The sequence below is a fragment of the Streptacidiphilus pinicola genome, assembly GCF_003258295.1.
GTDB classification, from domain to species: Bacteria; Actinomycetota; Actinomycetes; order Streptomycetales; family Streptomycetaceae; genus Streptacidiphilus; species Streptacidiphilus pinicola.
Window position 1 is genome coordinate 1 of the sequence record NZ_QKYN01000118.1, and the last position, 57,671, is coordinate 57,671.

52 protein-coding genes and 1 pseudogene (1 of these 53 running past the window's edge) are annotated in these 57,671 nt (G+C 71.6%); 19 read left to right on the top strand and 34 right to left on the bottom strand.

What is annotated here, in order from left to right:
• Positions 1-131 precede the first annotated feature (131 nt).
• Both DN069_RS28350 and DN069_RS28355 read right to left on the bottom strand, forming a co-directional pair.
• On the bottom strand, positions 132-539 hold the full coding sequence (locus DN069_RS28350) for a roadblock/LC7 domain-containing protein (RefSeq protein WP_111505700.1): 408 nt from the start codon (positions 537-539) through the stop codon (positions 132-134).
• Entirely contained in the window at positions 536-3,250 is a 2,715-nt protein-coding gene (locus DN069_RS28355) for a sensor histidine kinase (RefSeq protein ID WP_165845677.1), read from the bottom strand. The genes DN069_RS28350 and DN069_RS28355 overlap by 4 nt, the downstream gene beginning before the upstream one ends.
• A 284-nt stretch (positions 3,251-3,534) precedes the next feature.
• Here DN069_RS28355 and DN069_RS28360 point away from each other — a divergent pair, with 284 nt between their 5' ends.
• The gene (locus DN069_RS28360) at positions 3,535-5,391 is read left to right on the top strand and encodes an AMP-dependent synthetase/ligase (protein WP_111505704.1); all 1,857 of its coding nucleotides are present in this window, start codon (positions 3,535-3,537) and stop codon (positions 5,389-5,391) included.
• A 7-nt stretch (positions 5,392-5,398) separates the two neighbouring features.
• Here DN069_RS28360 and DN069_RS28365 read toward each other — a convergent pair whose 3' ends face one another.
• From DN069_RS28365 to DN069_RS28380, 4 genes are all read right to left on the bottom strand, one after another.
• Positions 5,399-5,782, bottom strand: coding sequence for a VOC family protein (locus tag DN069_RS28365; protein ID WP_207892292.1), 384 nt, complete (start codon positions 5,780-5,782; stop codon positions 5,399-5,401).
• Between the two features lie 21 nt (positions 5,783-5,803).
• Positions 5,804-6,610, bottom strand: a complete 807-nt coding sequence (locus DN069_RS28370) for an SGNH/GDSL hydrolase family protein (protein WP_111505706.1) — start codon at positions 6,608-6,610, stop codon at positions 5,804-5,806.
• Positions 6,611-6,783: 173 nt separating this feature from the next.
• Positions 6,784-7,200, bottom strand: coding sequence for a secondary thiamine-phosphate synthase enzyme YjbQ (locus tag DN069_RS28375; protein ID WP_111505708.1), 417 nt, complete (start codon positions 7,198-7,200; stop codon positions 6,784-6,786).
• A gap of 36 nt (positions 7,201-7,236) precedes the next feature.
• A complete protein-coding gene (locus DN069_RS28380) occupies positions 7,237-7,605 on the bottom strand; it encodes a BlaI/MecI/CopY family transcriptional regulator (protein ID WP_111505710.1) in 369 nt (122 codons plus the stop codon).
• A 123-nt stretch (positions 7,606-7,728) separates the two neighbouring features.
• Here DN069_RS28380 and DN069_RS28385 point away from each other — a divergent pair, with 123 nt between their 5' ends.
• Both DN069_RS28385 and DN069_RS28390 read left to right on the top strand, forming a co-directional pair.
• On the top strand, positions 7,729-8,385 hold the full coding sequence (locus DN069_RS28385; protein ID WP_111505712.1) for a DedA family protein: 657 nt from the start codon (positions 7,729-7,731) through the stop codon (positions 8,383-8,385).
• A gap of 16 nt (positions 8,386-8,401) precedes the next feature.
• A complete protein-coding gene (locus tag DN069_RS28390; protein WP_341538510.1) occupies positions 8,402-9,028 on the top strand; it encodes a phosphatase PAP2 family protein in 627 nt (208 codons plus the stop codon).
• Positions 9,029-9,106: 78 nt separating this feature from the next.
• Here the strand turns inward: DN069_RS28390 and DN069_RS28395 are convergent, their stop codons facing one another.
• Both DN069_RS28395 and DN069_RS28400 read right to left on the bottom strand, forming a co-directional pair.
• Complete coding sequence (locus DN069_RS28395) at positions 9,107-9,430, bottom strand: P-II family nitrogen regulator (RefSeq protein WP_111505714.1); 324 nt, start codon at positions 9,428-9,430, stop codon at positions 9,107-9,109.
• The gene (locus tag DN069_RS28400; protein ID WP_207892293.1) at positions 9,427-10,839 is read right to left on the bottom strand and encodes an ammonium transporter; all 1,413 of its coding nucleotides are present in this window, start codon (positions 10,837-10,839) and stop codon (positions 9,427-9,429) included. The genes DN069_RS28395 and DN069_RS28400 overlap by 4 nt, the downstream gene beginning before the upstream one ends.
• A 121-nt stretch (positions 10,840-10,960) precedes the next feature.
• Between DN069_RS28400 and DN069_RS28405 the strand changes: the two genes are divergently transcribed.
• Entirely contained in the window at positions 10,961-11,443 is a 483-nt protein-coding gene (locus DN069_RS28405; RefSeq protein ID WP_243639834.1) for a GNAT family N-acetyltransferase, read from the top strand.
• Positions 11,444-11,464: 21 nt separating this feature from the next.
• On the opposite strand, the gene DN069_RS28410 is transcribed toward DN069_RS28405, so the two are convergent.
• Together DN069_RS28410 and DN069_RS28415 are read right to left on the bottom strand one after the other, a co-directional pair.
• Positions 11,465-12,082: a DUF1707 SHOCT-like domain-containing protein gene (locus tag DN069_RS28410; protein WP_243639836.1), complete on the bottom strand. Its 618-nt coding sequence runs from the start codon at positions 12,080-12,082 to the stop codon at positions 11,465-11,467.
• 69 nt (positions 12,083-12,151) lie between these two features.
• Entirely contained in the window at positions 12,152-13,615 is a 1,464-nt protein-coding gene (locus tag DN069_RS28415) for an MFS transporter (protein ID WP_111505718.1), read from the bottom strand.
• 57 nt (positions 13,616-13,672) lie between these two features.
• Here DN069_RS28415 and DN069_RS28420 point away from each other — a divergent pair, with 57 nt between their 5' ends.
• Positions 13,673-14,440: a TetR/AcrR family transcriptional regulator gene (locus DN069_RS28420; RefSeq protein WP_116513704.1), complete on the top strand. Its 768-nt coding sequence runs from the start codon at positions 13,673-13,675 to the stop codon at positions 14,438-14,440.
• Here DN069_RS28420 and DN069_RS28425 read toward each other — a convergent pair.
• The 13 genes from DN069_RS28425 to DN069_RS28485 form a co-directional block, all read right to left on the bottom strand.
• Positions 14,350-15,120: a 4'-phosphopantetheinyl transferase family protein gene (locus tag DN069_RS28425; RefSeq protein ID WP_111505722.1), complete on the bottom strand. Its 771-nt coding sequence runs from the start codon at positions 15,118-15,120 to the stop codon at positions 14,350-14,352. The genes DN069_RS28420 and DN069_RS28425 overlap by 91 nt on opposite strands.
• Complete coding sequence (locus DN069_RS28430; RefSeq protein ID WP_111505724.1) at positions 15,117-15,971, bottom strand: metallophosphoesterase family protein; 855 nt, start codon at positions 15,969-15,971, stop codon at positions 15,117-15,119. The genes DN069_RS28425 and DN069_RS28430 overlap by 4 nt, the downstream gene beginning before the upstream one ends.
• On the bottom strand, positions 15,971-17,122 hold the full coding sequence (locus DN069_RS28435; protein WP_111505726.1) for an NAD(P)/FAD-dependent oxidoreductase: 1,152 nt from the start codon (positions 17,120-17,122) through the stop codon (positions 15,971-15,973). The genes DN069_RS28430 and DN069_RS28435 overlap by 1 nt, the downstream gene beginning before the upstream one ends.
• Positions 17,122-18,378 (bottom strand): threonine synthase, encoded by a 1,257-nt coding sequence (locus DN069_RS28440; protein ID WP_111505728.1) that lies wholly within the window; start codon positions 18,376-18,378, stop codon positions 17,122-17,124. Before DN069_RS28440 ends, DN069_RS28435 begins: the two co-directional genes overlap by 1 nt.
• Complete coding sequence (locus DN069_RS28445; RefSeq protein WP_207892294.1) at positions 18,359-19,960, bottom strand: class I adenylate-forming enzyme family protein; 1,602 nt, start codon at positions 19,958-19,960, stop codon at positions 18,359-18,361. The genes DN069_RS28440 and DN069_RS28445 overlap by 20 nt, the downstream gene beginning before the upstream one ends.
• A complete protein-coding gene (locus tag DN069_RS28450; protein WP_111505732.1) occupies positions 19,957-20,724 on the bottom strand; it encodes an SDR family NAD(P)-dependent oxidoreductase in 768 nt (255 codons plus the stop codon). Before DN069_RS28450 ends, DN069_RS28445 begins: the two co-directional genes overlap by 4 nt.
• Positions 20,721-21,506 carry an SDR family oxidoreductase gene (locus DN069_RS28455; protein ID WP_111505734.1) on the bottom strand — a complete coding sequence of 262 codons (786 nt, stop codon included), beginning with the start codon at positions 21,504-21,506 and terminating at the stop codon, positions 20,721-20,723. The genes DN069_RS28450 and DN069_RS28455 overlap by 4 nt, the downstream gene beginning before the upstream one ends.
• The gene (locus tag DN069_RS28460) at positions 21,503-21,697 is read right to left on the bottom strand and encodes an MbtH family protein (RefSeq protein ID WP_111505736.1); all 195 of its coding nucleotides are present in this window, start codon (positions 21,695-21,697) and stop codon (positions 21,503-21,505) included. Before DN069_RS28460 ends, DN069_RS28455 begins: the two co-directional genes overlap by 4 nt.
• A gap of 45 nt (positions 21,698-21,742) precedes the next feature.
• Positions 21,743-22,966: a cytochrome P450 gene (locus tag DN069_RS28465; protein WP_111505738.1), complete on the bottom strand. Its 1,224-nt coding sequence runs from the start codon at positions 22,964-22,966 to the stop codon at positions 21,743-21,745.
• A 3-nt stretch (positions 22,967-22,969) separates the two neighbouring features.
• Positions 22,970-24,682 (bottom strand): non-ribosomal peptide synthetase, encoded by a 1,713-nt coding sequence (locus DN069_RS28470; protein WP_207892295.1) that lies wholly within the window; start codon positions 24,680-24,682, stop codon positions 22,970-22,972.
• Positions 24,683-25,105: 423 nt separating this feature from the next.
• Positions 25,106-26,206, bottom strand: coding sequence for an ROK family glucokinase (locus DN069_RS28475; RefSeq protein WP_243639838.1), 1,101 nt, complete (start codon positions 26,204-26,206; stop codon positions 25,106-25,108).
• Positions 26,207-26,282: 76 nt separating this feature from the next.
• The gene (locus DN069_RS28480) at positions 26,283-27,848 is read right to left on the bottom strand and encodes a PucR family transcriptional regulator (RefSeq protein ID WP_111505742.1); all 1,566 of its coding nucleotides are present in this window, start codon (positions 27,846-27,848) and stop codon (positions 26,283-26,285) included.
• A 143-nt stretch (positions 27,849-27,991) separates the two neighbouring features.
• Positions 27,992-30,019: a M3 family metallopeptidase gene (locus DN069_RS28485; RefSeq protein WP_111505744.1), complete on the bottom strand. Its 2,028-nt coding sequence runs from the start codon at positions 30,017-30,019 to the stop codon at positions 27,992-27,994.
• A gap of 256 nt (positions 30,020-30,275) precedes the next feature.
• Between DN069_RS28485 and DN069_RS28490 the strand changes: the two genes are divergently transcribed.
• From DN069_RS28490 to DN069_RS28520, 6 genes are all read left to right on the top strand, one after another.
• Complete coding sequence (locus tag DN069_RS28490; protein ID WP_111505746.1) at positions 30,276-31,181, top strand: FAD binding domain-containing protein; 906 nt, start codon at positions 30,276-30,278, stop codon at positions 31,179-31,181.
• Positions 31,178-31,666 carry a (2Fe-2S)-binding protein gene (locus DN069_RS28495; protein WP_111505748.1) on the top strand — a complete coding sequence of 163 codons (489 nt, stop codon included), beginning with the start codon at positions 31,178-31,180 and terminating at the stop codon, positions 31,664-31,666. Before DN069_RS28490 ends, DN069_RS28495 begins: the two co-directional genes overlap by 4 nt.
• Entirely contained in the window at positions 31,663-34,020 is a 2,358-nt protein-coding gene (gene pucD, locus DN069_RS28500) for a xanthine dehydrogenase subunit D (RefSeq protein WP_111505750.1), read from the top strand. The genes DN069_RS28495 and pucD overlap by 4 nt, the downstream gene beginning before the upstream one ends.
• A gap of 287 nt (positions 34,021-34,307) precedes the next feature.
• Entirely contained in the window at positions 34,308-35,780 is a 1,473-nt protein-coding gene (locus DN069_RS28510) for an NCS2 family permease (RefSeq protein WP_111505754.1), read from the top strand.
• A 128-nt stretch (positions 35,781-35,908) separates the two neighbouring features.
• Positions 35,909-37,066: an XdhC family protein gene (locus tag DN069_RS28515; protein WP_111505756.1), complete on the top strand. Its 1,158-nt coding sequence runs from the start codon at positions 35,909-35,911 to the stop codon at positions 37,064-37,066.
• A gap of 80 nt (positions 37,067-37,146) precedes the next feature.
• On the top strand, positions 37,147-38,550 hold the full coding sequence (locus tag DN069_RS28520; protein ID WP_111505758.1) for a sugar porter family MFS transporter: 1,404 nt from the start codon (positions 37,147-37,149) through the stop codon (positions 38,548-38,550).
• A 7-nt stretch (positions 38,551-38,557) separates the two neighbouring features.
• Here the strand turns inward: DN069_RS28520 and DN069_RS28525 are convergent, their stop codons facing one another.
• Positions 38,558-39,202: a DUF4232 domain-containing protein gene (locus tag DN069_RS28525; protein WP_165845678.1), complete on the bottom strand. Its 645-nt coding sequence runs from the start codon at positions 39,200-39,202 to the stop codon at positions 38,558-38,560.
• A gap of 173 nt (positions 39,203-39,375) precedes the next feature.
• Between DN069_RS28525 and DN069_RS28530 the strand changes: the two genes are divergently transcribed.
• On the top strand, positions 39,376-41,052 hold the full coding sequence (locus DN069_RS28530; RefSeq protein WP_111505762.1) for a peptide-N4-asparagine amidase: 1,677 nt from the start codon (positions 39,376-39,378) through the stop codon (positions 41,050-41,052).
• A 66-nt stretch (positions 41,053-41,118) separates the two neighbouring features.
• On the opposite strand, the gene DN069_RS28535 is transcribed toward DN069_RS28530, so the two are convergent.
• The 9 genes and pseudogenes from DN069_RS28535 to DN069_RS28575 form a co-directional block, all read right to left on the bottom strand.
• Positions 41,119-41,874, bottom strand: a complete 756-nt coding sequence (locus DN069_RS28535) for an IclR family transcriptional regulator (RefSeq protein WP_424556335.1) — start codon at positions 41,872-41,874, stop codon at positions 41,119-41,121.
• Positions 41,875-41,953: 79 nt separating this feature from the next.
• Positions 41,954-42,742: a VOC family protein gene (locus tag DN069_RS28540; RefSeq protein WP_111505766.1), complete on the bottom strand. Its 789-nt coding sequence runs from the start codon at positions 42,740-42,742 to the stop codon at positions 41,954-41,956.
• 113 nt (positions 42,743-42,855) lie between these two features.
• Positions 42,856-44,316, bottom strand: a complete 1,461-nt coding sequence (locus DN069_RS28545; RefSeq protein WP_111505768.1) for a catalase — start codon at positions 44,314-44,316, stop codon at positions 42,856-42,858.
• A 329-nt stretch (positions 44,317-44,645) separates the two neighbouring features.
• Positions 44,646-45,671, bottom strand: a pseudogene (gene alc / locus DN069_RS28550) (allantoicase); the annotation flags it as partial.
• Complete coding sequence (gene allB, locus DN069_RS28555) at positions 45,668-47,002, bottom strand: allantoinase AllB (RefSeq protein ID WP_243639840.1); 1,335 nt, start codon at positions 47,000-47,002, stop codon at positions 45,668-45,670. The pseudogene alc and the gene allB, both read right to left, overlap by 4 nt.
• Positions 47,003-47,149: 147 nt before the next feature.
• Complete coding sequence (locus tag DN069_RS28560) at positions 47,150-48,286, bottom strand: glycerate kinase (RefSeq protein WP_243639842.1); 1,137 nt, start codon at positions 48,284-48,286, stop codon at positions 47,150-47,152.
• Positions 48,287-48,397: 111 nt separating this feature from the next.
• Positions 48,398-50,176 (bottom strand): glyoxylate carboligase, encoded by a 1,779-nt coding sequence (gcl, locus tag DN069_RS28565; RefSeq protein ID WP_111505774.1) that lies wholly within the window; start codon positions 50,174-50,176, stop codon positions 48,398-48,400.
• 1 nt (position 50,177) lies between these two features.
• Positions 50,178-51,071, bottom strand: a complete 894-nt coding sequence (locus DN069_RS28570) for a 2-hydroxy-3-oxopropionate reductase (RefSeq protein ID WP_111505776.1) — start codon at positions 51,069-51,071, stop codon at positions 50,178-50,180.
• A 44-nt stretch (positions 51,072-51,115) separates the two neighbouring features.
• Positions 51,116-51,955 (bottom strand): TIM barrel protein, encoded by an 840-nt coding sequence (locus tag DN069_RS28575; RefSeq protein WP_165845680.1) that lies wholly within the window; start codon positions 51,953-51,955, stop codon positions 51,116-51,118.
• 132 nt (positions 51,956-52,087) lie between these two features.
• Between DN069_RS28575 and DN069_RS28580 the strand changes: the two genes are divergently transcribed.
• The 7 genes from DN069_RS28580 to DN069_RS28610 all read left to right on the top strand — a co-directional run bounded on the left by DN069_RS28580 (position 52,088) and on the right by DN069_RS28610 (position 57,273).
• Positions 52,088-52,354 (top strand): thiamine-binding protein, encoded by a 267-nt coding sequence (locus DN069_RS28580; protein ID WP_111505780.1) that lies wholly within the window; start codon positions 52,088-52,090, stop codon positions 52,352-52,354.
• Entirely contained in the window at positions 52,351-52,731 is a 381-nt protein-coding gene (locus DN069_RS28585; protein WP_111505782.1) for a helix-turn-helix domain-containing protein, read from the top strand. Before DN069_RS28580 ends, DN069_RS28585 begins: the two co-directional genes overlap by 4 nt.
• Before the next feature lie 72 nt (positions 52,732-52,803).
• The gene (gene uraD, locus DN069_RS28590; RefSeq protein ID WP_111505784.1) at positions 52,804-53,319 is read left to right on the top strand and encodes a 2-oxo-4-hydroxy-4-carboxy-5-ureidoimidazoline decarboxylase; all 516 of its coding nucleotides are present in this window, start codon (positions 52,804-52,806) and stop codon (positions 53,317-53,319) included.
• A 59-nt stretch (positions 53,320-53,378) separates the two neighbouring features.
• Positions 53,379-53,693: a hydroxyisourate hydrolase gene (gene uraH / locus DN069_RS28595; protein WP_111505786.1), complete on the top strand. Its 315-nt coding sequence runs from the start codon at positions 53,379-53,381 to the stop codon at positions 53,691-53,693.
• 3 nt (positions 53,694-53,696) lie between these two features.
• Complete coding sequence (pucL, locus tag DN069_RS28600; protein ID WP_111505788.1) at positions 53,697-54,611, top strand: factor-independent urate hydroxylase; 915 nt, start codon at positions 53,697-53,699, stop codon at positions 54,609-54,611.
• Between the two features lie 106 nt (positions 54,612-54,717).
• Positions 54,718-56,124 carry an 8-oxoguanine deaminase gene (locus DN069_RS28605; protein ID WP_111505790.1) on the top strand — a complete coding sequence of 469 codons (1,407 nt, stop codon included), beginning with the start codon at positions 54,718-54,720 and terminating at the stop codon, positions 56,122-56,124.
• Positions 56,125-56,319: 195 nt separating this feature from the next.
• Positions 56,320-57,273: a quinone oxidoreductase family protein gene (locus tag DN069_RS28610; RefSeq protein WP_111505792.1), complete on the top strand. Its 954-nt coding sequence runs from the start codon at positions 56,320-56,322 to the stop codon at positions 57,271-57,273.
• Between the two features lie 217 nt (positions 57,274-57,490).
• On the opposite strand, the gene DN069_RS28615 is transcribed toward DN069_RS28610, so the two are convergent.
• Positions 57,491-57,671: the 3' end of a hypothetical protein gene (locus DN069_RS28615; RefSeq protein ID WP_133260066.1), read on the bottom strand. The gene runs 794 nt beyond the window's last position; only the last 181 of its 975 coding nucleotides appear in the window; its start codon lies off the right edge, out of view; the stop codon is at positions 57,491-57,493.

The following is a 57,671-nucleotide window of genomic DNA, read 5'->3' on the forward strand; positions in this document are numbered from 1 at the left end:
GCGAGTGAGGGTGTACGGGCGCACCAACTGGCCGAGCTCCGCCTCGTCGGCGAAGTCGTCCGCGGAGTCCTCCTCGTGGTCCTCCGCGAACGCGTCGGCGGTCTCGTCGCCCGGCTCCCCCGTCATCGGTCTCACCCCGCCGAGCCCCGCGGCTCCGTGCCCAGGTGCTCGCCGACCCGGCGGACCAGCAGGGCCATCTCGTAGGCGATCAGGCCGACGTCGGCCTCCGACTCGCTCAGCACCGCCAGGCAGCTGCCGTCACCGGCGGCGGTGACGAAGAGGAAGGCCTGGTCGAGCTCGACCATCGTCTGCCGGACGTCGCCGGCCTGGAAGTGGCGGCTGGCGCCCTTGGCGAGGCTGTGGAAGCCGGAGGCGACGGCGGCGAGGTGCTCGGTGTCCTCCCTGGCCAGCTCGCCGGAGGCGCCGGTGGCCAGACCGTCGCTGGACAGCACCACCGCGTGCCGGATCGCGGGCACCCGCCGGACCATGTCGTCCAGGAGCCAGTTGAGGTCGCCGGACGGCTTCGTCGTGGCTGTCATCGGGTGGTTCCTTCCGCAGTCGGTTCTGTGTTCGCCGAGGTCTGGTCGTCGGTGGGCCGCGTGCGCGCGTCGGTGCGCCCGTCGGCGGCGCCGTCGGTGCGCCCGCGTTGGAGGCCGCGCTGGAACGAGGCGAAGGTCGCCCGCGCCTGCTCGGGGGTGCGCTCCGGGGCGGGCGTGGGGGGCGCGGCGTCGGCCTGCGCGGGCGTGCTCTCGTCGCGGCGCAGCTGCGGCGCGAGATTGGCCTGCCGGACGCGCCGCGGCAGGGCGGGCGCGGCACCGGGAGCCGTGAGCCGGTGGTCCTCGACGGCGGGCAGCAGCTCGACCGCGAGGTCCTCCTCGCTCAGCACCTCGGCGTCGACGACCTCGCCGCCGGCCCCGGCGTCCTCGCCCCGCACCTCGTCCCCCCGCACCTCGTCCCTCAGCATCTCGGCACTGAGCACCTCCTCGACCAGCAGCTCGTCCGCCAGAACCTCCTGACGCACCGCCTGCAGGGCGGGGGTGGGGCGGCGGCGGGGCAGCTTGCCGGTGCCGGCGGCCTCGTCGGGGGTGTGCGGACGCGGTCCGCCGAGGCGGCCGGGGTAGGCACGCGGGGTCGAGGCCAGCCGGCTGCCGGAGGCGCGGCCGGTCTCGGCCGGGGTGTCGCGCAGGCCGCGGGCCAGCGACGCGGGCAGCGCGAACTCGCCCGTGCCCGCGTCCGTCCCCGCGCCCGCGGCAGCCAGGGCGGAGCCGGCCGCCGGGCCGGAGCCGGCGGCGTCACCGGGGCGCGGCGCGGCCGGGGTGAGCAGCTCGTGCGGCAGCAGCACGACGGCGGTGGTACCTCCGTACGGGGAGCGGCGCAGCGAGACCCGGATCTCGTGGCGGGCCGCCAGGCGGCTGACCACGAACAGGCCGAGGCGGTCGGTGTCGCTGAGGTCGAAGTCGCCGCCGGTGGCGAGGCGGTCGTTGGCGGTGGCCAGGGCCTCGTCGCCCATGCCCAGCCCGCGGTCGTCGATCTCCAGCGCGAAGCCGTGCGCGACCTCCTCGCCGACGATCCGCACCTGGGTGTGCGGGGGCGAGAAGACCGTGGCGTTCTCGACGAGCTCGGCGATCAGGTGGACCAGGTCGGAGACGGCCCCGCCGACGACCGCGACGGGCGGCATCCGGTGGACCCGGACCCGGGCGTAGTCCTCGATCTCGCCGACCCCGGCGCGGACCACGTCGAGGATCCGGACCGGACGGCGCCAGGAGCGGCCCGGCGCGGCGCCGGAGAGGATGATCAGGCCCTCGGCGTGGCGGCGCATGCGCGTGGTCAGGTGGTCGAGCCGGAACAGGTCCTCCAGCTCCTCCGGGTCCTCGGCGCGGCGCTCCATCTCGTCGAGGAGCGAGAGCTGGCGGTGCAGCAGCGCTTGGCTGCGGCGGGCCAGGTTGACGAAGACGGCGGCGACGCCGCGGCGCAGCTCGGCCTGCTCGACGGCGGCCTCGACGGCGGCACGCTGCACGGCGTTGAAGGCGCGGCCCAGCTGGGCCAGTTCGTCGGGTGCGGTCGGCCCGTGGCCGGGCTCGTCCGGCGCGGTGAGCGGCGGGGCCTCGACGGCGACGTCGACCTTCTCGCCCTCGCGCAGCCGCCGCATCACCGAGGGCAGCCGCACGCCCGCGAGTTCGAAGGCGCCGTTGCGCAGCCCCACCAGCTCGCGGACCAGGCGGCGGCCGATGCGCAGCGAGATGTAGATGCTGGCGACGACCGCGACGAGGCCGAGCAGTCCGGCGGCGCCGTCGCGCAGGATGACGCCGAGCGCGTAGTCGCGGCCCTGCTGGCCGGCGGTGGTGGCCGCCTGCTGGTCGAGCGTGCTGAGCCGGTCCAGCACCCGGTCGGCGGTCTCGCGCCACTGGGCGTAGTTGAGGCGGCTGATGTGCTGGCTCTCGCCGAGCTGGCCGGAGTAGTCCTCCAGCGAGTTCAGCTCGTCGTAGTCCGAGCTGATGACGAAGGACTGGTAGGGCGCGGCGAGCTGGTCGGGCAGCTGGGTGATGTGGGTGCGCAGCAGCAGCTGTGCGGTCGCGGCGGTGGAGAGCAGCTCCTGGAACTGGAGGCTGCTGAGGTCGGGCTGGAGGTGCGCGCCCTCCTCCAGGGCGTCCTGGCGGGAGATGTACTCGCGGGCGCGGACCAGCTCGACGAGGTTCTGCGCGGTGCGGGCCAGGTCGCCGGCGGGGATGTCGCTGAGTCCGAGGCGCAGGTCGAAGAAGGGGTCCTGGACGCCGGTGTACCAGACGTAGACGGTGAACCAGTCCATGTAGCGCTGCTCGACGGCCGCGCGCTCGACCTTGAGGCCGGCCACCTGACTGAGGATCGACCGGACCGCGGTCATCGAGGTGGCGTTGAGGTCGGCGCGGTGGCCCGCGTCGTTCGCGTGCGTCTCGAAGACGGCGGCGGCCGCGTCGGTGCGCGCCTCCGCGGCGTGCAGCCGGACGAGCACGGGGGCCGAGGCCGGGACGGGCTGCCCGCCGGTCCTGGTCGCGGCGAAGGCGACGGCGGCGCGGCGCTCGTCCTGCAGGGCCCGGGAGAGGACGTCGGCCGGGTTGCCGTACCACCGGTAGTCGTCGACGACCTTGAGCAGGCCCCACACCTGCGTCGCGGACACCACCGATGTGTAGGCCCACAGGGCGGTCAACGCGGTGAGCGGTACCAGGAGCAACGCGGTGATCTTCGCGCGGATGGATCTGCGGCGGAGTCGCATGGGTTCCTCTTGTGGGCCCGGCAGAATGGCCGCGACTCTACTACTTGCGCGTGTACCAGTTCGAGCATCCTTCGCCCTGTCGAACACATTGTTTGGCGAACTCTGGGTCGTATTCGGACACATCTGCCCGCGTCGGAGGGTTTCTCCGCAACTTGCAGACCCTGGTCGCGTGCCGTGGAAGTCCCGTGAAGCAGGTGGACCACCTCTGGTCACTCTCTGTTTCCGGGGGTAACTTTCGATCTCGACTGCCCGCGGGGAGGGCGTCCAGGAGGGAAAAGAGCCACGTGCGCGAGTTCAGTGTTCCGGCGTTGGCGCGGTGCCCCAAGGCAGAGGGGCTTGCCGAGTCCGTCTACCGGACCGCTGAGCAGACACCGCAGCTGGCCGTGATGGCCCGTCGTCTCGGCGACGGATGGGTGGACGTCACCGCCGCCGCCTTCCGCGACCAGGTGCTGGCCGTGGCCAGGGGCCTGCTGGCGGTCGGCATCCGCTTCGGCGACCGCGTCGCCCTGATGTCCCGCACCCGCTACGAGTGGACCATCCTCGACTACGCCCTCTGGTCGCTGGGCGCGCAGCCCGTGCCGGTCTACCCGACCTCCTCGGCGGAGCAGCTGCGCTGGATCCTGGCCGACACCAGAGCCGTCGCCTGCGTCGTGGAGAACGAGGACCACGCCATGACCGTCGGCTCGGTCTGCGACGGCCTGGAGGACCTGCAGCACATCTGGCAGCTCGACTCCGGCGCGCTGGAGCAGCTGGCGGCGGCCGGCGAGGGCATGCCGGAGGAGTACGTCAACCAGCACCGGCAGGCCGTCGTCGCCGAGACCGTCGCGACGATCATCTACACCTCCGGCACCACCGGCCGCCCCAAGGGCTGCGTGATCACCCACGGCAACTTCCTCGCGGAGAGCGAGAACCTACTGGCCCGCTACGGCGAGGTCTTCTCCGGTCGCGGCGGCGAGCAGCCGGCGACGCTGCTCTTCCTGCCGCTGGCGCACGTCTTCGGCCGCATGATCGAGGTGACGGCGATCCGCGGCGGCATCAAGCTCGGTCACGAGCCCAGCACCTCACCGGCCCAGCTGCTGCCCACCCTGGCCGCGTTCCGGCCGACCTTCATCCTCGCGGTGCCGTACGTCTTCGAGAAGATGCTCCGCCGGGCCCGGGAGCGGGCCGAGCGGTCGGGCCGCGCCTCCGCCTTCGAGAAGGCCTACCAGGTGGCCGTCCGCTACGCGGAGGCGCTGGAGCGGCAGGCCTTCGACGAGGGCCCCGGGCCGTCCGCCGCGCTGCGGGTGCAGCACCAGCTGTACGACTCGCTCGTCTACGGCAAGGTCCGCGCGGTGCTGGGCGGACGGCTGCGCTACGCCATGTCGGGCGGATCGGCGATGAGCCGGGAGCAGTCGCTCTTCTTCCGCGGCGCGGGCGTCACCGTGCTGGAGGGCTACGGCCTGACCGAGAGCACCGCGGCGGCCACCGCCAACCCGCCGGAGAAGGTCCGCTTCGGCACCGTCGGCCAGCCGATTCCCGGCACCAGTGTGCTGATCGCCGAGGACGGCGAGATCTGGATCTCGGGCGGCCAGGTGTTCCAGGGGTATCTGAACAACACCGAGGCCACCAGCGGCACGCTGCGCGGCGGTTGGCTCTCCACCGGGGACCTCGGCCATCTGGACAGGCTCGGCTACCTGCACATCACCGGGCGCAAGAAGGAGATCATCGTCACCAGCGGCGGCAAGAGCGTCTCGCCGGTGGTGCTGGAGGACCGGATCCGCACCCACCCGCTGGTCGCGCACTGCGCCCTGATCGGCGACGACCGCCCCTTCATCGCGGCGCTGATCACCCTCGACCCGGAGGCCCTGGACCACTGGCTGAGAGTGCGCGGCCTCCCGCCGCTCTCGCCCATCGAGGCGACCACCGACCAGGAGATCCACGCCGAGCTCCAGCGCGCGGTGCTGACCGCCAACACGGTGGTGTCGCGGGCGGAGTCGGTGCGGGCCTTCCGGATCCTGCCGATCGAGTTCACCGAGCAGGCGGGTCTGCTGACCCCGTCGTTGAAGCTGCGCCGCCGCGCGATCGCCCGCGCCTGCGCGACGGACATCGAGGCCCTCTACGCCAACGCGGCCGCCAGCCCCTCGGCCCCGCTCACCACCTGACGGGAGCTCAGCCCTCGCCCTCGTCGTAGACGAGCTCCAGCTCGAAACCCTGGCCGTCGGTCAGATGCAGCGCCTGGCCGGTGTCCACCCGCTCGACCCAGCCCGCCGACAGCGCGACCGAGCGCAACGCGCCGATGCGGTCCTGGCCGGGGGCGCGCAGCGCCAGGTGGTTCAGGCCCGCGCGCATCCGGTCGTGACCGCCGGGCCGCAGCGCGGGCGACTGCTCGATGACGACGTAACTCCCGCCGGCCCGCCAACTGCGGCCGTCCTGCCAGTGCTGGAACGGCTCGCAGCCCAGGGCGGCCAGCACCGGCCCCCACTGCTTCTCGGCGAGGGCCAGGTCGTCCGTCCACAACTCGACGTGGTGGACCAGCGGGAGATGATCGGTCATCCGGTCATTGTGCTACGCGGTTCACGCGTGGGCGCTGAACACCGGGAGATAGCCGCCGGACTGGCCGGCGGCGGTGGGGTGGTAGGACTCGTATATCGGCCAGGTCGTGCTGTGCAGCCACTCGCTGTCGGTGCAGATCTCGTGGCCGGAGAAGGCCCCGCGCACGTCGCCGAAGGTGAAGTTGCCGTACTTGGCGACCTCCTTGGCGGTGACCGAGGCCAGGTCGTCGGCCGCGCCGTTGATCGCCGAGCGGCTGGTGTCGCTGATCCCGAAGAGGCAGTCGCCCGGGACGGCGTAGAGGTGCGGGTAGTCGAGCACCACCACGTGGGCGTTGGGGGCGTGCGAGCGGATCGCGGAGTAGACCGCGTCCAGCTTGGGGGCGAGCTGCGTGTTGATGAAGTTCTCGGCCGAGTTGACGGCGGAGAGGCAGGAGCTGGTGCCGTCCAGGACGCAGGTCTCCATGGTCGAGGAGAAGCCGGCGTCGTTGCCGCCGATGGTGATGCTGACCTCGGTGGTGCCGCTGTTCAGCCCGGAGAGCTGGTTGTTCAGCACGTCGGCGGTGGTGGCGCCGGAGCAGGCGGCGAAGGTGAAGCTGGAGGGCGCGTGCGCCTTCTGCCAGAGGTAGGGGTAGGAGAGAGTGCTCTGGTAGCAGGAGCCGCTGGCGGAGGTGTAGCTGCCGCTGCCCACGCCGGAGGAGTAGGAGTCGCCGAGGGCGACGTAACCGCCGCCCGCCGCCTGGGCGGTGGGAGCCAGGGCGAGCGCCCCGGTGAGGAGGGCGCCGGCGGCGAGGGTGCCCGCCAGGAGTCGTCTGGACGCAGGGGTGCGCATGGAACCTCCACTCGTGGTGGTGGTACACGACTGGTCAGGGTGGGGACAGGTCGACGCGCGTCATCGACCTGTGTACCAGCGGGTAACCCACTCCGGGAAGTGTCCATGCCAGCGTTATGACACGTATGGCGGTATGGCGGAGCAAACCTGACAGAGCGTCGGATGAAAGAGTGTCAGCCGAGGTAGGAGAGCCGCACGGTCCTGGTGGGGTTGTCGACGTTGGTGTCGATGAGCACCACCGACTGCCAGGTGCCGAGTGCGATCCGGCCGGCCACCACCGGCAGGGTGGCGTGCGGTGCGACGAGCCCCGGCAGGACGTGGTCGCGGCCGTGGCCGGGCGAGCCGTGGCGGTGACGCCAGCGGTCGTCGGCCGGCAGCAGTTCGCGCAGCGCGGCCAGCAGGTCGTCGTCGCTGCCGGCGCCGGTCTCGATCACGGCGACGCCGGCGGTGGCGTGCGGCACGAAGACGTTGAGCAGGCCGTCCGCTCCGGCGGCCACCTCGTCCAGGAAGGACTGGCAGCGGTCGGTGATGTCGACGGCGGTCTCACGGTGTCCGGTGGCGAGCTCGAAGGTGCGCGTGCTGAACGTCATGCGCCCCATCTTGCACGGGACGCGGATCCAGGTGCGTCAGCCGCCCAGCAGGCGGCGCAGGTGTTCCTCGTCCGCGTCGCTCAGGCCGGAGACGAAGCGGGCCAGCACGGCCTCGCGGTCCTCCTCCTTGTCGAGCTCGGTGCGCATCCGGTGGGCGGCCAGGCCCGGTGCGTCGGCGGCCTCGCGCGCCGGCGCGTAGGCGAACGCCCGGCCGCTGCGACGGCGCTCCACGACCCCCTTCTCGTGCAGACGAGAGAGGATGGTGTTGACGGTGGTCCGGGCCAGCCCGCCACCCAGTGTCCGCTGGATCTCGGCCGGAGTCATCGGGCCGGGCGCGGCCCAGAGCACGGTCAGCACACTCGACTCCAGCTCTCCCGGATGCCGCCGCTGCCCCTCCGTCGCCACTTGGGAGCCACCCTTCCGTTGTCTTCGCGATTCCACAGTTCCATCCACTACAGTGGCACGGAACGACTACACGCATGTAGACGATAAACGATTCGCAGCCACTCTCGCAGGAGGATCCAACCCATGGCCCCCGACCCTACGGGCGTGCACCAGCTCGCGGTGAACATCCTCGATGCGAACTCGCTGCTGGCCGCGTTCGGCGCGCTCGGCATCCTCGTGGTGCTCTTCGCCGAGACCGGCCTCCTCGTCGGCTTCTTCCTGCCCGGCGACTCGCTGCTCTTCACCGCCGGTCTGCTCTGCACCACCAGCAAGAACGGCGTGCACCTGAACCTCGCCTCGGTGCTGGTCTGCGCGGCGGTCGGTGCCCTGCTCGGCGCCCAGGTCGGCTACCTGATCGGCCAGAAGGGCGGCAAGGCGCTGCTCGGCCGCTCCAAGAACAAGCACCTGCTGGCGGGCGCCGACCGGGCCGAGGAGATCCTGGCCAAGTACGGCTACCCCAAGGCCATCGTGCTGGCCCGCTTCATCCCGGTCGTGCGCACCGTGCTCAACCCGATGGCCGGCGCACTCAACGTGCCGGTGAAGACCTTCACGCTGTGGCAGGTCGTCGGCGGCCTGCTCTGGTCGATCGGCGTCACCCTGGCCGGCTACGCGCTCGGCTCCAGCATCCCGAGCATCGACACGTACCTGCTGCCGATCATCGGCCTGATCGTCGTCGTGTCCCTCCTCCCGATCGGTCTCGAACTGCTGCGCGCGCGCAAGCGCAGCGCCTCCACGGAGTAACCACCCCTTGAACACCGTGAACACCGTGAACGACCTCGCCCTGAACGGGGCCTCCATCGACGGCGGCCTGTACTCCTGGTTCACCCGGCAGGCGCAGAGCGCCCCGCACTGGCTGGACGACGTCGTCTCCTTCTACGCCACGCTGGGCCTCGGCGTCTTCGCACTGCTGATGGTCTGGGGCTGGTGGCAGGCCCGCCAGGCGCGCAGCGCCGCGGCGATGGCGACGGCACTGGCCGTGCCCGTCGCCGTCGTCCTCGCCTACGTGATGAACGACGTGCTGAAGAGCGTCTTCACCGAGGTGCGGCCGTGCCAGGCGATCGCCCACACCGTCACCCTGCAGCCCTGCCCGGGCGTCGGCGACTGGTCCTTCCCGAGCAACCACTCCACCATCGCGGCCGCCTCGGCCGCCGCGCTGTGGGTGCTGGACCGCAGGCTTGGGATCATCGCCGCGGTGCTGGCCCTGTTCATGGCCTTCTCCCGGGTCTGGGTCGGCGCACACTACCCGCACGACGTGGTCGTCGGCCTCCTCGTCGGCACGCTCGTCGCCATCCCCGCCACCCTGGCGGCGCGCCGCTACGCGCCACCGCTGGTGGTACGCCTCCAGAGCGGGTTGCTGCGCCCGTTGCTGACCGCCACCGACTGAGCCCCGGCTCACCGCTCCACAGACGCCCCCGGCTCCGGCGCTCGTACGCCGCGCCGGGGGCGCTCTCGTTCGGCCGCCTCAGAGCGCGGCCTCGCCCCACTCCCTGGTGCGGATGCGGACCACCCGCTCGACCGGCGTGATCCAGACCGTGCCCCGCACCCCCGCGACCGCGATCACGTGGATCACGTCCGCCGCGTCCCCGTCCGCCACGACGAGGTCCAGGCGGACCGCGGGCTGTAACTCCACCCGGCGGCGGGCTCCGCGATACACCTCGTCGTGGATCCGCCCGACGCCCCGGGCGAACACCGTCGTGACGGTGACGCCCGGGATGCCGAGGGTGCGCAGCGCCTCGTGGACCCGTTCGAAGCCGGAGGCGGGCAGCACCGCGGTGATCAGCTTCACGGTTCCGCCGCGGGTTCGGCGACCGGCTCCTTCGCCTTCACCGGGGCGGACACCGCCGCGCCCACCACGGCCAGACCCTCCTCGCTGGGGTACGCCTCCTCGTCGTGCACCGCGAGGTCGCCGATCTCCAGCACCTCGTCCGGGGCGCGGAGCTTCACGAAGAGCCCGATGGCCTTGAGGATCACGAAGGTCATCAGCGCGTCCCAGACGATGATCGTCCCGGCCGCGCCCAGCTGCAGCAGCAGCTGCTTCGGGTGCCCGTGGAACAGGCCCGCGTAGGAGACGGCGCTGCCGTCCTTGTTGTAGTAGACCGCCAGCGCCGGGTCGGCGAACAGGCCCACCAGCAGGCCGCCGACCAGACCCGCGACCCCGTGGGTGTGCACCACACCCAGCGCGTCGTCCACCTTGCGCATGAATCCGAGCTTTCCCAGCTTGTTCCAGGAGAGCCAGACGATGACCGAGGCGATCAGGCCGACCAGGATCGCGCCGACGCCGGTGACGAAGCCCGCAGCCGGCGTGATGGCGACCAGGCCGACGATCATGCCGTTGATCGCGCCCAGGAAGGTCGGCTTGCGCTGCGGACCGGCGAACATGTCCAGCAGCAGCCAGGTCAGCAGCGCGACGGCGGTGGCCAGGTTGGTGTTGAGCACGGCGGCGGCCGCGTTCTGGCCGCCGAAGTACATGTCGCCGCCGTTGAAACCGTTCCAGCCGAGCCAGAGGATGCCCGCGCCGACGGCCACCATCGGCAGGTTGTTGGGCACGGCCTTGGCCCGGTCCCGGGCCAGCCGCGGGCCGATCACCGCGGCCGCGACGAAGCCGGAGGTGCCGGCGGCGAGGTGGATGACGTAGCCGCCGGAGTAGTCGAGCGCCCCGGCCTGCGCCCACCAGCCGCCACCCCACAGCAGGAAGGCGTTGACCGAGTAGACGATGCCGGACCAGAGCGGTACGAAGAGCAGCCACGCGCGGAAGTTCATCCGCCCGATCACACTGCCCAGGAACAGCAGCGGCGTGATCGCCGCGAAGGCGAACTGGAAGTAGGCCAGCGTGGATTGCGGGAATCTGAAGTCCGGCATGGCGCCGGTCCCGCTGACGAGCGGAATACCGGCCTTGCCGGTCTCGGCGCCCGCGCCGGTGATCGTTCCGGGCCTGCCGACGGCCGAGTGCAGAATTCCGGGGCCGAGGTGGAGTGGTGAGCCGAAGCTCATCTTGAACTCGTACAGCACCCACGCCACCAGGACGAGCGAGAAGGCGCTGAATGCCATCAGCATGGTGTTGACGGCCCATTTGCGCTGCACCAGCCCGGCGTAGAGCACGGCGATGCCGGGGATGCTCATCAGGCCCACCAGCGTAGCCGCCACCAGCTGCCACGTGTTGTCGCCCGCGTTGAGCCAACTAGGGTAGGGAATCACGCGATCGTGCCTCCCGTCGTGGGAATCGCTTTCTCCGGAAGGTGGGACCGGCGCGTTTCTCTGACGTTTCGTCAGCATTACCGCGTGGCAAAAACCTTCATCCGCACGTGAGGAATCCGCCGTGGTGATCCGTCCTGCCGAGCCCGCCGATCTTGCGGCTGTCGCCGCGATCTACGCGCACTATGTGCGGGAGACCGTGGCCACCTTCGACGAGACGCCGCGCACCGAGGCCGACTGGCGGGCGAAGGCGGCGAATCTGGCGCCGTTCCTGGTGGCGGAGCTCGACGGGGAGGTCGCGGGCTACGCGTACGTGAGCGCGTACCGACCCAAGCCCGCCTACCGCCACACCGGGGAGGACTCGATCTACCTCGCCCCGGACCGCACCGGGCTGGGGCTCGGCGGGGCGCTGCTGGAGGCCCTGCTGACGGCCTGCCAGAAGACGGAACTGCGGCAGCTGGTGGCCGTCATCGCGGACACCGGCAGCGACGCCTCCGTCGCGCTGCACCGCCGGTACGGCTTCGAACCGGCGGGACGGCTGAAGAACGTGGGCTTCAAGCACGGTCGGTGGATCGACACGATCCTGCTGCAGCGCGCCCTCGACTGAACCAGCGAGGCCTGGTGGCGCTCAGCGCCATTCGCGCCACGGGTGGCGTGCGTCGCCCGCGCGGCGCACCCGGACCTGGCCGAGGACGGCACGGCCGGTGATCCGCACCATCGGGCCGTCGGCCGAGGTGGCGTCCGCAGCCCCCATGGGCAGGGCGCGCTTGGCGAAGAGGGCACTGCCCTCGTCGTAGACGCGAACGTGCGGCGGGAGGACCAGCTCGATCAGGCCGCAGAACGCGTCCGCCTCGATCACCACCTCGCGGCGGGTGAAGACCGCGTGCCGCAGGTCGATCACGAGCTTGCCCCAACGGGCCCGCGCGACGCTGGTCGGCGGCACGGGCCACTGCCCGCCCCGGCGCACCTTGCTGAACAGCGCGGTCACCGGCGTGGTGCTGGGCGGCGCCACCGGCTGCAGCTCGGTGGCGGAGACGGGCAGGTCCGCGGTCAGCGGATGCAGCTCGGCCACCGTGCGGGCCGCGTAGGCGGCCTCCAGCCGCTGGGCGTGCTCGTCGGGATCGAGATGGCCGGTGGCGAGCGCGTCGGCCAGCACGGCGGCGACACGGTCACGGTCGACGTCCCCCGCGCGCAGGGCGGGGCCCTGCCCGTCGACGGGCACGGGAAGGGGTGCGGGCTCGTTCACGACGGCGTACTCCAGGATCGGCGGCGTCAGCTGCGGACAGGAACACGATATGTCGCGACTGTAGCGCGGTCAACGCGTTCCGCTCGGCCCGCCGGCGGGCGTGCTCCGCGGCACGAGAAGTTCCGCGGCGCCGATCAGGAGCGCGACGCCGACGAGTGCCGCGGCCCCGTAGAGGCTGAGGCTGACCGCGTGTGCATAGTCGCCGCCGGTGGCGCCGAGCTGGTTGAAGAACAGCGTGGCGGCGACGGCGGTGCCCAGCGAGGTCCCGATGCGTTGGCCGGTCTGCAGCACCGCGGAGGCGCTGCCGCCGCGCTCGGGGGGCACGCCCTGCAGCGCCAGCGTCTGATTGGGTCCGATCACCAGTCCACTACCCAGGCCGACCAGGAGCAACGGCAGCAGGATGTCCAACCACACCCCCGAGCCCGAGTGGTAACGGACGATCACCGCGGTGGCCGCGAGACCGAGCGTGACGGACACCAGGCCGACGACCACCATCACCCGGCCGAAGCGGTAGACGGCGCGGCCACCCATGGTGGAGCTGACGGCCGACCCCAGGGCGAACGGAAGGCTCGCCGCGCCGGCCTCCAGCGCCGAGTAGTGGAGCCCCTGCTGCAGGTAGAGGGTCAGGACGAGGATGAGCCCCGTGTAGCCGGCGAAGTACACCACACCGAGGGCGCTCCCCGCGCTGTACGAGCGGCTGCGCAGCAGGCTCAGTTCGACAAGCGGGTCGCGCCCCGTGCGGCGCCACAGCGTCTCCCAGCCCAGGAAGCAGGCCAGCAGGACGGCCGCGAGGCCGAGGAGCCACCAATGCACCGCGGACCGCTGCTCCTGTTCGACCAGCGGCAGCAGGACGCAGGCGATGCCACCGCCCAGCAGCAGCACGCCCACCAGGTCCAGGCCGCGATTCCCGCGCCGCGCCGGGACCTTCGGCAACAACGTCACGCCGAGAAGCAGGGCGATCAGACCGATCGGCAGGTTGACCAGGAAGACCCAGCGCCAGCCGTCCGCCCGCCCGGCGGCCTGGATCAGCAGCCCCCCGGCAAGGGGCCCGACGGCCGTGGAGACGGCGATGGACGCGCCGTAGAGACCGAACGCCCGGCCTCGCTCGGGCCCTCGGAACAGTTGCTGGATCATCCCGATGACCTGGGGCCCGAGCAGCCCGCCCGCGGCGCCCTGGAGCAGACGGGCCGTCACCAGCCAGGTGGGACTCGGGGCCACCGCGCACAGCAGACTCACCGCCGTGAACAGGGCCAGGCCGATCAGGAAGAACCCCTTGCGGCCGAGCGTGTCTCCCAGCTTCCCGGCCGGTACCAGCGCCAGGCCGAAGGTGAGCGTGTAGCCCGACACGACCCAGGAGACGGCGCCGGGGCCGGCGTGCAGTCCCTGCTGCATGGAGGGCAGGGCCACGTTCACGATGCTCACGTCGAGCAGGGTCATGAACCCGGCGATCAGGCAGACCGCGAGGGCCCGCCACCTGTTCGGATTCAACGCCTCGACCCCGGAGCCCGAAGGGCGCTGTGTGTCAACTGTCATGATTTACACCGTACACATTGCTGCTTACGCTGTAAATTCCGAGGTAACGTTGCCCCTATGAACGCACGCATGAAGGCGAAGCAGGCAGACTCCGCAGCAGCGACCGCCCCCCTCTCCGTCTGGGAGCGGATGGCCCAGCCCACTCCCGCGCCACGCCCCGGGCTCACGCTCGGCCGGATCGCCGAAGTGGCACTGGGGATCGCGGACGCCGACGGCCTCGCCGCCGTCTCCATGCGGCGGCTTGCGGAGGGGCTCGGCGTCTCGGCCATGACCTGCTACCGCTACGTCACCGGCAAGGACGAGATCATCGAGCTGATGCTCGACGACGTCCGACGGGAGATGCTCCTCGACGACCTCCCCGGGGACTGGCGGGGTGTCCTGCGCGCGTCGGCCCTGCGGTTCCGCGAGGTCGTGCTGCGGCATCCCTGGATGACGGACGTCCCCGGCCGGATCCTCTTCGCGCCGACGCCGGCCTATCTGGCGTTGTCCGAGCAGCTGTTCGCCGCACTCCACCGCCTGGGTCTGGACCTGGACCGGATCGCCGACGTCACGGGCGCCGTCACCGCCTACGCGCGGGCCGGGACGCACGACGAGATCACCCGTACCCGGCTGCGCACCCCCGAGGGATGGAGCAGCAGCCAGGACGCCAGGGATGCCAACCGCGAACGCCTGATCCGCCTGCTGGACAACGGCGACTACCCCGTCTACCGGAAGTTCGTCCGCGAGGGAGCGCCTCAGGGCGACGAGCGGGCCCGGTTCGAGTTCGGCCTCGACTGCCTGCTCGACGGCATCTCCGCCAGGCCGGACATCCCGGCCGCCGGCTGACCGGCCGGCAGCGCGGCCCCCACGGGCTCGAGGGCGATCGCCGTGAGCACGATCCCCTCGTGGACGAGCCACCGTCCCTCGAGCATCGCGGGGCGCCCCAGCACGGCGCTCGCGTCCGCCGGGAGCAGGTGCGCACGGAACGTCCCGCCGTCCGGATCGATGGCGATCGAGGCCTCGTCGAAGCCGAGCCAGCTGCCGGTGACGGGGAACCAGGTCTTGTACACGGCCTCCTTCGCGCTGAAGAGCAGTCGGTCCCAGTGGATGTCGGGCCTCCGGGCGGTCAGGGCGTCCAGCCTCGCGCCCTCCTCCGGGCGGGCTATGACGTCCAACTCCCGGCCGGGCAACGGTGCGTGGGGTTCTGCATCGATGCCGAGCCCGTCCAGGTCGCCCGCCCGCGCCACGACCGCGGCGCGGTAGCCCTCGCAGTGCGTCATCGAGCCGACGACACCGGTCGGCCAGGCGGGCGCACCCAGCCGGCCGGGCAGGATGGGCGCCGCGGGGACCCCCAGGCCCGCCAGGGCCTCCCGGGCACAGGCCCGGACCGTGGCGAAGTCCCTGCGGCGGCGGTTCGAGGCGCGCGCGATCACGGCCTCCTCCTCGGGGAAGAGCCTCGGGGTCTCCACCGGGTCGGCGTACGCCTCGGCGCACCTGACCCGGTCCGGCAACAGCGCTTCGATCACCGAGGCCTCCCCGAGGTGCGCGCCGCGGGGAGAACCGACACCGGCAGCCGTGCGCCGTCGCCGTGGTGCCGCCACTCCCGCGGGTAGCCGAGCGACACCTCGTAGTGGGGCACGCCGTCCTCGAGGAAGAGACCGGGCATGTGCAGATGGCCGTACACCACGGCCGCCGCCCGGAACCGGCGCGGCCAGTCCGCCGTCGCCTCCGTCCCGCACCACAGGGCGACCTCCGGATGCCGCAGCAGGCCGGTGGGGGTGCGCACCAGCGGAAAGTGGTTCACCAGCACGGTCGGCAGCGTGGGGTCGACCGTCTCCAGGCGCGCCTCGGTGAACGCGAGGCGCGCCCGGCACCACTCCTGCCGACTGGCGTAGGGGTGGGGATGCAGCATGGCCTCGTCCGCGGAGACCACCAGCGCGTCCGCCGCGGCGGCCAGCGCCTGCGCGACGTCGTGCGCCGCGGTGGACCGGAAGCTGTAGTCGTAGAGTACGAACAGCGGTGCGACGACGACCGGCCCACCCGGACCGTCCCAGACGGGATACGGGTCCTCCGGGGTGACGACGCCGAGCCCGCGGCACAGGTCCACGAGCAGGCGGTACCGGTCGTCACCGCGCAGTTGGACCGGGTCGCCCGAGGGCGTCCACAGCTCGTGGTTGCCCGGGACCCAGACGACCTTCTCGAACCGCCCCGCGAGCCGGCCCAGCGCCCACTCGACGTCGGCCACCGCCTCGCCGACGTCGCCCGCCACCAGGAGCCAGTCGCCGGGCGCCCGCGGCGCGAGCCGCTCAACCACCCGTCGGTTCTCCTGGTGGCGGACGTGGAGGTCGCTGACGGCCAGCAGGCTGCGTTCCGTCATCACGCGCCGGGATGGGCGAACCGGCCGGGCCGGAAGTCGGCCAGCTCCGACCGCGTCTGATCGCCCATCAGCTCGTCCACGACCAGTCGGGCGAGGTACGGGGCGAGGGTGACGCCGCTGTGGGTCACCACCGTGTAGAGCCCGGGAACGGCGTCGGTGAAACCCGCGACGGTCCGACCGTCCGCCGGCATCGGCCTGACCCCCACCCGCACCCGCTCGACCGGGACCCCGTCGAGGACGGGGAAGGTCTTCCGGGCGCGCTCCAGCAGCATCGGCCCGAGGCCGAAGACGCCGGCGTCCGTGCGCGGGACCCGGGAGCCGGCTCCGTCACCACCCATGACGACACGGCCCGACGCGGTCGGCCGCAGTCCCATGTCCGGAGTGTGCAGCACCCGGCGCAACGGCCGCCGCAGCGGTGCGGTGTCGGCCAGTCCGCCGATGGCGGTGTAGCGCTCGTCACCGGGGGCGCGCAGCCGTGTGTCCGCCTCGCTGACCAGCGGGACCTCCACCCCGGAGGCCGCCAGCAGGCCCTGGGTGGCCGCGCCCGCGGCGCAGACGACCTCGTCGGCCAGGATCTCGTCGCCGCTCTCGAGGACCACCCTGGTGCGCGCCCCGGCCGTCTCGAAGCGGGTGACACCGGTGTGCGGACGGACCGTGGCCCCGGCCGATACCGCGTGCTCCAGCATCCCGGCGACCATCTGCTCGGTGTCCACCCAGCCCTCGGCCGGGAACCAGGCCGCGTCGAGGACCCGGTCGGGGTCGATGAACGGCTCCAGCTCCGCGGCCCGCCGCGCGGTGATCCGCTCCGCCGCGTAGCCGCGCGCAACCAGGCCCTCGACCAGACCGTCGAGTGCCGCGGACGACTCGGCGTCCGTGGCGACCTCCACGTTGCCGACGGCGTGGAACCACTCCTTGCCGACGCCGGCCTCCGCGAGTCGGTGGTACTCGCCGATCCCCTCGTGGTTGAGCCGGAAGTACGACTCCGGTGACTTCTTCTGGGCGTTGACCCAGGCGAAGGTCGCGGCGCTGGCAGCCTGGCCGGGCTCGGCGGCGTCCAGCAGGATCGGGCGGACGGACCGCGACGCGAGCGCGGAGGCGATCGACGCCCCGAGGACCCCGCCTCCCACGATCACCACACAGGGCTGGGTCATCAGCGCGCACCTTCCTCGACGGTCCAGGTCGTGGTCACGTTCGGTGTCTGGGCGACCGGCCGGTCGCCGCCGGTCAGATTGACCAGCACCACGGAGTCCTCGGACAACGCGCCGGTCTCCGCCGCCCGCATGACGCCCGCGAGGGCGGTGGCGCTCGCGAAGCAGATCCGGACACCCACCGAGTCCGCGAGCAGCTGCTGGGCACGCCGGATCCGGTCCTCGTCGGCGGACAGGATCTGCCCGCCGCTCTGCAGGCAGAGGTCCCGGATGTACGGGTAGGTGCCGGTCGGATTGCCCCGCAGGATGGCGTAGGCCAGCCCCTTCGGATCGCGGACCACATGGTGGGGTGCGATCTGCTCGGCGCCGTCCTGCCAGGCCCGGGCCATGGGGGCGCAGCTCGCCTGCTGGACCGCCATGAAGGCCGGCAGCCTGCTCAGCCGGCCCAGTTCGCGGTACTCCACCGCGCCCTTGAACGCCCCGAGCAGTCCCATCCCGCTGCTGACGGCCTGGAAGACGAAGTCCGGTTCGACGGGCATCGCGTCGAAGGCCTCGAGGTAGGCCAGCTTGAGGCCCTCGCGACGGGAGAGGTTGAAGAAGCCGCCCTCCCAGGTGTGGCCGTGTTCGCGGGCGAACCGCTCGCCCACCTGCCCCGCGGCGACGAACTCGCCGTCCACCACGTGCGTGGTGATGTTGGGGTGGTCGGCGTAGTTGAGCCGGTTGACGAAGTCCCGGCCGACGAAGACGTGCAGCCGGAAGCCGGGGAGCAGACCGGCGGCCCGTGCGTAGGCCGTGGAGGTGTTGCCGGTCGACGACAGCACCAGCTCCCGGATGCCCAGCTCACCGAAGCGGGACAGGCCCACCGAGGCGACCCGGTCCTTGGTCGAGCGGGACGGGTTGGCCGACTCGTCCTTGAAGAACAGCCGACCGACGCCGACCTGCGCGGCGAGCTCGGACACCTCGAAGCAGGGCGTGTTGCCCTCGCCGACCCAGCGGAGCGACTCGCGCTCACGCACGGGCAGCAGGTCGAAGTAGTGCTGCAGCGGGTCCGCACCCTGACGGCTCGTCGGGATGTCGACCTGGTCGAGGTCGTAGAACGCGTCCAGCGCGCCGTTGCACGTGGTACACCGGTTGAAGGCCGGTTCGGTGAACTCCAGTCCGCAGAGCAGACAGAAGAAGCGCACCTGCTTCTCCCGACCCGGGGCGGACCCGCGGATCTTCCGGATCAAGGTCTCGTAGTTAGCGGTGATCGCGGACAATTGCCTCTCCGTCCCTCTCGTCGGCGTTCAGGCTGCGCTCGCGGACGGACCGCCGGTCGACCTTCCCGTTGCTGTTCACCGGGAACTCCTGCCAGCGCACGAACCGGGTCGGCGCGTGCGTCGGGGTCATGTGGCCCGCGACGTGCTCGCGCAGGGCGGCGAAGTCCGGCGTCTCGTCGGCGCGCAGCACTACGGCGGCGTGGAGTTCCTCGACGAGGTTCGCCCTGCGGTGCGGGTACACGTAGGCGTCGACCACGCCCCGGTGGCCCACCAGCACCTTCTCGACCTCGCTGGGGTGCACCTTCGTGTCGTGCACCTTGACCATGTCGTTCATCCGCCCGAACAGGCGCAGATAGCCGTGCTCGTCCAGGCTCCCGTAGTCCCGCGTGTGCACCCATCCGTCGCGCAGGACCTTCTCGGTCAGCTCCGGGTCCGCGACGTAGCCGTCCATGCTGAGCGGACTGCGCACCACGACCTCGCCGGTCTCCCCGGTGGGCAGTTCCCGCCCGGTGTCCGGGTCGAGGATGACCACCTCGAGGTTCGGCATCGGCCGGCCGACCGTGGCCAGCAGCTCCGGCACGTCGTGGTCGGCGGCCGTGAGCATCGCGATCCGGCCGGTCTCCGTGGTGCCGTAGGAATGGTTCAGCACGCCGGGGAAGACCTGGACCGCTTCCTTGATCAGCTCCGGCGAGGCCGGACACCCCACGTAGAGCAGGCGGCGCAGCGAGGTCAGGTCGGTGCGGCGCACATCCGGGTGGTTGACCAGTTCGTAGAACTGGGGCACGCCGATCAGGGTGTCGGTGATGCGGTGCAGCTCGATGTCCCGCAGGAAGGCCGCCGGGTCGAAGCCGCTGCGCAGGAGCACGCTACCGCCCGAGGCGACGGCGACGTCCACCAGCAGTCCGCCGGTGTGACTGACCGCGCTGACGGCCAGGAAGTTCTTGGGCTGTTCCCCGGACTCCGCCATCACCACGTTGTTCCACGCGGCGAAGGGCTTGCGGACGCCCTTCGGGCGACCGGTGCTGCCGCTGGTGTAGATCACCATGGCATGGCCGGGCCGTTCGAGGATGAACTCCGTGAGCGGAGCGGACACCGGCTCTCCGGCCGCGGTCACCTCACCGGAGACGGGCTCGCCGAGCCCGCACAGACCGACCGGTTCGGCCAGCACCGCGTGGACCCGCTCGGCCTCCTCGCGCTCTGGCTCGTCGTGGACGAGCACGGTCGCCCCGCACTCGCCGAGCATCCGGGCGCGGGTCTCGGTGGAGAGGCCGTGCGTGGTCGTGCCGTGGTTGGCTCCCGACACGTACACGACCGTCGCCCCGAGCAGGTGCACCGCGTACCGGACCACGAGCATCCACGGGCTGTTCACCTCGGTAAGGACCGCCACTGTGGTCCCCTGGCCGGCGCCGAGTCCGCGCAGCGCCGCCGCGACCCGCAGGACCGCGTCACGCAGGTCGACCGTCGAGATGACGGTGTCGCGCCAGTACACCACCGGACGCGGATCCCCGACCAGGCGGTCGAGGATCCGGGCGGCGTAGTGCCCGGGCGCCTCCACGCCCGGCTCATGTTGGTCCCTCGTCATCGTTTCCCCACTCCTGTGCCTCTGTCTGAAGTCGCGTGCGGCGCTCGCGGCGCGGCAGCGAAGAGTCGGCCCGTGACGTAGCCCTGCTGGCCCGTAACGGCGGCCGCCGCGTCCGAGACCAGGTGCTCCGTCAGATCGGCCGCTGCCTGCGGGTACGGGACGCCCGAGCCGTGCGGCGCCGCCGGTCCGACCGACGGTCGCTCGTGCGGCGACAGGGCCGCCGGGGCGACGCAGTTCACGGTGATGCCGAACGGCGCCAGCTCCAGGGCCACGGACCGGGTGAACGCGGTGACGCCGGCCAGGACGGCCTGCGCCTCGCGCCAGGCGTCCTCACCCGTCACCACGGGCGCCACGACGTTGACGATGCGACCCCATCGGCCGCCCACCATGTCCCCGGCGGCCGTCCGACCGGCCACGAAGAGCGTGCGCAGCGCCGCCCGGGTCGCGCCGGGACCCGCGTCGCCCGAGGCGGACGCCGCATCCGGTCCGGCGCCGACACAGGTCACCAGGACTCCCGTCCGGCCGAACGTCGACCGGACCCGTCCCAGCGCGGTCGCGAACGAGGCACTGTCCGCCGGGTCCGCGGGGAAGACGGCGCAACGACCCGCGGTCTGCGGAAGCCCGTCCAGGAGCTCCCCCGGGTGCATGCCGTCTCCGCGGTCCTCGCCGATCAGCGCCACGTCCAGGCCGCGTTCCAGCAGTCGGCGCGCGCAGGCGGCGCCGGGAGCGTGGTGCGCGCCCACCACGACGGCCACCCGGGTCATGGCCGGCCTCCGTCCACGACCAGGGTCTGGCCGGTCACGTAGCCCGACGCGGAGCCGGCGAGGAAGGCGACCACCTCGCCGATCTCCTCGGCGGCGCCGACCCGCCCGAGGGCCGAGCGCGTCGCCGCCTCGGCCAGGAAGGCCTCCCGGTCCGCGCCCAGCCGCTCCGCGAGTTCGTCCACCATGGGCGTCGCCACGAAGCCCGGGGCGACGGCGTTGACGGTCACCCCGTACGGCCCGAGTTCGGCGGCCAGGGTGCGGGTGAAGCCGGAGACGGCCGCCTTCGCGGCGGCGTAGTTGGCCTGGCCCGCATTCCCGTCCGCCGCCACGGAACTGAAGTTGACGATGCGTCCGCCACCGCCCTGCTTCATCTGCCCGGCTACGGCGCGGCACCAGTGCACGGTCCCGCCGAAGTTGACGTCCATCACGGTGTCCCAGTCGTCGTCGCCCATGGTGAGCAGCAGCCGGTCGCGGGTGACTCCGGCGCAGTTCACCAGCACATCCACGGGGCCCAGGACCTCGTTGACGCGCCGGACCGCGGCGTCGACCTCGTCGGCGAGGGCCACGTCGCAGCCCACACCCACGGCCGTGCCACCGGCGGCGGTCACCGCCGCGACGGTCTCGGCGGTGTCGAGCTCGGTGCGGTCGACCACGGCCACCGACAGACCCGCGGCGCTCAGCCGCCTTGCGGTGGCGGCGCCGATCCCGCGCCCGGCTCCCGTGACCACCGCCACGCCCGCCGATCGGCTGCTCCGGACCTCCGCCCCCGTCGTCGCGGTCATCGCGCCGCGACCGGCGCGGAGGCGGCCGGCCAGTCGGCCTCGATGCGGGCCAGGCAGGCGGCCCGGTCCTCGGGCCCCGTGACGATCCGCCAACCGTCCGGCACCTCGGCGCCGGAGGGCCAGAGCGAGTACTGGCCCCGTTCGTTGCGCAGCGCCAGGAAGCTGCGGCTCTCGTCCTCGAATGCGTTCATGTTCGTTCCTCCCTGAACGGCTGTGACCTGCGGTGCTGACGCCGATCAGGCCGTGAACCGCACCGGCAGCGAACTCATGCCGTGCAGGATGCTCGAGTAGATCCACTTCTCCTCGCCGATCTGCTCCAGATCGCCGACCAGCCGGCGCAGGCCGTCGAGCACCGCGTAGACCTCCATCCGGCCCAGGTGGTGCCCCAGGCAGTGGTGGGCACCGTGGGCGAAGGTGAAGTGCTTGTTGGGCGTGCGGGAGAGGTCGAACTCGTCGGGGCGGTCGAAGACGGTCTCGTCCCGGTTGGCCGAGGAGATCCACACGCTCACCACGTCACCGGCCTTGATCTCCTGGCCGTTGACGACGACGTCGCCGGTCGCGGTCCTGCCGCCGTGCAGCGACGGGACCGTCCAGCGCAGCACCTCCTCGGTGGCGGTCTTCAGGTCGACGTCGCCGTTCTTGAGTGCGCGCCACTGGTCGGGGTTCTCGATCAGCGCCAGAACGGCCCCGGTGATCGCGTGCCGACCGGTCTCGTCCCCACCGATCATGAGGCCGTAGCAGTTGGCCATCAGCTCGACCTGGTTGAGCGGGATGCCGTCGATCCGGCAGTTCGCGAGCAGGCTGACCATGTCGTCGCCCTCGCTGCCGCGCCGCTCCTTGGCCAACTTGCTGAAGTACAGCAGGATCTCGTTCTTCGCCACCCAGTTGTCCTCCGGCGGCGCGTCGGCGTAGTCGGAGCTCCAGGCGTGGGCGGTCTGGCTGAGCAGGAACCTGCGGTCCGCCTCGGGGACCTCCAGCAGGTCGCAGATGGCGCCCAGCGGGACGCTCGCGGAGACGTCCGCGGCGGCGTCGCAGTCGCCCTTGTCCAGGGCCTCAAGGAGCAGCCGGTCCACCGTCTGCTGCAGCGAGTGCGCGATGTGGTCCAGGGTCCGCGCCGAGAAACCCTTCGACAGGACGTTGCGGATCTGGTGGTGCCGCACGCCGTCGGTGACGGCCAGCATCGTTCCGGATGCCGAGTCGCCGCCGGTGAGCAGGGTGGCCAGCGCGTTACCGTTCTCGGTGGTGAAGTGCGCCTTGTCCTTGTAGACGGCGTTGGCGTCCTCGTGACGGCTGATCACCCAGAAGCCCGGACGGTTCTCCCGCGGCGTGTGCCAGTAGACCGGCTTCTCGGCCCGCAGGTGGCGCCAGACCTCGTCGAGCTCGCGCTCGGCGTGCAGGTGCGGCGACGCGAGGTCGATGGCGTCGATCTCGTCAGGGCTGACGACGGGTCGCTTGGTCATCACTCACTCCTTGCCCGACGCACACGCGGCGAGCGCCTCGATGGTCGGGTTCTCGACCACGTCACGGGGGGAAATCTCCAGCCCGGCCTCCTGGGCCTGCTGGATGAAGGCGATCGCGAGGATGCTCGTGCCGCCGAGTTCGAAGAAGTTGCTCTCGGCGCTGATCCGCTCGGCCGGGAAGAGCTCCCTGAAGATCTCGCAGAGCGCCTTCTCCGCGGGGGTGCTCGGCTCCCGGCCATTCGGCTGCTCGGCCACGGAAGGGGCGGGGAGGCCCTTCCGGTCGACCTTGCCGTTGGGGGTGAGCGGAAGGGCGTCCAGGGTCGCGTAGACCGACGGGACCATGAAGTCGGGCAGGTAGCGCATCGTGTGCTCGCGCAGTTCACCGGGCGACGGCCGGCCGCCGTCCGCGGGCACCACGTAGGCCACCAGCTGCGGCGTCTCGCCGTGGTCGGCGCGCACCGCGGCGACCGCGTGGGCCACGCCCGGATGGCGGCCGAGTGCCGCCTCCACCTCGCCCAGCTCGATCCGGAAGCCGCGCAGCTTGACCTGGTCGTCGCCGCGACCGTGGAACAGGATGCTGCCGTCGGCCCGCCACGAGGCCAGGTCGCCGGTCCGGAACATCCGGCCGCCCGCGCCCGCGAACGGGTCGGCGACGAAACGCTCCGCGGTGAGAGCGGGCTGCCCCAGGTAGCCGCGGGCCAGCCCGTCCCCGCCGATGTACAGGTCACCGACCTCGCCGACGGGCACCGGACGGAGCTCGCCGTCCAGGATGTGCACCGAGACGCCGGGGATCGGACGGCCGATGGACACGTCCTCGCCCGGCTGGAGCGGGTCGGTCATCGTGGCGCACACCGTCGCCTCGGTGGGGCCGTAGGCGTTGATCAGCCGCAACCCCGCACCCCAACGGTCCACCAGCGCCGGCGGACAGGCCTCGCCCGCGACGACCAACGTGCGCAGCTCGGGGAAGTCCTCCGGCGCGACCGTGGCCACCGCCGCGGGAGGGAGCACCGCATGGGTGATCCGGTGCTCCCGCAGCGTGGTCCGGAGGTTGTCGCCGGCCAGGGTTCCCGCGGACGGCACCACCAGGGTGGCCCCGGCGGTGAAGGCGGCCAGCAGCTCCGTCAGGAAGGCGTCGAAGCTTGGGGAGGCGAACTGCAGCACCCGGCTGTCCGCGTCGACCCGCATGGCATCGACCTTGGCCGCGGCCAGTCCCGCCAGTCCGGCGTGGGTGACCGCCACGCCCTTGGGCCGTCCGGTCGAGCCGGAGGTGTAGATGACGTAGGCGAGGTCGGACGCGGACCGGGGGCCGGTGAGCTCCTCGTCCGACAGGCTCGTACCGGGCAACGCACCGAGGACGGCGATCTGCTTGGCGGAGTCCAGGGCCACGTGCGGGACCGTCAGGTCCGCCGGCAGCTTCGCGGCGGCGACCCGCGTCGTGCACAACAGCACAGGCGCCGCGTCCTTCAGGAGGTAGGAGAGGCGCTCGGCCGGGTAGTCGACGTCGACCGGCAGGAAGGCGGCACCGGTCTTGGCGACGGCCAGCAGGCTGACCACCATGCGGCTGGACCGGGGCAGCGCCAGCGCGACCAGACGCTCCGGGCCGGCACCCTGAGCGACCAGCATGCGCGCGAGCCGGTTCGCCTGCTCGTCCACCTCCGCATACGAGAGGGACTCCCCCTCGGCCTGGATGGCGATGTTCCCGGAGGATCTCCGCACCGCCCGGTCCCACAATTCACATATCATTTCCGGCACTGGAAGAAATTCCCCTCGCGTTCAAGTGCACAGCCGCGGGACAGAAAAGGAAATTCACCACAACCTGATGCGGGCATGCCAATAAATCCGACGCGTGGATGGTCGGATATCCCCGAAGAGGGCATCAGATAGGAGTCAGAACCGGCCATTCATCGGAACAGGACTGTTCACCGGCCATGGAACGGACTGCATGTAGGCTCATCCCCCGATTCGCCCGATTGGCGGGAGCCGCGTTCCGCGAACTCCCCGTACATCCTTTTTCTCTCATGATCCACTGTTGCATGTCAAGATGAATATACGCACGAGCAGACTAGTCGCTTTTTCAACATTCAGCTCGGGCCATAAATGCGGCCCGAGCGGTCCGAATGCGTAGCCGTTTGTACACTGTCAGTGCTCGAGCGGGGTCCACCACTGGGTGCGGCGCCGGCCCACGCCGGTGCGGGAGAGCCGCTCGGCCCGCTCGACCCGGGCCCGCTTGACCGTCCGGAAGCGGCGCGCCCGGCCGCGCGCGAGGTCGGCGGCGCCGATGAGGCCCGCCGTGTTGCCGAGGCGGGCCTCGAGGATCTCCGCCTCCGGCCGGAAACCGCGGCCGGTGAGGTTGCGCCGGTAGGCCTCCCGGGCGGGGCCCAGCAGCAGCTCGCCCGCCGCCGAGACGCCGCCGCCGATGACGAAGCGGCCCGGGTCCAGGGCGGCCGCGAGGTTGGCCAGACCGAGGCCGAGCCACTGGCCGATCTCCTGCAGCAGCTCCATCGCGCAGGCGTCGCCGTCCTGCGCGGCCTCGGTGACCAGCGGGCCGGTGATCGCGGAGACGTCGCCGTCGACGCGGTCCAGCAGCGGCTGCGCGATCGGCGACTCCGCCGCCGCCAGCTCGCGCGCCTCGCGCACCAGCGCGTTGCCCGAGGAGTACTGCTCCCAGCAGCCGCGGTTGCCGCAGGGGCAGCGGTGGCCGCCCGGAACCACCGTCATATGGCCGAACTCGCCCGCCATCCCGTAACGGCCGCGCTCCAGGCGCCCGCCGCGCACGATCGCGCCGCCGATGCCGGTGCCGAGGTTCACCATGACCAGGTGCTCCTCCCCCGCGCCCGCCCCGAAGCGCCACTCCGCCCAGGCGGCGGCGTTGGCGTCGTTCTCGACGATCACCGGCAGCTTGAGCCGGTCGCTGAGGGCCCCCTGCAGCGGCTCGTTGCGCCAGCTCAGGTGGGGGGCGAAGAGCACCCGCGCCCGCTGGGCGTCGACGAAGCCGGCCGCGCCGATGCCGACCGCGTGCACGTCGTGACGGTCGGCCAGAGCGAGCACCAACTCGGTGATGACGTCCTCGACGACCTTGGGGCTCTTGCTCTTGTGCGGTGTCTCGGTGCGCAGTTGCTCCAGGATCCGGCCCTCGCCGTCGACGACCCCGGCGGCGATCTTCGTACCGCCGATGTCGATGCCGACCGTCGGCAGGCGAAGGGCCGTCCTGCGGACGTACTCGGCGTAATCGCTGCTCAACTCGCGTCCGATCCGTGTGCGCGCTGGTGGATGCGATCCATCCTGCCGCGTCACGGCCACCCGGCGCGATTCGGGATCAGCTCAGTTCGAGGGCGAGGAAGAAGTCCACCCGGTCCTCCAGGCGGGAGAGGTCACGGCCGGTCAGCTCCTCGATCCGCCCGATGCGGTAGCGCAGCGTGTTGACGTGGACGTGGAGCGCGGCCGCGCAGCGGGTCCAGGAGCCGTCGTAGCGCAGGAACGCCTCCAGCGTGCGGACCAGGTCCGCCTGGTGCTCGAGGTCGTAGGCGACCACGCGGTCCAGCAGCCGGGAGCGGAAGGCGCGGCGCACCTCGTCCGGGACGGCGGCCAGCAGCAGCACGTGCGAGGCGAGCTCCTCGGGGCCCGCGACGCAGAGGCGGCCGAGCCGGGCCGCGGCGATGCGGCGGGCGTGCCGGGCCTCCTCCAGCGCGCCGCGCAGGCCGCCGACGCCGTCGGCGGGCGCACTGACGCCGACGGTCAGCCGGCCCTCGGGCCCGAGCCCGGCCTCCAGCGGCGCGAGCAGCTCCGCCAGCACCTCCGACGCCGTCCGCCCGCCGTCCGGCTGCGGCAGCAGCACCACGGCCGCGTCGGCGTCGTCACCGACCAGCGCCCGGTCGTCCAGACCGGTCAGCGCCTCGGCGACGGCCTCGCGGGCCTCCCCCTCGGCGAGCCCCTGCCCGGCCACGGAGACCACGACCCAGGTCTGCGGCAGCGGCAGCTCCGGCCCGTCGCTCATCGCGTGCGCGGCCTCGAGCGCGCGCAGCAGCTCGTCGGGCGCGGCGTCGCGCTGGAGCAGGGTGATCATCTCGTCGGCGAGCCGGGTGCGCAGCGTACGGCTGTCGTCGCGGCGGACCCGCTCGGCGGAGACCAGGCGGGCGAGGTTCTCGGCGAGCTGGCGGCGCTTGGCGGTCCAGTCGGTGATGTCGCCCTCGACGGCCAGCAGCCACTGCGCCAGATGGGTGCCGCCGGGCACCGGCAGCAGCGAGAACTGACGGTCCCCCACCCGGGTGCGGCTGGCCGGCGTACTGCGGCGGCGCTGCGACTCCAGGTGCGCCCGGACCAGCGCCTCGCGCTCGGTCGCGTCGAGTCCCTCGACCGGACCCGCGACCAGGCGCGCGGTCGGCGTCAGCACCCAGCTCTCCAGGTCAACGTCGCCGCCGAGCAGCTGCAGCACGGCGTCGAGGCCGGCGCCACTGGCCGCGGAGACGAGCATCCGGTGGCGCTCGACGAGCGCGGACAGGTCGGCCGCGCGGTCGGCGGAGACCTGCCGGTTGACGTACTCGGCGACGGCCCCGAAGGCGACGTCCTCGGGAACGCCGAAGAGCGGCAGGCGGTGCCGCTCGCACGCGTCGATCAGGTCCTGCGGCACGGGCCCGACCTCCGCCTCACCGGCGGCGAGGCCGGCCGCGCCGCCGGAGGCCAGATGGCGGACGAAGCGCTCGGAGTCCTCCGCCTCGTAACGCCACAGCATGCCGGTGAGCACGAGCTCACCGCCGTGGAGGTACCGGCTCGGGTCCCGCAGGTCCGTGGTCATCACACCGGTCACCACGCGGTCGAGCTCGTCGCTCCCCGCGAGCAACCGCATGGGCGGTGCGGCGGCAGCAAGCAGGGCACCGATCCGCACGTCGGAACCTCCGGAAACTCGGCAAAAGGGATGGGCTTCCGGGGAACGGTACCCGAACCCTCAGGGGCGCGAGGAATCGAATCGGCCCGCCGTTGCACCATCAGGGGCGCGGCCCGCCGCACCCCTGATGGTGCCCCACTTGCCTAGCCCTCCAGGCCGCGGCGCTCGAGCAAGGGCTGGATCTCCGGGGCGCGGCCGCGGAACGTGGCGAACGCCGTCATCGGGTCGGCCGTGCCGCCGGGGGACAGCAGGACGCGGCGGAAGGTCTCGCCGTTGTCGCGGATCGTACGGCCCGGCTCCTTGAACCACTCGACGGTGTCCGCGTCCAGGACCTCGGACCAGATGTAGCCGTAGTAGCCCGCCGCGTACCAGCCGCCGGCGAAGACGTGGGCGAAGTAGCCCGTGCGGTAGCGCGGCGGGATCGACGGGTGGGCCAGGCCGTAGCGCTGGAGCGCGGCCGCCTCGAAGGACTCGGCGTCGCCCGCGCCCTCGCCGTCGGGCGTGGTGTGCCAGGCCCAGTCCAGCAGGGTCGCGGCCAGGTACTCGACGGTGCGGAAGCCCTCGCCGAAGTTCTGGGCCTCACGGACCCGCTCGACCAGCGCGGGGGACATCGGCTCGCCGGTCTCGTGGTGGCGGGCGTAGTTCTCGAAGACCTCGGGCCACTCCTGCCACATCTCGTTGACCTGGGAGGGGTACTCGACGAAGTCGCGCGGCACCTCCATGTACTGCGAGGGGTACTTCACGTCCGAGAAGAGCCCGTGCAGCGCGTGGCCGAACTCGTGGAAGAGCGTGCGGACCTCGTCCCAGCTGAGCAGCGCCGGCTCGCCCGCCGGCGGCTTGGCGATGTTGAGGTTGTTGACGACCACCGGGAGCTGGCCAAGCAGGTGCGACTGCTCGACGACGGAATCCATCCAGGCGCCGCCGCGCTTGGACTCCCGGGCGAAGAAGTCGCCGATGAACAGGCCGATCGGGCGGCCGTCCGCCTCCCGCACCTCGAAGACGCGGCTGTCGGGGTGGTAGCTCACGAGCTCGGGGCGCTCGTGGAAGGTGACGCCGTAGACCAGGCCGGCGGCGTGGAAGACGCCGCGCCGCAGCACGGACTCCAGCTCCAGGTAGGGGCGCATCTGCGCGCCGTCGACCTCGTAGCGCTCCTTGCGCACCTGCTCCGAGAGGAACTGCCAGTCGGCCGCGGCGACGGCGGGGACGCCGGCGGTCTCGGCCAGCGCCGCGCCCTCACGGTCGGCGTTGGCGACGGCGGGGCCGACCAGGCGGCCGAGCATCGACTCGACGGCCTCGGTGGTGCCGGCGGTCTGGTCGGCGACCTCGTAGGCGGCGTGCGAGGGGAAGCCGAGCAGCCGGGCGCGCTCGGCGCGCAGCTCCGCCATCGTGACGGCCAGCGGGCCGTTGTCCTCCAGGCCGCGGGCGAGCGAGGCGTCGAGGAGGCGGAGGCGCAGCTTCGGGTCGCTGAGCGAGGCGAGCTCGGTCTGGTTGCTGAAGCTCTTCAGGCTGAGCACGTACTTGCCGTCGTGGCCCAGCGCCTGGGCGTTCTCCGCGGCGGCGGCGATCGCGCCGTCCGGCAGGCCGGCCAGCTCCTCGGCGGAGTCCAGGACGAGGGCGGCGGCACGGGTGGCGGCGAAGAGGTTCTGCTCGAAGGTGGTGCCGAGGGTGGCCAGCTCGGCGTTGAGCTCGCGCAGCCGGGCCTGGCCGGCCTCGTCGAGGCGGGCGCCGCCGCGGACGAAGCGGGTGTGCCAGCGCTCCAGCAGGCGCTGGTCGGCCTCGTCGAGGTCGAGCTCCCCGCGCCGGGCGTGGACGGCGTCGATGCGGGCGAAGAGGGCCGGGTCGAGCTGGATCGCGTCGGTGTGCGCGGCCAGCCGCGGGCTGATCTCGGCGTCGAGCTCCCGCAGCGCGGGCGTGGAGTCGGAGGAGACCTTGTTGAAGAACACCAGGCTCACCCGGCGCAGCAGCTGTCCGGTGCGCTCCAGGGCGACGAGGGTGTTCTCGAAGGTCGCGGCGGCGGGGTCCCCGGTGATCGCGGCGATCTCGGTGAGCTGTTCCGCCATGCCGGCCTCGAAGGCGGGCAGGTAGTGGGCCTCCTCGATCTCCGCGAACGGCGGGAGCTCGAAGGGAAGCGTGCTGGGCTGCAGGAACGGGTTCGGCGTGGGCTGAGTCACAGGTCAGACACTACGCCGCGGGGTGTCACAACCGCCCGGCCTTTTCACAAAGCCGGAACCACCGCGCATCTCCACCCTTCTGCCGCATCCCGTTCGCCCATCGTTGGAGAAAAGTACAGCCATCCGGGTGAGCTCGGCGGCGCGGCTTATGCCATCAGTGACTGACGGCACAGCACGTGGGACTTGTGTACTGCTCACACCTGCACGTTCACCTTCCCCAGCCCACCGCCCCGTACCCGTCGAAGGAGTGATCCGCATGGAGTTCCTGCGGCCCGCCACCTGGGACGAGGCACTCGCGGCCAAGGCCGAGCACCCGTCCGCGCTGCCGATCGCCGGCGGTACGGACGTGATGGTCGAGCTCAACTTCGACCGTCGCCGCCCGTCCGCGCTGCTGGACCTGAACCGTGTCGGTGAATTGACCAAGTGGGAGTCCGGCCGGTTCGAAGGGCAGGAGGGCGAGGTGATCCGTCTCGGCGCCGCCGTGCCCTACGCGCGGATCACCCGTGAGCTGAGCGCGCAGCTGCCCGGTCTGGCCCTGGCGGCCGACACCGTCGGCTCCCCGCAGATCCGCAACCGCGGCAGCGTCGGCGGCAACCTCGGCGCCGCCTCGCCCGCCGGCGACGCGCACCCCGCGCTGCTCGCCGCCGGACGCGACGTCCTGGTCGAGGCCCAGTCCGTGCGCGGCACCCGCCTGATCCCGATCGACGCGTTCTACGTCGGGGTGAAGCGCCACAGCCTGGAGGCGGACGAGCTGATCCGCGCCGTCCGGATCCCCGTCGCCGACGGCCCGCAGCAGTTCTCGAAGATCGGCACCCGCAACGCGATGGTCATCGCGGTGTGCGCCTTCGCCGTCGCGCTGCATCCGAAGAACGGCACGGTCGGCACGGGCATCGGCTCGGCCGCCCCCACGCCCCGCCGCGCCGCGGAGGCCGAGGAGTTCATCGCCGGCGAGCTGGCCGAGCGCGGCCTGTGGCAGTCCGGCGCCCTGATCGGCCCGGCCGCGACCCGGCGCTTCGGAGAGCTGGTCGCCGCCGCCGCGTCGCCGATCGACGACGTCCGCGGGACCGCCGCCTACCGCCGCCACGCGCTGGCGGTCATGGCCCGGCGGACCCTGACCTGGACGTGGGACGCGTACACGCACTCCCTGAGGAGCGCGGCATGAGAGTGACCTTCACCGCGAACGGCCGCCGGGTCGAGGCGGACGACGTCTGGGAGGGCGAGAGCCTTCTGTTCGTGCTGCGCGAGCGCCTGGGCCTGCCGGGCTCCAAGAACGCCTGCGAGCAGGGCGAGTGCGGCAGCTGCACCGTCTACCTCGACGGTGAGCCGGTCTGCTCCTGTCTGGTCGCCGCCGGCCAGGTGCAGGGCCGCGAGGTCCGCACCGTCGAGGGCCTGGCGGACCCGGAGACCGGCCTGGACGTGGTCCAGCAGGCCTTCGTCGACGCCGGCGCCGTCCAGTGCGGCTTCTGCACCCCCGGGCTGGTGGTGCAGTCCCACGACCTGCTGCGGCGCAATCCGCGGCCCAGCGACAACGACATCCGCGAAGCGCTCTCCGGCAACCTGTGTCGCTGTACCGGCTACGAGATGATCATGGACGCCGTCCGCCTCGCCGCCGCCCGCGCGGGTGCGAGCGGGGAGGTGTCCCGATGAGCCCGATCCGCACGGAGAAGAACCTCCAGAGCATCACCACCGCCCATCCGGACGGCGTCGGCGGCTCGCCGCTGCGCCCGGACGGCATCCTGAAGGTCAGAGGCGAGTTCGCCTACTCCTCGGACCTGTGGCACGAGGACATGCTCTGGGGCATGGCGCTGCGCTCGCCGCACGCCCACGCGAGAATCCTCTCGATCGACACCACCGGGGCGCTCACCCTCCCCGGCGTCCACGCCGTGATGACCCACGAGGACGTCCCCGGTGCCAAGTTCTACGGCCTGGAGATCCACGACCAGCCGGCCCTCGCCTTCGGCAAGGTCCGCTTCCAGGGCGAGCCCGTCGCCATCGTGGCCGCGGACCACCCGGAGACCGCCCGCCGCGCGCTCGACCGGATCAAGGTCGAGTACGAGGTCCTGCCCACCCTCACGACCGAGGAGCAGTGCCTCCACCCGGAGACCTACGGGTACGTGCACGAGCCGCACGAGTACAAGGCGGACGCCTCCGGCAACGTCGTCCACGAGCAGAAGGTGGTCTCCGGCCTCGGCGTCACCGACGAGGTGCGGGCGACGGCCGATGTGGTCGTCACCGGCGACTACGAGGTCGGCATGCAGGACCAGGCCTTCCTCGGCCCGGAGTCCGGCCTGGCCGTGCCCGCCGAGGACGGCGGGATCGACCTCTTCGTCGCCACCCAGTGGCTGCACGTGGACCGCGAGCAGATCGCGCCGGTGCTGGGCCTGCCGGAGTACAAGGTGCGGCTCACCCTCGCGGGTGTCGGCGGCGCGTTCGGCGGCCGCGAGGACCTGTCCATGCAGATCCACGCCTGCCTGCTGGCGCAGCGCACCGGAAGACCCGTCAAGATCGTGTACTCCCGCGAGGAGTCCTTCTTCGGGCACGTGCACCGCCACCCGGCCAGGCTGAGCTACGAGCACGGCGCGACCCGCGACGGCAGGCTCGTCTACTGCGAAGCCCGCATCGTGCTGGACGGCGGCGCCTACGCCTCGTCCTCCCCCGCGGTCGTCGGCAACGCCGCCTCGCTCGGCATCGGCCCCTACGAGGTGCCGAACGTGAACATGCTGGCGCTGGCGCTCTACTCCAACAACCCGTCCTGCGGCGCGATGCGCGGCTTCGGCGCGGTCCAGGCGTGCTTCGCCTACGAGACGCAGATGGACAAGCTGGCCGCCGCGCTCGACATGGACCCGGTGGAGCTGCGCCGGCTCAACGCGGTCTCCCAGGGCTCGGTCATGCCGACCGGCCAGGAGATCGACGCCCCGGCCCCCGTCGCCGAACTGCTGCGCCGGGTCAAGGCCCGGCCGCTGCCGCCGGCGCTGGACCTGACGGACCTCGATCTGCGCGACCTGCCCGGTGCGCTGTCCAACACCTCGCACGGTGAGGGCATCGTGCGCGGCGTGGGCTACGCGGTCGGCATCAAGAACGTCGGCTTCTCCGAGGGCTTCGACGACTACTCCACCGCCCGGGTGCGCCTGGAGGTCATCGGCGGCGAGCCGGTCGCCATGGTCCACACGGCCATGGCCGAGGTCGGCCAGGGCGGCGTGACCGTCCAGGGCCAGATCGTGCGCACCGAGCTCGGCGTCGAGCGGGTCACCATCCACCCCGCCGACACCGAGGTGGGCTCGGCCGGTTCGACCTCCGCCTCGCGGCAGACCTACATGACCGGCGGCGCCGTCAAGCTGGCCGCCGAGGCGGTCCGCAACGAGCTGCTGGCCCTCGGCCGCAGGCGCTACGGCTGGACCTGGAACGACCTGTCGCTGGTCGGCGGCAAGGTGGTCTCCGCCTCCGCCGGCCCCCTGGTCCCGATCGCGGACCTGCTGGGCGACAGCGCCATCGACGTGACCCGCGAACACCACCACCGTCCGACCGTCGCCTTCGACAAGGAGACCGGGCAGGGCTCCGGCCACGTCCAGTACTGCTTCTGCGCGCACCGCGCCGTGGTGGACGTGGACGTGGAGCTGGGCCTGGTCAAGGTGGTCGAGCTGGCCGCCGTCCAGGACGTGGGCCGGGCGATCAACCCGCTCTCCGTCGTCGGACAGATCCAGGGCGGCGCCACCCAGGGCCTCGGCCTCGCGGTGATGGAGGAGATCGTGGTCAAGGACGGCAAGGTCCTGAACCCGTCCTTCACCGACTACCTGATCCCGACCATCCTGGACACCCCGCCGCAACCAGTGGAAGTGCTGGAACTCGCCGACGAGCACGCCCCCTACGGGCTGCGCGGAGTCGGCGAGGCCCCCACCCTCTCGTCCACTCCCGCCGTCGTCGCGGCGATCCGCCAGGCCACGGGGCTCGCGCTGAACCGGGTTCCGGTCCGGCCCGAGCACCTCACCGGCACCGGCGGGTGACGGGACGTCAGACCACCCCGGGGCGAGGTCACCATGTCAGGTCTTCCCGCACCTCGTCCCGGGGTTCTCCACCGCACCACCCAGCACCACCAGCACGGCCGGCACCACCAGTCCGGAAAAGAAAGCGATGTACCCCGCAACAGCCGACACGACGCCTTCGCCGAGGCCCGTGAACCCCGGCAGCACCACCCTCAAAGCGCGCCGCACCGTCCCCTGTTTCCCCACCTAGCGGGTCACCCAGGCCGGCCGCTCCACCCCAATCCCCTACGAAACTTGGGAGTGGAACCGTGACCCAGACATCCACGGAACCCAGCGTCAACTCGTCCGACCCCGACAGAACACCGACCGCAAAGAACGTGATCGACAGCTTCTTCAAGATCTCCTCCCGAGGGTCCACCCTCGGGACCGAGGTCCGCGGCGGCCTGACCACGTTCATGGCGATGGCCTACATCCTGCTGCTGAACCCGATCATCCTGTCCGTCCCGGACGTGAACGGGAACCACCTCAGCCCCGGGATGGTGACCACCGCCACCGCGCTCGCCGCGGCCGTCACCACCATTCTGCTCGGCATCGTCGGAAACGCGCCGCTCGCAGCGGCGGCCGGACTGAGCGTCTCCAACACCCTCGCCGCGGTGATGGTGCCTCATGTCACCTGGCCACAGGCCATGGGCCTCTGTGTCATCTACGGCGCCGCGATCGTGCTGCTGGTCGTCACCGGCCTGCGCGAGAAGATCATGAACGGCATACCGATGGCGCTCAAGCACGCCATCACCATCGGCATCGGCCTGTTCATCGCGCTGATCGGCCTGGTCAACGCGGGCTTCGTCACCCGCCTCCCGGACGCGGCCCACAGCGACACCCCGCTGCAGCTCGGCATCAACAACAGCCTGCAGGGCTGGCCGGTGCTGATCTTCTCGATCACGCTGCTGACCATCTTCATCCTGCAGACCCGCAAGGTCCCGGGCGCGATCCTGATCGGCATCGTCTTCGGCACCGTGCTGTCGCTGATCCTGCAGGCCGCACTGAACCTGCCGGACTCGGTGTGGGGTCTGTCCGTGCCCAAGTGGCCCGGCAACCCGGTCGCCTCGCCGAACTTCGGCCTGTTCGGGCACATCGACCTGTTCGGTGCCTTCGGCAGCCACGGCATGGGCGCGCTCAGCGCCGGCTTCGCGGTCTTCGCCCTGGTGCTGGCCGGCTTCTTCGACGCGATGGCGACCATCATCGGCATCGGCACCGAGGCCGGACTGGCCGACGAGCAGGGCCGGATGCCGGGCCTGTCCAAGGCGTTGTTCGTCGACGGCACCGGCGGCATCATCGGCGGTGTGGCGGGCGCGTCCGGCCAGACCGTGTTCATCGAGTCCGCCACGGGCGTCGGCGAGGGCGCGCGCACCGGTTTCTCCAGCGTCGTCACCGGTCTGGTCTTCGCCGCCATGCTCTTCTTCACGCCGCTGGCGGGCATGGTGCCCGGTCAGGTCGCGGCGGCCGCGCTGGTCGTCATCGGCTCGATGATGCTGGCCCAGGCCCGTCACATCGAGTGGGCCGACCGCGAGGTGGCGATCCCCGCCTTCCTCACGATCGCGCTGATGCCGTTCACCTACTCGATCACCGCCGGTGTCGGCGCGGGCGTCATCGCCTACTGCGCCATCAAGGCCGGCCGTGGCCGCTGGCGCGAGCCGGGCGTGCTGATGTGGGGTCTGACCGTCGTCTTCCTGGTCTACTTCGCGCTGCACCCGATCAAGCTCTGGCTCGGGGTCCACTGATCTAGTAGTAATCGACACCGAAGCAGCCACACTCCGGTAGCAACTCCCCGGACCGCCGGGCCGCCGCACCCCCTCGGGTGCGGCGGCCCGGCCTTGCGCGTCCACGACCCCCGCAAGGAGCGCCGCCCATGCAGGACATCGCCCCGCAGCTCGCCGACTGGCACGCCGCCGGGCGCCCCTTCGCCGTGGCCACCGTCGTCGCCGTGTCCGGGAGCGCCCCGCGCGACCCGGGCGCCGCACTGGCGGTGGACGCGGACGGCGAGGCGGTGGGCTCGGTCTCCGGCGGCTGCGTCGAGGGGGCGGTGTACGAGCTGTGCCAGGAGGTGCTGGCAAGCGGCGAACCGGTGCTGCAGCGCTTCGGCTACAGCGACGAGGACGCCTTCGCGGTCGGTCTGACCTGCGGCGGGATCCTGGACGTCTTCGTCCAACCGGTCCGGCCCGGAGCGAGCGACGGCCTGGACGCGGGCATCGCCTACGTCCGCTCCGGCACCCCGGTCGCGCTGGTGCGCTGCGTCAGCGGCCCGCCGGAGCTGCTCGGCGCGACCGTCGCCGTCACCGGCGACACCCACCACGGCTCTTTCGCCGCACCGCTGTTGGAGGCCGGCTGTGTGCCCCGGGCGCGCGCGATGCTGGACGCGGGCACGACCGGCACCTTGGCTTTCGCGCTCGACGGGCGTCCCTGCGACCCCCGTGCCGGGGAGGCGGTGGTCCTCTTCGTCGAGTCCTTCACACCCGCCCCGCGGATGATCGTCGTCGGGGCGATCGACTTCGCCGCCGCGGTGGCCCGGATCGGCAGGTTCCTCGGCTACCACGTCACCGTCTGCGACGCCCGCCCGGTCTTCGCCACCGAGCGGCGCTTCCCGGAGGCGGACCACGTCGTCGTCGACTGGCCGCACCGCTACCTCGACGCGGAGGCCGAGGCCGGGCGCCTCGACGCGCGGACAGCGCTGTGCGTGCTGACCCACGAGGCCAAGTTCGACATCCCGGTGCTGGAGCGGGCGCTGCGGCTGCCGCTCGGCTACGTCGGCGCCATGGGATCACGGCGCACCCGCCTCGAACTGCTGGACCGGCTGCGCGAGGCGGGACTGACCGAGGCCGAGCTGGACCGGCTGCACTCCCCCATCGGCCTGGACCTGGGCGCGCGCACCCCGGAGGAGACGGCCGTGGCCGTGGCCGCCGAGCTCGTCGCCCACCGGCGCGGCGGCGGCTGCCTGCCGCTGAGCACCCACGACGGCCCGATCCATCACGATATTCGTTCAACAGTTGAAGCCAAGGCTTTGGCCTAGGCCCGGATTTCCTGCGGTTTTGACTTAAGAAACCAAACGCATAGGGTCGGCACGTTGACCTTGTTCTTCAGGAGCGCAACGTGACCACCACCCTGACGCCCGGGAAGGCCGCATCGTCGGACCACCTGGGCCACGTCATCTTCATCACCGCCGCGGCCGCCATGGGCGGCTTCCTGTTCGGCTACGACAGCTCCGTGATCAACGGTGCCGTCACCGCGATCCAGCACCGCTACCACGTGGGCTCCGCCGAGCTCGCGCAGGTCGTCGCCGTCGCTCTGATCGGCAGCGCCATCGGCGCCGCGCTGGCCGGGCGGACGGCCGACCGGATCGGCCGGATCCGCGTCATGCAGATCGCCGCCGCCCTGTTCACCATCAGCGCCGTCGGCTCCGCACTGCCGTTCTCGCTGTGGGACCTGGTGCTGTGGCGCACCCTCGGCGGCATCGGCATCGGCATGGCCTCCGTCATCGGCCCCGCCTACATCGCCGAGGTCGCCCCGCCCGCCTACCGCGGCCGGCTCGGCTCGTTCCAGCAGGCGGCGATCGTCGTCGGCATCGCCGTCTCCCAGCTCGTCAACTGGGGCATCCTGCAGGCCGCCCACGGCGACCAGCGCGGACACCTGCTGGGCCTGGAGGCGTGGCAGGTCATGCTCGGCGTGATGGTGGTCCCGGCCGCGCTCTACGGCCTGCTGTCCTTCGCGATCCCCGAGTCGCCGCGCTTCCTGATCTCCGCCGGCCGGATCGACCGGGCCAAGCAGGTCATCTCCGAGGTCGAGGGCACGGGCACGGACCTGGACGCCCGGGTCGGCGAGATTCACGCCGCGATGCGCAGTGAGCACCGGTCGACCTTCAAGGACCTGCTGGGCGGGCGCTCCGGCCTGCTGCCGATCGTCTGGGTCGGCATCGGCCTCTCGGTCTTCCAGCAGTTGGTCGGCATCAACGTGGCCTTCTACTACAGCTCGACGCTGTGGCAGTCGGTGGGCGTGGACCCGAGCTCGTCGTTCCTCTACTCGTTCACGACGTCGATCATCAACATCATCGGCACCGTCGTCGCGATCGTCCTGGTGGACCGGCTCGGCCGCAAGCCGCTGGCGCTGATCGGCTCGGTCGGCATGACCGTCTCGCTGGCGCTGGAGGCCTGGGCCTTCTCCTCGCTGCACGGCGGCACCCTGCCGCATGCGCAGGGCGTGGTGGCGCTGGTCGCGGCGCACGCCTTCGTCTTCTTCTTCGCCATGTCGTGGGGCGTGGTGGTCTGGGTGATGCTCGGCGAGATGTTCCCGAACCGCATCCGCGCGGCGGCGCTGGGCGTCGCGGCGGCGGCCCAGTGGGTCGCCAACTGGGCCATCACCGCGAGCTTCCCGAGCCTGTCGGGTTGGAACCTGACGGCCACCTACGTGATCTACGCGGCGTTCGCCCTGCTCTCGATCCCGTTCGTGCTGCGCTTCGTCCCCGAGACCAAGGGCAAGTCGCTGGAGGAGATGGGCTGACCTCCGGTCAGTCCTGGATCCCCGCGAAGGCGTCGACGTTCAGCGTGCCGCAGACGTTGAGGGTCCCCTTGTCGACGCCGCCGGTGACGCGCACCTTCACCTGCGTGGTGGTGTTCGGCAGGATGATCGAGACCTTCGAGCCGGTCACCGCGCAGACGTAGCGGCCCGAGGCGCTGCCCTGACCGTTGACGTCGCTGTAGAGCAGCTGCGCGGTGGCCTGCGCGCCCGGAGCCAGCGTTACCGGGGCGACCGGGTCACCCTGGTGACGCAGCGCGTCGATCGGGGAGGACTTGCCCTGGTCGTCGGCGAGCCGGACACCCGGGTAGCCGGTCAGGCTGCAGCTGTGGCCGGAGGTGTTGACGGCACGTATGGTCGCCGTGGCCGGCTGCTGCTCCGAGGCGTGCCCGGCGGGGCCCTGCACGGTGAGCTTCACGTCGGCGGTGGTGCAGTGCTTGGCGCTCGCGGTGGTGCCGCCGGTGGTGGAGCTCGCGGTCGGGTCGGCGCTCGGGCTCGCCGCAGCCGAGGTACCCGACGCGACCGGCGAGGCTGATGCGGCCGCCGAGGACGACGAGCTGCTGCCGCAGGCCGTGAGCGCCAGACCCGCCGTCAGGACGGTGGCGGCGGTGACGCTGAGGCGTGACGTGGTGTGCATGCGATTCCCCGCTGTTGGTAAGTGTTCCTCACCCGTTGTATCGCGCGAAGATCCACAGCTTCGTGAGCCATCTGTCACAGCCATGCCACAGACCGCCCTCTTGTGTCTCCCCGCGTAGGGGTGCCAGGGTTCCCTCCCGTACCACCCAGTCAAGATCGACGGGAGGGGAACCCATGCGCATGCGCGCCGCGGGCGTGCTCGGCACAGCCGCCCTGCTCTGTGCCGCTCTGCTCGGGACCGGGACGGCCCAGGCCGACCAGGGGCAGATCGAGACGAACTATCAGAACCCGGTGACCGCACTGCCACCGGTGAGCCAGCCGGACACGCACCACTGCACCGTCACCGCGATGCAGAACGACTTCGGCAACACCATCTCCTCCCCCGCGTGGAGCGGGACGGTGACGCCCCCCGCCGACTGCCCGGGGCCGTGGAGCAAGGTCGTGCTGAACTGGTCCGGCAGCGTCCAGGGCCGGCAGTACGACCGGCTCGCCGGGGTCTGGATCGGCGGCGCGGAGGTGCTGCGCACCAGCACTCCGGAGCCGACCCAACAGGGCATCAGCTGGTCGCTGGAGAAGGACGTCAGCGAGTTCATCCCGCTGCTGCGGCAGTCCCAGCCGATCGCGGTCTCGCTGGGCAACGTGGTCAACTCCACCTACACCGGCGTCTACCACATGAAGCTGACGCTGACCTACTACCAGGCCGACCACAGGTACCCGCCGGCGCACACCGCCGACCAGGTCCTGCCGCTCTCCGCGTCGACCACCGACGCCGGGTGGACGTACCTGAACCCCGGTCAGTCCTCCTCGAAGACGGTCACGCTCCCGCGCAACCTGACGAACGTGCGGATGGAGCTCTACGCCCGCGGCGGCGGCTGCGACGAGCAGTGGTTCGACTCGACGCCGACGGACCTCGCGAACAAGTACCCCAACTACCTGTGCGGCGGCGGACCCTACCGTGAGGTCCAGGTCTCCGTCGACGGGCGGCCGGCCGGGATCGCGCAGCCGTACCCCGTGGTCTACTCGGGCGGCATCGTGCCGACCCTGTGGCGGCCGATCCCGGCCGTGGACCAGTTCGTCACCCAGGCCTACGACCTGGACCTGACGCCCTTCGCGGGCCTGCTGGTGGACGGCAAGCCGCACACCTTCACGGTCACCCCCTACGGTGCCGCGGACGGCTGGACGGTGGACAGCACGCTGTTCCTCGACACCGACCACCACGCCGCGCAGACCAGCGGCGCGCTGACCGAGGACACCCTCTCGCTCAGCCCCGCCGTCACCACCACGGAGACCCCGGGCGCGGGTGACCTGGTGAACGTCCGCGTCAGCGCGCAGCGCGACTGGACGACGGCGGGCTGGCTGGACACCTCGGCCGGACGCATCCGCACCACGGTGAGCCAGCACGCGCACTACCTCAACACCGACGCCGTCTCCAACGGCGGGCAGAAGCAGGTGGTCGCGCAGCGCGAGGACGGCGCGACCGTGGTCACCACGGACCCGCAGCACGGACACGCCACCTCGGTGAAGCACAGCTGGGACTACCCGATCACGGTCGACTCGGACGTCCCGGTGTTCACCGACGACAACAACTACTCGCTCACCGCCACCGTCCACCAGGGCCGGATCCTGGCCGACAGCGTCAGCCAGGGCGACCACTGGCGCACGCTCGACTCCACCCGCGACATCGTGGACGCGACCGGGGTCCTCGCCCGCACCAACGGCGTCACCTCGGCCGCCGACGGCCAGGACTCCGAGCACTGGACCGGCACGACGGACGCCGGCGCCTGCTACGACCACCTGATCCGCGCCGCGCACGGCTACGTCACGCTGGACCGCGTCTCCGACTGCGGCTAGCCGGGAGGGCCGCCGCCGAGGACTCCTCGGTGGCGGCCCTCGCCACGTCGCCAGACCGCCAGATCGTCAGACCGTGAGCGCCAGCAGGACCGGGGCGGCCTTCGCGGCCATCGTCTCGGCCGTCTCCTTGAGGCGGTAGGCCTCCTCGACGGGCAGGGAGAAGGCGAGGCAGCCGACCGTGGTGCCGGCCGTGACCGGGACGGCGGCGCAGACCGTGCCGATCGCGTACTCCTGGAGGTCCAGCATCGGGACCGTGGTGGGGTGGCGGTCCAGTCGCTGCAGGACGGCGCGGGTGTCGACGTTGGTGCGGGAGGTGAAGCGGGCCGCGGGGTGGCGCGAGAAGTGATCGCGGCGCCCGTCGTCGTCGAGCTGGGCGAGCAGGCACTTGCCGATCGCGCTCGCGTGGCCGGTGGCGCGGAAGTCGACCCACTCGTGGACGCTGGGCGTCATCGGGCCGTCGACCACGGCCTGCACGTTCACCTCGCCGTCCGCGTAGCGGCTGAAGTAGACGGCCGCGCCCAACTCGTCGCGCAGCGAGGTCATCTTGGCCACCAGGCGGGAGTGGACCAGTTGCTCCCGGTTGGCCTGGCCGAGCATCGCCAGCGCGCCGCCCAGGACATACGCGCCGTCGTCCAGGCGCTCCAGATAACCCTCGCGCACCAGCGAGCGCAGCAGGCGCCGGGCGTGGTCCGCCGGGAGCTGGACCTCCTCGGCCAACTCGTCCGCCCTGGCGCCGAAGCCGCGTCGGTCGACGGCCTCCAGCAGCCGCAGGGCACGTTCCACGGAGCTCCGGGGTGTGTGGTTCCGCGCAGCCATGCTCACCAGACTAGCCGTCAGCGAGTCCGGTGAGCATGGGTTGGACACTGTTCGACCGACGCCCGAGGGCGCGCCCGCGGTGCGGTCAGGTGGGCTGCTCCGCCAGCTTGAGCACGCAGAACACCGCTCCCCACGGGTCCTGGACAGCCGCCATCCGGCCCGGCGGAATATCCATCGGCGGGACGACGACGGTGGCCCCGCGCTTGACGGCCGCGTCGACCGTCGAGTCGGTGTCGTCGACGGCGAACCACGTCATCCAGTGGGGCGGCACCTCCGCGGGGAAGTTGCTGCCCATGTCCTGCAGGCCGCCGACGGTCCGGCCGTCGACCTCCAGCCCGAAGTAGCCGGGCATCTGCTCGGCCGGCACGGCCTTGATCCCCATGGACGCGTCGTAGAACGCGGCCGCGGCGGGGACGTCACGCGTGTTGCACTCGTTCCAGGTCAGCGAGCCCGGCTCGTTGACGGCCACCGCGCCGAAGAAGTCCTTGTGGCCCCAGACGCCGAAGACCGCGCCGGTGGGGTCGGCGGCGACGAACATCCGGCCGAGGGTGCCGACGTCCATCGGCTCGAACAGGACGGTGCCGTGGGCGTCCTTGACCTTCTTGGCGGTCGCGTCCGCGTCGTCGCTGGACAGGTAGGTGGTCCAGACGTGCGGCGGCTCGGGCTGCCCCTCCGGGGCCATCGCCGGGCCGATGCCGCACACCGGGCGGCCGCCCAGCTCCATGACGGCGTAACCGCCGAACTCGGCGGGGCCCGGCTCACCCGCCCAGCCGAAAACGTCCTTGTAGAAGTCCAGCGCGGCCTGCTGGTCCTTGGCCATCAGGTCGACCCAACACGGGGTCCCTGATGCGTAGGGCTTGGTGGTCGTGGACATGCCTCTCCTCCGAAGCAGTGGCCCCCCTTCGCCCGACACTCTTCTACCAACGCACGCGCGCCGCCACCGGAACCGGTGGCGGCGCGCGCGGAGGGTGACGCGAGCGGGTGGAGTCAGCTCTCGTCGTTGTTGCGGATGGCCTTGACGGCGGCCTCGAGGCGCTTGCCGTAGTCGGCGTCCGCGGCGTGGAAGAACGGCAGCACGCGCTCGACCACGTCGTCACGGGTGACCGAGCCGATGGAGCCGGCCAGGTTGGCGATCAGACGCTCCTGCTCGGCGTCCGACATGAGCCGGAACAGCTCGCCCGCCTGGAAGAAGTCGTCGTCCTTGGCGTGCTGGGCGGCGCTGTGCGTGCCGGTCCAGCCGGCGACGGCGGTCGGCGCGGCCAGCGCGGCGTCGGTCTGACGCGGGCCGTCGTAGGAGTTGGGCTCGTAGTTCTTGGCCCGGCCGCCCGCGTTGACCGCGCTGTAGCCGTCACGGCCGTAGTTGTTCGCCTCGGTCGCCTTCGGCGCGTTGATCGCCAGCTGGGTGTGGTTGACGCCCAGACGGTAGCGGTGCGCGTCCGCGTAGGCGAACAGACGGCCCTGCAGCATCTTGTCCGGGGACGGACCGATGCCGGGCACGAAGTTGTTCGGCGAGAAGGCGGCCTGCTCGACCTCGGCGAAGACGTTCTCCGGGTTGCGGTTGAGCACCAGGCGGCCGACGCGCTGCAGCGGGTAGTCGGCGTGCGGCCAGACCTTGGTCAGGTCGAACGGGTTGAAACGGTAGTCCGCGGCCTCGTTGACCGGCATCAGCTGCACGTAGACGGTCCAGCTCGGGAAGATCCCGCGCTCGATGGCCTGGTGCAGGTCACGCTGGTGGCTGTCCGGGTCCTGACCGGCCAGCTCGGCCGCCTGCTGGGCGTCCAGGCTGCGGATGCCCTGGTTGGTCTTGAAGTGGTACTTCACCCAGTAGGCGGAGCCGTCCTCGGCGACCCACTGGTAGGTGTGGGAGCCGTAGCCGTTCATGTGGCGGTAGGAGGCCGGGATGCCGCGGTCACCGAAGAGCCAGGTGATCTGGTGCAGCGACTCGGGCGAGTAGCTCCAGTAGTCCCAGACGTTGTCCGCCTCGCCCATGCCCGTGAACGGGTCGCGCTTCTGCGAGTGGATGAAGTCGGGGAACTTGATCGGGTCCTTGATGAAGAACACCGGGGTGTTGTTGCCGACGAGGTCGTAGTTGCCGTCCTCGGTGTAGAACTTCAGCGCGAAGCCGCGCGGGTCGCGCACCGCGTCGGCCGCACCGAGGTTGCCCGCGACGGTGGAGAAGCGCAGGAACACGTCCGTGCGCTTGCCCACGGTGTTCAGGAACGCCGCCCGGGTGAACGGGGTGACGTCGTCGGTGACCTCGAAATAGCCGTGCGCGCCGGAGCCGCGGGCGTGGACGATGCGCTCCGGGATGCGCTCGCGGTTGAAGCGGGCGAGCTTCTCGATCAGCTGCTGGTCCTGGATCAGCAGCGGGCCGCCGATGCCGGCCTGGGCGGAGTTCTGGTTGTCGGCGACGGGCGCGCCGGACTCGGTGGTCAGGATTTTCGACATGGAGGTACCTCGGATCGGCGGTCGACGGTGTCTCGTCGTCGCGGGGTGAAGGGTGACAGAGGCGGTGGTGCTGCCGGTTGGGCGGCGGCCGCTGGGAGGAAAGCCGTCGGCGGGCGTCAGACTCCCAGCAGCCGCCAGATCGCGGCCCGGCGGCGGGAGGTGTCCGCGCCGTCGGGGGTGTCGGCCGGCTCGAGCGCGGCCTCGGCGCTGCGGACGGCCGCGCCGTCCGCCAGCGGGCGGGCCGCGGCGAGGGTCCGGGCCTCGCCGACCGTCAGACCGGCCTCGGTGAGCGCCTGCTCGGCCTCGACGGCCGGCAGCAGGTTGAGCCAGCGCAGCGCGTGCGTGGCGCGGCCGGCCTCGGTCAGGCGGCCGGTGAGCCGCAGCCGGGCGATGCCGCCGTCCGGGAAGACGTCCAGGCGGGCCGCGGTGACCGGCTCGACCGGGGCGACCCGGACGCGGTGGCGGGTGTCGGGCTGGAGCCGGGTGCGCGGCAGCAGCTCGATCCACTCGCCGCTCGCGGCGGAGCGGCCCGAAACGGACGCCCAGCCGGGGCAGTTGGCGACGAAGTGGGTGGTGTCGATCTCGACGCCCAGCACCTCGCCCTCGTCGACCAGGTCGAGCTCGACCCAGTCGTTGTCCTTGTTGCGGCGGCGCCGCGTCTCCCAGCCCTCACCCATCACGGCCGCCCGGCCCAGGGAATTGAGGTTGTGCGGGGAGGAGAAGTACCGGTCGGAAGCCCCGGTGGCGACGCCGCCGAACTCCTGGGCGGCCAGGTCGAAGGTGAGCCCGTCCAGGTCACGCGGGTCGGCGACGACCTCGCCGTGCACGCGCAGACGGGCGACTCCGCCGTCAGGCCATATGTTGAGCCGCACGTGGGTGAAGCGCTGCTCGACGTCGACCGCGAACTCGTGCGCGGTGTCGCCCTTGAGGGCGGTACGCGGCACGATCTCGGTCCACTCGGCGGCGGCGACCTCCTCGGGCGACGGGTTGCCCGGCACCGACGCGGCCTCGACCGAGCCGGTCTCCGGGTAGTTGCCGGTGAAGTGCGCGGTGTCGACGACGACACCCCGGATGACGCCGGGGACACCGAGACGAATCAGCGCCCAGTCGTGATCGTCGTCGGTCGGGTGCGGCTCCTGCGCGCCCGCGCCGCGACGGCGGCGGGTCTCCCAGCCGTCCATGATCTGGCCCTTGTGCCCGAAGGTGTGGGGCCGGAACTCGGCGGGCTTGGCGACGAGGAGGTTCTCCTTCTCGGCGAACAGCTCGTCGTTGGCGTCGATCACGCCCGCGCCCAGCGACCGGGCGGCGAGGTTGACCAACTCGGTGAAGGCGGCGGGCTTCTGGCTGTCGGTCACTTCTCTCCTCGGGTCAGCAGTCGGCCGGTCGGGGTGCCGTTCACGTCCACCGGCTCACCGCGGAGCCAGGTGGTGCGGACGACGCCGGAAAGCGAGCGGCCTGCGTAAGGGGTTACGGGGTGACGGTGGTGCAATCCGGCCGGGTCCACGGTGAACGCGGCGTCCGGGTCGAAGGCCACCAGGTCGGCGTCCATACCGGGGGCGATGGCGCCCTTGGTGGTGAGGCCGACGAGGGCCGCAGGTCCGGCGGACATCCAGCGGACGACGTCGGACAGACTGTGGCCGCGGCGGCGCGCCTCGGTCCAGATCGCGGGAAGTCCGAGCTGCAGGGAGGCGATCCCGCCCCACGCGGCGGCGAAGTCGCCGTCGCCGCCCAGGCTCGGCAGGTGCTTGAGCTCCGGCGTCGAGGGCGAGTGGTCGGAGACGACGCCCGCGAACTCGCCCGCGGCCAGGGCCTCCCAGAGCAGGTCGCGGTTGGCCTCGCTGCGGATCGGCGGACAGCACTTGAAGGCGGTGTCGCCGGCCGGGACCTGCTCGGCGGCGAGCGTCAGGTAGTGGGGACAGGTCTCGGCGGTCACCTGGACGCCGGCGGCGCGGGCCTCGCGCAGCAGCGGCAGCACGGCGGCCGAGGAGACGTGCAGGATGTGGACGCGGGCGCCGGTGCGCTGCGCGATCTCCAGCAGACCGGCGACGGCGACGGCCTCGGCGTCGTCGGGCCGGGAGGCGAGGAAGTCCGCGTAGTCCTGGCCCGGGGTGTGCGGGGCCTCGTCGAGGATCTTGGGGTCCTCGGCGTGGATGATCGCGAGAGCCCCGATCCGCGCCTGCTCGGCGAGGGCCTCTTCGAGCTGGGCACGGTTCAGGTGCGGGAACTCGTCGACGCCGGAGGGGGCGAGGAAGCTCTTGAAGCCGAACACGCCGGCCTCGTGCAGCGGGGCGAGGTCACCGGTGTTGCCCGGGATCGCGCCGCCCCACAGGCCGGTGTCGACGAAGAGCCGGTCCTCGGCGACCTTCCGCTTGGCCTCCAGGTTGTCGACCGTGGTGGTCGGCGGGATGGAGTTGAGCGGCATGTCGACGATGGTCGTCACGCCGCCCGCCGCGGCGGCGCGGGTGGCGGTGGCGAAGCCCTCCCACTCGGTGCGGCCGGGCTCGTTCACGTGGACGTGCGAGTCGACCAGGCCGGGCAGCAGGGCGAGCTCGCCGAGGTCGACGACCTCGCCCGCACCGGCTCCGTAGGCCAGGACCTCGACGATCCGCCCCTCGCTCACAACCACGTCGGCGGGTCGCTCACCGTCCGGCAGGACAGCGCGTCGGGAACGGAACACCTTGGTCAACTCGGGCCTCCTGATCGGGTTGCCGTGAGATTAGGCCTCGCTTCAACAAAACGTCAACGGTTTCTTTCAACGAGTTGTTGAAGCTGAGCCCGAGGCAACATTGGGGTGAACATACGATCCGGTCCTGCTCGTCGTGCTTCGGCAGCCTCAGCCCGCGCCGAGGAGCGCCAGCGCAAGCCGCTCCCCAGCCAGCTCCGCCAGTTCCCCGGCGCGGGTGAGACTGTCGCCGCCGGGGCCGGCCAGCTCCACCAGCGAGAGCGCGGCGACGAACCCTGCGGCGCGCCACTGCGTCTCACTCAGTTCGAGCATGCCTGCCACCGCCGCGACCGGCACACCGTGCCCGGCCGCCGCGTCGGCGACTCCGGCGGGCGCCTTGCCGTGCAGGGTCTGCACGTCGAGACAGCCTTCGCCGGTCACGACCAGGCGAGCTCCCCGCACCGCCCGGTCGAAACCCAGAAGTTCCAGCAGCAGCGCGATCCCGGGCCGCAGCGACGCGCCGAGCAGCGCCATCGCCCCGAAGCCCAGCCCGCCGGCCGCTCCCGCGCCCGGCGTCTCGCGCTGGTCGGCGCCGGTCAGCGCGGCGACGTGGTCGGCCCAGTGGGCCAGCGCCGCGTCCAGCTCGGCGACGTTCTCGGGCGTCGCGCCCTTCTGCGGCCCGTAGACCGCGGGCGCGCCGCGCTCGCCCAGCAGCGGGTTGTCGACGTCGCTCGCGACGACGACCTCCACGCCGCTCAGCGTGTCCGCCAGCGGGCCGGGGTCGATCGACGCCAGCCGGGCCAGCGCCGCGCCGCCGGCCGGCAGCTCCGCGCCGTCCGCGTCCAGCAGCCGCAGGCCGAGCGCCTGCGCCATACCGGCGCCGCCGTCGGTGCAGGCCACTCCCCCGAGACCCAGCACGAGCGTGCGGCAGCCCAGTTCGAGCGCCTTGCGGACCAGCTCGCCGGTGCCGTAGCTGGTCGCCGTCAGCGGCGCCTTGACGCCGCCCGGCAGCAGCTGCAGGCCACTGGCCTGCGCCGCCTCGATGACGGCCGTGCCGTCCTTGACGGCGAGCACCGCCTCGACCGGCTCGCCGGTCGGGCCGGCCACCTTCACCTGCACGGCCTGGAAGCCGGCCGCGACCGCGGCGGCGACCGTCCCCTCCCCGCCGTCGGCGACGGGCAGCGCCCGCACCTCGGTGCCCGGCGCGACGCGCCGGATACCGGCCGCGATGTGCTCCGCGGCCTGCGCAGCGGTGAGGCTGCCCTTGAACTTGTCGGGCGCGACCACGACATGACCTTGCTGCGACACTGACAGCCTCACCTTCTGCTTCACGAATGCCTCCCGACGGCGCGGGCACGACCGGATGGATCACGCCGCCGGGAGGAGACTATGACCCGCTCGCGCGGGTCGACCGGAAGGTCAGCCGCCCAGCAGGGCGGTGGGGGCGTCGCCCGGCTCGGTGGCCAGGTCCTCCCACTCGTTGACCTTGTCGATGTCGGCGGCCGCCATGGAGACGTTGGTGACCCGCTCCAGGATGACCTCGACGATGACCGGCACCTTGAACTCGGCCGCCAGCTTCTTCGCCTGCTCCAGGGCGCCAGCGATCTCGCCGGGCTCGAAGACCCGGATCGCCTTGCAGCCCAGACCCTCGGCGACCTTGACGTGGTCCACGCCGTAGCCGTTGACCTCGGGGGCGTTGATGTTGTCGAACGACAGCTGGACGCAGTACTCCATGTCGAACGCGCGCTGCGCCTGACGGATCAGGCCCAGGTAGGCGTTGTTCACGACCACGTGGACGTAGGGGATCTGGAACTGCGCGCCGACGGCCAGCTCCTCGATCATGAACTGGAAGTCGTAGTCGCCCGAGAGCGCGACGACGGTCTCGTCCGGCACCGCAGTGGCGACACCGAGCGCGGCCGGGACGGTCCAGCCCAGCGGACCCGCCTGGCCGGCGTTGATCCAGTGCCGGTCCTTGTAGACGTGCAGCAGCTGCGCGGCCTGGATCTGCGAGAGGCCGATGGTGGTGACGTAGCGGACGTCGCGCCCGAACGCCTTGTTCATCTCCTCGTACACACGCTGCGGCTTGACCGGCACGTTGTCGAAGTGCGTCTTGCGCAGCAGCGTCGCCTTGCGCTCCTGGCAGGAGGCGGCCCAGGCGCTGTAGTCCTTCAGCGTCTGCGCGGCCTTGCGCTCGCGCGCCACCTCGACGAAGAGCTGCAGGGCGGCCTTGGCGTCCGAGACGATGCCGTAGTCGGGGGCGAAGGTGCGCCCGATCTGGGTCGGCTCGATGTCGACGTGGACGAACTTGCGGCCGGCCGTGTAGACGTCGGTGTTGTTGCCGGTGTGGCGGTTGGCCCACCGGTTGCCGATGCCGATGACGAAGTCCGACTCCAGCAGCGTCGCGTTGCCGTAGCGGTGCGAGGTCTGCAGGCCGACCATGCCCGCGGTGAGCGGGTGGTCGTCCGGGATGGTGCCCCAGCCCATCAGGGTCGGCACGACCGGGACGCCGACCAGTTCGGCGAACTCGACCAGCAGCTCGGCCGCGTCGGCGTTGATGACGCCGCCGCCGGAGACGATGAGCGGACGCTCGGAGGCCTGGAGCAGGTCCAGCGCCTTCTCCACCTGGGCACGGGTCGCGGACGGCTTGTAGACCGGCAGCGGCTCGTAGGTGTCGATATCGAACTCGATCTCGGCCATCTGGACGTCGATCGGCAGGTCGATCAGGACCGGGCCGGGACGGCCGGAGCGCATCAGGTGGAAGGCCTGCTGGAAGGCGCCGGGCACCTGGGCCGGCTCCAGCACGGTGACGGCCATCTTCGTCAGCGGCTTCGCGATGGACGCGATGTCGACCGCCTGGAAGTCCTCCTTGTGCAGCTTGGCCACCGGCGCCTGGCCGGTGATGCACAGGATCGGGATCGAGTCGGCCTGGGCCGAGTAGAGCCCGGTGATCATGTCCGTGCCGGCCGGGCCGGAGGTGCCGATGCAGACACCGATGTTGCCGGCCTTGGCCCGGGTGTAACCCTCGGCCATGTGGGACGCGCCCTCGACGTGGCGGGCCAGCGTGTGGTGCAGGCCGCCACGCTTGCGGATCGCGGAGTAGAAGGGGTTGATCGCCGCGCCGGGCAGACCGAACAGGTTGGTGACGCCCTCGCGCTTGAGAATCTCGACGGCCGCCTCGGCCGCGGTCATACGTGCCATGTCACTTGACCTTTCCGGACAGGCGCTCCAGGTTGCGCAGCAGGGCGGAGTGGTCCAGCCCGCCGTCGCCGGCGTTGCGCATCGCGGTGATGAAGTCCGCGACCAGCGCGGCGGTGGGCAGCGGAACCTCGACGGCGCGCGCGGCGGACAGCAGGTTGCCCATGTCCTTGTGGTGCAGGTCGAGGCGGAAGCCCGGCGCGAAGTCGCGCTTGAGGAAGTTGTTCTTCTTGCGGGTCAGCACGGTGGAGCCGGCCAGGCCGCCGTTGAGGACGTCGAGGGCGACCTCCAGGTCCACGCCGGACTTCTCCAGGAAGACCACGGCCTCGGCGCACGCCTGGATGTTGACGGCGACGATGAGCTGGTTGGCGACCTTGACGGTCTGGCCGGAGCCGGACGGGCCGACCAGGGCGACGGTGGTGCCCAGGGCCTTCAGGACGGGCTCGGCCTCGTCGAAGTCGGCGCGCTCGCCACCGACCATGATCGACAGCACACCCTCGATGGCGCCGGCCTCACCACCGGAGACGGGGGCGTCGATGGAACGCAGGCCCTTCTCCTTGGCGGCGGCGGCCACGCGCTGCGAGATCTGCGGCGTCACCGAGCTCATGTCGATGAGCAGCGCACCGGCGGGGGCGTTGTCGAGAACGCCTTCCTCACCGAAGTAGACGGCCTCGACCTGCGGGTCGGCCGGCACCATCGTGATGACGATCTCGGCGTCCTTGACGGCCTCGGCGATCGACGAGGCGCCCTTGCCGCCGTCGGCGATCAGCTTGTCGATCGGCGCCTGGACCAGGTTGAAACCGGTGACGGTGTGGCCGGCCTTGACGAGGTTGGCGGCCATCGGGCTGCCCATGATGCCGAGGCCGATGAAGGCGATGCGGCGGGGGGTCGTGCTCATTGGAGTTCTCCTCCGTGGGAAGTTTCCGAAAAGTCGCAGAGCGCTCAGCGCTTGCTGGTGCGCAGCGCCGTGGGCAGCCACTCGAAGGAGTCGGCGGAGGCAACGCCGGCGACCGGCTTGTACTCCAGGCCGATGTACCCTTCGTAACCAACGGCGTCCAACTGGCCGAACAGGCCAGGGAAGTCCAGCTCCCCGCTGCCGGGGAAGTTGCGGCCCGGGACGTCGGCGACCTGAACGTGGCCGATCCGGTCCGCGTACTCGGCGATCACGGCGGACAGGTCCTCGCCGTTGCGCGCCAGGTGGTAGAGGTCGCAGAGGAACTTGGTGTTCCCCAGGCCGGTGGTCGCGTTCACCGCGTCCACCACCGCCACCGCGTCCTTCGAGCTCAACAGCCCGTACTGCGGCGCCTCGGGCGCGTTCAGCGCCTCGACCAGCAGCACCGCGCCGATACCGTGCGCGGCCTGCGCGGCCAGCGCGAGGTTCTCCAGCGCCAGCGCGTCCTGCTCGGCCACCGGTACGTCCTCGACCCGGTTGCCGTAGAGGGCGTTGAGGGCCTTGCAACCGAGCGACTCGGCCAGGCCGACCGCCACCGCGATGTTGTCGCGGAACCGCTGCGAGTCGGCGGGGCGGGACAGCAGGCCCTTGTCGCCGCCGGCCATGTTGCCGGCGTCGAAGTTGAGGCCGGTCAGCTGTACGCCCGCGTCGACGAACGCCTGGCGCAGCGCGTCCAGCTCGGCCTGCGGCGGGGTGGGGCCGTCAAGGGTCCACCACAGCTCGGCAGCGTCGAAGCCCGCGGCCTTCGCCGCGGCCGGGCGCTCCACCAGCGGGAGCTCGGTGAAGAGGATCGAGAGGTTGACGGTCCAGCGCTGGTCGAGCCAGCTCAGCGGGGCGGTCATGCCATCACCTTGTTCCACATTGCGGAAGATGTTTTCTGCTTGATGAAACTATCGCATGCCACTTCAACAGTTTGTCAAGCACCTCTCGGACTTCGGCCACTGAGTCGATACGCTTCGGACGTGCGATTGAAGGTGGAGTTCACAACCGAGCCGTTCGAGCTGGACGGCTTCCCGGAGCATGCGCGTACCGCGCGCCGCGTCGTCGACGAGGCCGGACTGCACGTCGACGTCGGCCCGTTCGGCACCACAGCCGAGGGCGAGGCCGAGGAGACGCTGTCCGCGATCGATCGGCTGGTCCGCGAGACCCTGGCGCACGGCGCCACTCGGATCTCGCTCCAGGTCAGCGTCATGGAGGGCGCCCAGGACGAAGGGGAGGGAGCGGGATGAGCGACGAGCAGCACCCGCTGGCCATAGCCATCAAGCCGCTGCTCGACGCAGTCGGCGCCAGCGCGGTCAGCCTGGACGAGGCGCAGCCGAACGACGTCACGCTCGAGTGGGAGGGCGCGCCGGCGGTCGCCGTCCGGCTGCCCGGCCTGGAGAGCGCGCTCGACCGGCTGCTGAAGGAGGTCCGCCGTCAGTTCGACGGCGCCGACCTGGCGACCCTGGATCGCGCGGACAAGCAGCGCGTGGTCGCCCTGCTGGAGGAACGCGGCGCGTTCACCATCCGGCACGGGGTCGAGAATGTGGCCGCGGCGCTGGGCGTCAGCCGGTTCACCGTCTACAACTACCTGAACCGCCAGCAGGCGGCAGGGAAGCAGAGCTAAATTCAACAAAGTGTTGACGATCGGGGTCGGCGGATCTACTTTTCTCGTGGCACCCACTTTCGGAGGTCACGAGTGACCCACCCCGCCACCCCGACGGAACCCGCCCTCGACCGCGTCAACGCGATCGAGGACGAGAAGCTGGACGAGCTCCTGACGGAGATCTGCTCCAGCCGCACCTGGGCGACGCTCGTACGCCTCGCCCGCCCCTACCGCGACCGGGTCGCCTTCCACGCCGCCAACGCGAGCGCCATGGAGGCCCTGTCCACCGCGGACCTGAACGACGCGATGGCCGGCCACGCCCGGATCGGCACCCCCAAGCCGGGCGACGCCACCTCCGAGCGCGAACAGGCCGGCGTCCAGGGCGCCGACCAGGCGCTGCTCACCGAGCTGGCCGCCGCGAACGCCTCCTACGAGGAGAAGTTCGGCCACGTCTTCCTGATCTGCGCCACCGGGCGCACCGCCGCCACCATGCTGGCCGCGTTGCGCGAGCGCCACCCCAACGACGCCGCCACCGAGCGGGAGATCGTCCGGGGCGAGCTCCGCAAGATCAACGACATCCGCATCGACCGTCTGCTCGACGAGAACTGACGGTTCCCCCGCCACGCTGCCGCACGGCACGCAGCGACACGGAACAACGCGAGGACGACATGACCTCCATCTCCACCCACGTGCTGGACACCAGCCTCGGCAAGCCCGCCGCGGGCATCCCGGTCGAGCTGGCCCAGCAGGTCGCGGGCGAGTGGAAGGCCCTCGGGGCCTCCGCCACCGACGCCGACGGCCGCTGCAAGGACCTGCCGGTCCCGGACCTGAGCGTCGGCACCGTGCTCCGGCTCCGTTTCACCACCGACGGAGCCTTCTTCCCCGAGGTCGCCATCGTCTTCGACGTCGACCCGGCCCAAGCCCACTACCACGTACCCCTGCTGCTCAACCCGTTCGGGTACTCCGTCTACCGAGGGAGCTAGACCATGGCCCACCAGCTCGGCCAGAACCAGTACGGCAAGGCGGAGAACCGCATCGTACGGGTCACCCGCACCGGCAACCGCCACGAGATCCGGGACCTGAACGTCTCCGTCGCCCTCTCCGGCGACCTCGACGACGTCCACCTCACCGGCTCCAACGCGAACTGTCTGCCGACGGACACCACCAAGAACACGGTCTTCGCCTACGCGAAGAAGTTCGGTGTCCAGTCGCCGGAGAACTTCGGCATCCTGCTCGCCCGCCACTTCGTCGACGACACGCCGCCGATCCACCGGGCCCGCATCCGGGTGGAGGAGTACGTCTGGGACCGCATCGAGATCCCGGACAACAAGGCCCGCTTCATCGGCTCCGAGGAGATCGGCCACTCCTTCGTCCGCCGCAACACCGAGGTCCGCACCTCCGAGATCGTCTACGACGGCACCAACGTGCAGGTCATCTCGGGCCTCAAGGACCTGGTCGTGATGAACTCCACCAACTCGGAGTTCTGGGGCTACATCAAGGACGAGTACACCACCCTCAAGGAGGCGTACGACCGGATCCTGGCCACCCAGGTCACCGCCCGCTGGAAGTTCGGCTTCTCCGGCGCCGAGGGCGAGCAGGAGCCCAACTGGGACCGCTCCTACCAGCAGGTGCGCAAGCACATGCTGGAGGCCTTCGCGGAGACCTACTCCTACTCGCTGCAGCAGACGCTCTACGCGATGGGCACCCGGGTGCTGAACAACCGCGCCGAGGTCGACGAGGTCCGCCTCGAGCTGCCGAACAAGCACCACTTCCTGGTGGATCTGGAGCCGTTCGGCCTGGAGAACGACAACGAGGTCTACTACGCTGCGGACCGGATGTACGGTCTCATCGAGGGCACCGTGCACCGCGAGGGCGTCACCCCCGTCATTCCGGTGGCCTAGCCTTCAGGTTTCGACTCGCTCGACCCCAGGGATTCTCCCGCCGTCCCGCCCTGGGCCGCACCAGACGGCGGTACTTCACCAGTCCGCTGTCGAGGAGCACGAGCACATGGCAACCGAAGCAGAACCCGCCGAAGGCGATGTCGAGCGGAACGTCGAGCGCATCGTCGTCGAGAACGCCGCGATCGCGACGGTCGACGCACTGGACACCGAGTACCGGCGCGGCCACGTCGTCGTCGCCGGCAACGTGATCGAGTCGGTCGGCGAGGGTCCCGCCCCGAAGTGGCTGGACAACGTGGTGCGGCGGATCAACGCCGAGGGCCACCTGGTGACACCGGGTCTGGTCAACACCCACCACCACTTCTACCAGTGGATCACCCGCGGGCTCGCACAGGACGACATCCTGTTCGACTGGCTGGTCGCGCTCTACCCGACCTGGTCGCGGATCGACGCGGGGCTGGTCCACGCGGCGTCCCAGGGTTCGGCGGCCGCACTGCTGAAGTCCGGCTGCACCACCGCCTCGGACCACCACTACGTGTTCCCGCGGGGCGGCGGCGACATCCTCGGCGCCTCCATCGAGGCCGTCTCCGAGCTGGGCCTGCGCTTCACCGCGCTGCGGGGCTCGATGTCCCGCGGTCAGAGCGACGGCGGCCTGCCGCCGGACCATGCGGTGGAGAGGACCGAGGACATCCTCATCGCCTCCGAGGCGGCGGTCGACACGTGGCACGACGCCTCCTTCGGCTCGATGCTGCACGTCGCCATCGCCCCCTGCTCGCCGTTCTCGGTGACCACGGAGCTGATGCGGGACGCTGCCGAGCTCGCCCGCCGCAAGGGTGTGCGCCTGCACACCCACGGCTCGGAGACGGCCGAGGAGGAGCAGTTCTGCAAGGAGCTGTTCGGGATGGGCCCGACCGACTACTTCGAGTCGGTCGGCTGGCTGGGCGAGGACGTGTGGATGGCGCACTGCGTCCACATGAACGACTCCGACATCCGCAAGTTCGCGGAGACCGGGACCGGCGTCGCCCACTGCCCCTCCTCCAACGCCCGACTCGCGGCCGGCATCGCCCGGGTGCCCGACATGCTGGCGGCCGGCGTACCGGTCGGCCTCGGCGTGGACGGCACGGCCTCCAACGAGTCCGGTGAGCTGGGCACCGAACTGCGCAACGCGCTGCTCGTCAACCGGCTCCACGGCCGCCCCGACGCGCTGACCGCGCGTCAGGCACTGCGCCTGGGCACCATGGGCGGCGCCCGGGTGCTCGGCCGGCAGGCCGAGATCGGCTCGGTCGAGGTCGGCAAGCTCGCCGACCTCGCCCTGTGGAAGATCGACGGCATCATGCACTCCTCCATCGCCGACCCGGTCGCGGCGTTGGTCATGGGCGCACTGCCGCCCCTGTCACTGTTGCTCGTCAACGGCCGCCCGGTCGTCGAGAACGGCCTCCTCACCACGGTGAACGAGGACCGCATCGCGAAGGCCTGTGCCGACGCCGCGAAGGAGCTCGCCTCACGCGGCCAGTGACCCGAAGACTCCGGGCAGACACTGGGACGGTGTGCTGCCCGGACTCCCCGGCGCTCGTGCGCGCCGAGGGGGCTGGAGCCCCGGACCCACGGCGAGGGTCCGGGGCTTCGGTGTTCCCTTCGGCGGTGTTCCCTTCGGGCATACCAGCGGGTATGTTGTGCGCAAGATACTGGTCGGTAGCTTGGAGCGGTGCACATGAAGGCGATCCAGATCACGGAGTTCGGCGGACCCGAGGTCCTGCGCTTGGCCGAGGTCCCCGACCCGGTACCGCAGCCGGGGCAGCTTCTCGTCGAGGTCGACGGGGCAGGCGTCAACTACGCCGACACGCACGCCGTCGAGGACTCCTACCTGTCCCGCTCCTCGCTCCCGATGATCCCCGGCGGCGAGGTCGTCGGCCGGACGGCCGAAGGCCGCCGCGTCGTCGCCCTCACCGCGACCGGCGGCTACGCCGAGCGCGCCTGCGCATGGGCGCCGATGGCGACGGACGTCCCGGACGAGGTCTCCGACGCGGCCGCGCTCGCCCTCGTCGTCCAGGGCCTCACCGCGTGGAACCTGCTCCGCACCTCGGCGCGGATCGCGCCGGGCGAGTCCGTCGTGGTCCACGCCGCGGCGGGCGGCACGGGTTCCCTGGCGGTCCAGCTCGCGCGCCGGTTCGGCGCGGGCCGGGTCATCGCGACGGCCTCGACGAAGGAGAAGCGCGAACTCGCCCTCTCGCTGGGCGCGGACGAGGCGATCGACGCCGACGCGGACGGCCTCAAGGACCGCCTCGTCGAGGCCAACGGCGGCAACAAGGTCGACATCGTCCTGGAGATGACCGGAGGCCCCGTCTTCGACGCGTCCCTCGCGGCGCTCGCCCCCTTCGGCCGCCTGGTCACCTACGGCATGGCGTCCCGCCAGGAGCCGTCGCCGCTGGCCGCGGCGAAGCTCATGGGCCACTCCACCTCCGTGGTGGGTTTCTGGCTCATGCACGCGCTGGGCCGTCCCGACCTGCACACCGAGCCGATGCGCGAGTTGCTGCAGTTGGTCGCCTCGGGCGAGCTCACCCCGCAGATCGGCGGCACCCACCCCCTCTCCGAAGCCCGCACCGTCCACGAGGCGCTCCGCGCCCGCAAGACCACCGGCAAGCTGGTCCTCGACCCGCGAGCCTGAGTTGCACCGATCAGGGGCGCGGGGCTCTACCGCACTGCGGCTCCGCCGCGTCAGCGCGACCGGCAGTTGCAACCACCCAAGGGGCGCGAGGAACTGCGCGACAATCCCCCACCCTTCGGGCGGGGGTGCCCCCATCCCAAGGTGGTGACTCGCCGAACGAGCGGGCCATCCGCCCAGGGTGGTTGCTCGCGCAGTTCCTCGCGCCCCTAAAGGCACCTCAGTGCTGGCTGCTGGCGCTGGTGTACGACACCACGCAGTTCCCCGCGCCGCCGCCGAAGTTGTTGCTCCAGAGCGACTGCACCGCGAAGTTCGCGCCGTTCAGGGAGACGATCGAGGACGCGCCCTGGCCGCTGGAGATCCAGGCGCACTTGTCGCCCGTCTCCGCGCCGCTGCTGTCG

Coding starts and splice junctions, on each gene's coding strand:
- DN069_RS28350 (WP_111505700.1), bottom strand. CDS start 539: ATGACAGCCACGACGAAGCCGTCCGGCGACCTCAACTGGCTCCTGGAC.
- DN069_RS28355 (WP_165845677.1), bottom strand. CDS start 3,250: ATGCGACTCCGCCGCAGATCCATCCGCGCGAAGATCACCGCGTTGCTC.
- DN069_RS28365 (WP_207892292.1), bottom strand. CDS start 5,782: ATGACCGATCATCTCCCGCTGGTCCACCACGTCGAGTTGTGGACGGAC.
- DN069_RS28370 (WP_111505706.1), bottom strand. CDS start 6,610: ATGCGCACCCCTGCGTCCAGACGACTCCTGGCGGGCACCCTCGCCGCC.
- DN069_RS28375 (WP_111505708.1), bottom strand. CDS start 7,200: ATGACGTTCAGCACGCGCACCTTCGAGCTCGCCACCGGACACCGTGAG.
- DN069_RS28385 (WP_111505712.1), top strand. CDS start 7,729: ATGGCCCCCGACCCTACGGGCGTGCACCAGCTCGCGGTGAACATCCTC.
- DN069_RS28415 (WP_111505718.1), bottom strand. CDS start 13,615: ATGACAGTTGACACACAGCGCCCTTCGGGCTCCGGGGTCGAGGCGTTG.
- DN069_RS28420 (WP_116513704.1), top strand. CDS start 13,673: ATGAACGCACGCATGAAGGCGAAGCAGGCAGACTCCGCAGCAGCGACC.
- DN069_RS28430 (WP_111505724.1), bottom strand. CDS start 15,971: ATGACGGAACGCAGCCTGCTGGCCGTCAGCGACCTCCACGTCCGCCAC.
- DN069_RS28435 (WP_111505726.1), bottom strand. CDS start 17,122: ATGACCCAGCCCTGTGTGGTGATCGTGGGAGGCGGGGTCCTCGGGGCG.
- DN069_RS28445 (WP_207892294.1), bottom strand. CDS start 19,960: ATGACGAGGGACCAACATGAGCCGGGCGTGGAGGCGCCCGGGCACTAC.
- DN069_RS28450 (WP_111505732.1), bottom strand. CDS start 20,724: ATGACCCGGGTGGCCGTCGTGGTGGGCGCGCACCACGCTCCCGGCGCC.
- DN069_RS28455 (WP_111505734.1), bottom strand. CDS start 21,506: ATGACCGCGACGACGGGGGCGGAGGTCCGGAGCAGCCGATCGGCGGGC.
- DN069_RS28460 (WP_111505736.1), bottom strand. CDS start 21,697: ATGAACGCATTCGAGGACGAGAGCCGCAGCTTCCTGGCGCTGCGCAAC.
- DN069_RS28465 (WP_111505738.1), bottom strand. CDS start 22,966: ATGACCAAGCGACCCGTCGTCAGCCCTGACGAGATCGACGCCATCGAC.
- DN069_RS28490 (WP_111505746.1), top strand. CDS start 30,276: ATGGAGTTCCTGCGGCCCGCCACCTGGGACGAGGCACTCGCGGCCAAG.
- DN069_RS28495 (WP_111505748.1), top strand. CDS start 31,178: ATGAGAGTGACCTTCACCGCGAACGGCCGCCGGGTCGAGGCGGACGAC.
- pucD (WP_111505750.1), top strand. CDS start 31,663: ATGAGCCCGATCCGCACGGAGAAGAACCTCCAGAGCATCACCACCGCC.
- DN069_RS28515 (WP_111505756.1), top strand. CDS start 35,909: ATGCAGGACATCGCCCCGCAGCTCGCCGACTGGCACGCCGCCGGGCGC.
- DN069_RS28525 (WP_165845678.1), bottom strand. CDS start 39,202: ATGCACACCACGTCACGCCTCAGCGTCACCGCCGCCACCGTCCTGACG.
- DN069_RS28530 (WP_111505762.1), top strand. CDS start 39,376: ATGCGCATGCGCGCCGCGGGCGTGCTCGGCACAGCCGCCCTGCTCTGT.
- DN069_RS28540 (WP_111505766.1), bottom strand. CDS start 42,742: ATGTCCACGACCACCAAGCCCTACGCATCAGGGACCCCGTGTTGGGTC.
- DN069_RS28545 (WP_111505768.1), bottom strand. CDS start 44,316: ATGTCGAAAATCCTGACCACCGAGTCCGGCGCGCCCGTCGCCGACAAC.
- gcl (WP_111505774.1), bottom strand. CDS start 50,176: ATGGCACGTATGACCGCGGCCGAGGCGGCCGTCGAGATTCTCAAGCGC.
- DN069_RS28570 (WP_111505776.1), bottom strand. CDS start 51,071: ATGAGCACGACCCCCCGCCGCATCGCCTTCATCGGCCTCGGCATCATG.
- DN069_RS28585 (WP_111505782.1), top strand. CDS start 52,351: ATGAGCGACGAGCAGCACCCGCTGGCCATAGCCATCAAGCCGCTGCTC.
- uraH (WP_111505786.1), top strand. CDS start 53,379: ATGACCTCCATCTCCACCCACGTGCTGGACACCAGCCTCGGCAAGCCC.
- pucL (WP_111505788.1), top strand. CDS start 53,697: ATGGCCCACCAGCTCGGCCAGAACCAGTACGGCAAGGCGGAGAACCGC.
- DN069_RS28605 (WP_111505790.1), top strand. CDS start 54,718: ATGGCAACCGAAGCAGAACCCGCCGAAGGCGATGTCGAGCGGAACGTC.
- DN069_RS28610 (WP_111505792.1), top strand. CDS start 56,320: ATGAAGGCGATCCAGATCACGGAGTTCGGCGGACCCGAGGTCCTGCGC.